A 57,671-nucleotide genomic window follows, 5' to 3' on the forward strand; every position below is an offset into this window, starting at 1 on the left:
CCCGCCCCCCGCCCCCCCCCCCCCCGCCCGGCGCGCGCCCCCCCCGCCCCCCGTCGCGCCGGGGGGCGGCCCCGCCGGGGGGGGGGGGGCGCCCCCCCCGCCCGTTCCCGCCTTGGTATGGACCGCCAGGGCCCTGGGCGTCAAGCTCTTTACATGGATTTGGAACTGAGGCACCTCAAGACGATCCGGGCCATCGCGGACGCCGGGAGTCTCACCCGCGCCGCCACGCTCCTCGGACTCGCCCAGCCGGCCCTCAGTGCCCAGCTCAAACGGATCGAACGGGCCCTCGGCGGGGCCCTGTTCGAGCGCGGCCGGGAAGGCGTTCGGCCCACCGCACTCGGTGACCTCGTCCTCGAACGGGCCCGGGTGGTGCTCCCCGCCGTCTGCGAACTCCAGGAGGAGGCCGTCCGGTTCGCCCGGCAGGGCGCCGAGGGATACCGGCTCGGCGGCACCCACGGACCACTGCTCGGCGGCCTGGTCGACCGGATCGCACGCACCGACCCGGGCGCCCTCGTCTCCACGTACACCTCCTGGTCCGAGCGCGAGATCGCCGGCGGGGTGGTCTCCGGGCGGCTGGACTTCGCGCTGGTCGGGGTCTGCGGCGAGAGCGGCCCGCCCGAGGCCGGACGGCTCGCCTGGACCGAGGTCGCCCGCGACCCGGTGTACGTGATGCTCGCCGCCGACCATCCCCTCGCGCCCCGCACCGAGATCCACCTCGCCGAACTGGCGGCGGAGGCATGGACCGACGTCCCCGGCGACGGCTGCTTCGGCGACTGCTTCGCCGCCGCCTGCGTACGCGCCGGATTCACCCCCGCCTGCGTCTACGAGACGGACACCGCCTCCTGTGTGCACCTGGTCCGTGTGGGCCGGGCCGTCGGACTGTGCCGGGCGACCTTCCCCGCCACCCCCGGCATCGTCACCCGGGCCCTGGCCGGTGCCCCGCTGCTCTGGCGCCACCTCCTCGGCTGGCACCCCGAGGGCCGCGCCGCGAGCCGCGCCGCCACCGTCCTCGGACACACCAGGGCGGCCCACGCGGAAGCCCTCGCGGCCAGCTCGGGACGCGCCACCGCCCCGGAGGCGCAGCTCCTGGCGAACGGGGAGGGGCCCGCCCCCGAACCCCGTACGGGCATAACGCGATGACAGGGGCCGACCGGTGACTCCCGCGGCCCCGCCGGGGTCCCTACGGTTCGAGCATCCCCACCGGGACCGGGAGACCGGCACCGGGAACGCCGTACCGAGGAGACCCCCATGCTCCGACGACACGCCCGCGCGGCGTGTACCGCCCTGGCCGCCGCCGGAATGGCGCTGGCCGGACTCCAGACCGGCACCGCCACCGCGGCCCCCCACGACCGAACCCCCCACCCCGCCGCACGGTCCGCGGCGGGCGCGCTCGGCGTCGACGCCACCCGCCCCGAGGTGCTCCGGGCCATGGAGCGCGACCTGGGCCTCAGCCGCGCCCAGGCCCTCACCCGGCTGACCAACGAGGCCGAGGCCGGGGCGACCGCCGCCCGGCTCCGCCAGGACCTCGGCGGCTCCTTCGCGGGCGCCTGGCTCGACGGAGCCGACGCCGGACGGCTGACCGTGGCCACCACCCGGGCCGCCGACACCGCCGCGATACGCGCCACCGGGGCGACCCCCCGGCTCGTCCCGCACGGACTCGCCGTCCTGGAACGCGCCAAGGAGGCCCTCGACCGGTCCGCCACCGCCGACGCGCCGGTCCGCTACGTCGACGTCCGCGCCAACGTCCTGGTCGTCGAGGAGGCACGGGCCGGAGCCGGAGCCCGCCTGGTCGGCGCCACCGGCGTCCCTGCCGCGCTCGTCCGGGTCGTCCGCACGACGGAGGCACCGCGCCCGCTGTACGACATCCGGGGCGGCGACGCGTACTACATGGGCGGCGGCGGGCGCTGCTCCGTCGGCTTCGCCGTCACCCGGGGCACCACCCAGGGCTTCGCCACCGCCGGACACTGCGGCCGCGCGGGCACCACCACCAGCGGCTTCAACCAGGTCGCCCAGGGCAGCTTCCAGGGCTCCGTCTTCCCCGGCAACGACATGGCCTGGGTCGCCGCCAACACCAACTGGACCTCCACCCCCTACGTCAAGGGCTCCGGCGGCGCCAACGTCCAGGTCACCGGCTCGGTCCTGGGCGCCGTCGGCTCCTCCGTGTGCCGCTCGGGCTCCACCACCGGCTGGCACTGCGGGACGATCCAGCAGCACAACACCAGCGTCACCTACCCGGAGGGCACCATCTCCGGGGTGACCCGTACGACGGTCTGCGCCGAACCGGGCGACTCCGGCGGCTCGTACATCTCCGGCAGCCAGGCCCAGGGCGTCACCTCGGGCGGCTCGGGCAACTGCTCCAGCGGCGGCACCACCTTCTTCCAGCCGCTGAACCCGCTGCTGCAGAACTACGGCCTGACCCTGAAGACCTCGGGGACCGGCCCCGGCCCCGGACCCGGCGAGCCGGAGCCCGGCGGCACCTGGTCGGCGGGCAAGGTGTACGCGGCCGGTGACGTCGTCACCCACGGCGGCGCGAGCTACCGCTGCCTCCAGGGCCACCAGGCCCAGACCGGCTGGGAACCGTCGAACGTCCCGGCCCTGTGGCAGCGCCTGTGACGAGGACCGCCCGATGACCGGGGGCGCCGCGGGCCCGAGGGGGGTACCGCGGCGCCCCCTCCGCGGACCGACCCGCTCGGGCAGGGACCGATCCCCTCCCGAAGAGACCGGCCCCCTCCCGAAGAGACCGGCCTCCTCCTGGAGGGACCGGCCCTCTCCGGGCAGGGACCGGCCGTCTCCCGACTCACCGTCCGTCTCAGACCGGGCCGTCCGCCAGACCTCCGCGCGCGATGACCTCCGCGTACCAGCGGGCGCTGTCCTTGAGGGTCCGGCGCTGGCTCGCGAAGTCCACGTGCACGATGCCGAACCGCTTGCTGTAGCCGTACGCCCACTCGAAGTTGTCGAGGAGCGACCACAGGAAGTAGCCCCGGACGTCCGCGCCGTCCGCGAGGGCCCGGTGCACCGCCGTCAGATGCGCGCGCAGGTACGCCACCCGCTCCGGGTCCTTCACCCGGCCCGACGGATCGGCGTAGTCGTCGTACGCCGCACCGTTCTCGGTGATCACCAGCGGGACGCCGGGCAGTTCGTCCCGCAGCCGGACGAGCAGCCCGTGCAGCCCGTCCGCGTCCACCGGCCAGTCCATGGCGGTACGCGGACCCGGCACCGGCTCGAAGCGGACGTGCCGCTCGGCCCCCGCCCACGGCGAGGGCGACTCCGAGGAACCCGCCGCCACCACGGACGGCGCGTAGTAGTTGATGCCGAGCGAGTCGATCGGCGCCGCCACCGCCGCCAGGTCCCCGTCCCGTACGAACGACCAGTCGGTCACCGCGGCCGTGTCCCGGACCAGGTCCTCCGGGAGCCGCCCGTGGAACACCGGGTCCAGGAAGAGCCTGTTCCCGACCGCGTCGATCCGGCGTGCCGCGTCCACGTCCCCGGCCGATCCCGAACCGGCGCGCACCGCGTGCAGGTTGAGCGTCAGCGACACCTCCGCCGTACCGGGCAGCGCACCGCGCAGTGCCCGCGCGCCCAGCCCGTGCGCCAGATTGAGGTGATGGGCCGCCCGCAGCGCGGCGACATCACTGGTGCGGCCCGGGGCGTGCACCCCGTTGCCGTAGCCGAGGAACGCCGCGCACCAGGGCTCGTTGAGCGTCGTCCAGGTCGCCACCCGGTCACCCAGCGCGTCCGCCATGATGCCCGCGTACTCGGCGAACCGGTACGCCGTCTCCCGCTCGGGCCAGCCCCCGGCGTCCTCCAACTCCTGCGGCAGGTCCCAGTGGTAGAGCGTCACCACCGGCCGGATGCCCGCGTCGAGGAGCCGGTCCGCGAGCCGCCGGTAGAAGTCCAGGCCCTTGCGCACGGCGGGACCGCGTCCGGTCGGCTGCACCCGGGGCCAGGAGACCGAGAAGCGGTAGTCGGTCACCCCGAGCCGTCCCATCAGGGCCACGTCCTCGTCGACCCGGTGGTAGTGGTCGGCGGCGATGTCACCGGTGTCGCCGTTGCGGACCTTCCCGGGCGTCCGGCTGAAGGTGTCCCAGATGGACGGGGTCCGGCCGTCCTCGGCGGCGGCGCCCTCGATCTGGTAGGCGGCGGTGGCGGTGCCCCAGCGGAAACCCGCGGGGAAACGGAGGACGGTCGTGCGGTCGGTACGGGCGTCGAGCGCGGTCATGAGAGGGGGACTCCCTGGGATGAGAGGTCGGAGGAGGAAGGGGCGGCGCTGCGGCGGGAGGTCAGCCCTTGACCGCGCCCTGCATGATGCCGCCGACGATCTGACGGCCGAGGAGACCGAAGACCAGCAGCACCGGCAGCGTCCCGAGCAGGGCGCCCGCCATGATCACGGACTGGTCGTGCACATAGCCGCCGCCGAGCTGGCGCAGGGCGACCTGCACGGTCGGCTCGGACGAGGTGAGGGCGACCACCGGCCAGAAGAAGTCGTTCCAGGAGGCCATGAAGGTCAGCAGCCCGAGCACGGCCATGCCGGGCCGCGCGATCGGCACCACGATCGACCAGAAGATCCGGCCCGTGGAGGCGCCGTCGACCCGCGCGGCCTCGATCAGCTCGTCCGGGAGCGACTGCACCAGGTACTGGCGCATGAAGAACACCCCGAACGCCGACACCAGACCCGGCAGGATCACCGACTGCAGCTGGTTCACCCAGCCGAGTTCGGCAATCAGCATGAACAGCGGGATCACCCCCAGCTGCGGCGGGATCATCATCGTGCCCACGGTGACCGCGAGGAGCGCGCCCCGGCCCCGGAAACGGAGCTTGGCGAAGGCGAAACCGGCGAGCGTGCAGCACAGCACCGTGCCGAGGGTGACCGAGCCGGAGACAACGAACGAGTTGACCAGGGCCTTGCCGATGTCCGCCTCTTCGAGGACCGCCTCGAAGTTGCGGATCAGGTTCGGGCCCGGCAGGAGCGTCGGCGGGACCCGCGCCAGATCGGCGTTGGACCGGCTCGCGGCGACGATCGTCCAGTAGAAGGGGAAGGCGGAGACCAGGACGGCGAGGACGAGGATCCCGTACGCCAACGGCCCCGCGTGCAGGGTGCGGCCCGCCCTGGCGGCGCCGGGTCGCCGACGCGCCTGCGCGGTCATCGACCGGCCTCCTTACGGGAACGGCGGCGCACGATCAGGGCGTTGAGCCCGACGAGCACCACGATGAGCAGGAACATCACCCAGGCGATCGCGGCGGCCCGGCCCAGATGGAAGAAGCCCCAGCCCTGTTCGTACAGGTAGAGGCCGAGCGTCTGGTACTGGTGGGAGATGCCGCCCGAGACCGACCCTTCGAGCAGCAGCGGCTCCCCGAAGAGCTGGGTCGCACCGATCGTGGAGACGACGACCGTGAACAGGATCGTGGGCCGCAGCCCCGGCAGCGTGACGTGGAAGAACTGGCGCCACCGCGAGGCGCCGTCCATGGCGGCGGCCTCGTACAGCTCGTTCGGGATCGACTGCATCCCCGCCAGGTAGATCAGCGCGTTGTAGCCGGTCCAGCGCCAGACGACGATCGTGGACACGGCGATCTGGGAGGCGACGGTGCCGTTCTGCCAGTCGACGGGACCGACCCCGACGACCCCGAGCAGCTGGTTGACGAGGCCGAAGTCCCGGCCGAAGAGCTGAGCGAAGACGAGGGTCGCGGCGGCCACCGAGGTCGCGTACGGCAGGAGGACCGCCGTGCGCAGGAAAGTCCGGCCCCGCATCCGGTAGTTGAGCAGATGCGCCAGCCCGAGTGCCATCACCAGCTGCGGCACGGTGGACAGCACACCGATGGTGAACGTGTTCCGGAGCGCGGTCCAGAAGTACTCGTCCCCGAAGAGCGCGGTGTAGTTGCCGAGCCCCCGCCACTCCATGGTGCCGGGCGTCTGGAGCTCCACCCGGTACAGCGAGACGTAGGCCGTGTAGAGCAGCGGGAAGAGACCGAAGGCGGCGAACAGAGTGAAGAACGGAGCGATGTAGGCGTACGGCGACAACGTCTGCCAGGCACGCCGGACAGGACCCCGCCGCACGGGCGGCGGGACGGACCTCGGCGGGGCCGGGGACGCGGGTGGGGCGAGGGTCACGGTGCGGCCCTTCGAAGGGAACGGGGACACGGGGCGGGATCGCGGCAGGAGGGCGTGAGGGGGTCGGGGGACGGGGTGCGTCGGGGCCTGTGATCCGGTCGCGGCGTGCGGATCAGGGGAGCAATACCGCTTCGGCGTCGGGGAGTTCCGTCGGACCGGTGCCGGGCGGCGCGGCGCGAGGGGCGGGGAAGGGGCGCGGCCCGGGGAGCGGGAGGGCTGCCGGAGTCGCGCTCCGGCGGTGCGGTGCGGTGCGGGCCGTGGGCAGTTCGCGCGGTCACCGGACGCGCCGGTTCCGACGGGAGCCGCGTCCCGGCCCTGCGGGCGCGGCGTCAGCCGATGGTGTTGGCGACGCCCTTCCTCGCGTTCGACCACGCCTTGTCGGGCGAGACCCCCTTGCGCTCGACCTCGCTCAGCGCGTTGGTGATCTGCTGGGCGATGTTCTGGTCGTGCACGCCGAGCACCTGGACCGGGGCGGCCTTCGCCGCGTCGCCGAAGATCTGCCCGATGGGCGCGCCCGAGAAGTACGGGTCCCTGGCACCGGCGACCTTGTCGATCGCGCCCGTCGCCGACGGGAAGTTGCCCTGCTTCTCGAAGAGGCGCCGCTGCTGCTCGGGTGCGGTGAGCCACTTGATCAGCTCGTACGCCTCCTTCTTGTGCTTCGCGGCCCTGGGTACGGTGAGGTAGGAGCCGCCCCAGTTCCCGGCGCCGCCGGGCAGCGCGGCGATGTCCCACTTGCCCTTGCCGCTCTCACCGGCCTGGCCCTTGATGTAGCCGAGCATCCACGCCGGGCAGGGGATGGTGGCGAAGGACCCGGCCGCGAACGCCTGGTTCCACTGCGGGGACCACTGGTCGAGCTTGGCGCTCAGCCCGTCCCGGGCCGCCTTCACAGAATGGTCCCAGGCGGTGCGCAGGGCGGGGTTCTCCTCCCAGATCAGTTTGCCCGAGGCGTCGTAGTACCGTTCCTTCTCCTGACCGATCATGATCGAGTACAGGCTGCCGACGCTGTCGAGCCAGGCGCTCCTGCCGGGCGCCTTGGCCTTGTACTGCTTGCCGAGGGCCAGATAGCCGTCCCAGGTCGCCCATTTCTTCGCCAACTCGGCCCGATCGGTGGGGAGTCCGGCCTGCCGGAGGAGGTCCGTGCGGTAGCACATGGCCTCGGGGCCGACGTCGGTGCCGAGGCCGAGGACCTCGCCGCCGCGCCCGGTGGCGGCGGCCCACTTGGCCGGGGCGAACTCGTTCCTGAGGCCCTCGGCGCCGTACTTCCTCAGATCCTCGAACTTGTCGGACTGCTGCTGGGCGACGGAGGCGATCCGGCCGACCTCGACACCCTGCACGTCCGCGAGGCCGCCGCCCCCGGCGAGCCGGGTCTGGAGGGACTTCCAGTAGTCGTTCTCGTCCTCGGTGTCGGTCTGCTTGACGGTGACGCCGGGGTGGAGCTTCTCGTACTCGGCGTACAGACCCGCCTCCTTGTACCCGAAGGAGCCGAACAGGTCCACGGTGAGGGTGATCCGGCCTCCCGCTCCGTCGGCGGCGCCGCCCCCGGAGGATCCGCAGGCGGCGAGCAGGGTCCCGGCGAGCGTGACCGCGCCGAGACGGACGGCGTTTCTTCTGGCCGGGGCGGAACGGACGGTGATGGCGGCTCGGGCGATGGGCATGGGGGAAGCCTCCTCGGCTCCGGAAGCGGGCGGGGCGGGACGGACGGGAGCGCCCGAAGGCGGCCCCTGGGGAGCGGATCGATGGGATTGAGCGACTGAGAGCGCTCTCAACCATGCGGGGGAGCGTGCCCGTGAAGAAGGCGATCCGTCAAGGCTCGAAGGCGTAACGGACGAGAAGCGGTGTCAACTGCCGCTTGTGTTCACTCTCTTGACACGCGTGTTTCGACGGTTCTACGTTTCCGGCGTTCTGAGAGCGCTCTCGACAACACTCGAAGACGAGCGACGACCACCGAAGACGGCCGTTGGCCGACGGCCGACGGCCGACGACTGAAGGCCGACGACTGAAGGCCGACGACCGACGGCCGAAGACCTGCGACCGAAACCTGCGACCGAAGTCCGAAGGCGACCGAAGGTGCCGGGAGGCCACCGGGGACTCCTCGCGGTCCTCCTCCCGTGCGGTCGCCTGCCCGTGTGTCCCCGTGCCCCCACTCGTCCCGACGACATGAGGTGCCGCACATGCCAGCCCCCCGCACCAGGCCCGCCGCCGCGCTGGTCCTGGTCTCCGCCCTCGCCGCCCTCGGGCTCGGCCCCGCCGCGACCCCGGCCGTGGCCGCCACCGTCCCCGCGGGCGCCGGAAGTTACTCCGACACCCGGCCCGCCGGAGCCTCCGGCCCGACAACGAACACCGGCGCGCCGGTCACTCCCAAGGTCACCGCCGCGGCCCAGGGCAAGCCGGTCCCGACCAACGACTGGTGGTCCTCCCTCGCCTTCCAGCGGTACGGAGACAACCCCTGGTCCACCCCCATGTACGGCCATCCGCTCACCTACCAGGCCGTCGCCGGGGGCCTGGAGGTCGGCTATCCGACCAGCCCCGCGATCGTGGGCGACGGACGCCAGTACGAGTTCCCCCACAAGCGGGACCTCACCCTCGGACTCACCGGCCTGAACTCGCCCGACACCAAGGCCGACGCCTGGTCCGACTGGACCGTCACCCCCTACTGGTCCGACGGCACCCGCACCCTGCGCACCACCATCGGCCACGGCCTGCCCTTCGTGTACGCGAAGGGCACCGGCGGCGACGCCCGGATCACCACCGCCGCGCCGCCCGCCGTCTTCGCCGACCAGGGCAACGTCCTCGGCATCACCGTCGCCGGCCACCACTACGCCCTCTTCTCGCCCACCGGCACCGACTGGACCGTCTCCGGCACGACCGTCACCGCCGGGCTGGGCGGCCGGGACTACTTCTCCGTCGCCGTCCTGCCGTCCACCGACGCCCTCGCCACCTACCGGAAGTACGCGTACAGCTTCGTCACCGGCTCCACCGTGAACTGGGCCTACGACGCCGGAACCGTCCGCGCCACCTACTCCCTCACCACCGAGGCGAAGGAGGGCGCCGAACGCGGCACCCTCCAGGCGCTCTACCGCCACCAGTGGCTGCACACCACCGACCCGCTCACCCCGTACACCTACGTCTCGCCGCGCGGCACCATGAAGGTCCGCGAGGCGGCCTCCTTCAGCACCTCCCAGCGCTCCGCCGCCGTCCTGCCCGCACTGCCCGGCGGCACCGGAGCCGACACCACACGACTGCGCGGCCATCTCGCCGAGGTGGCGAACTCGGCAGACCCCTTCTCCGGGGCCGTCGACACCTACTGGACGGGCAAGGCGCTGGGCAAGCTCGCCCAACTGGTGCCGCTCGCCGACCAGATCGGAGACACCGCGCTCCGCGACAAGCTCCTCGGCCAGATGAAGGGGCGCCTCCAGGACTGGTTCACCGCCGGGGGCGCCAACGAGTTCTCGTACGACCGCGTCTGGAAGACCCTCACCGGATACCCGGCCTCCTACGGCAGCGACACCGAGCTCAACGACCACCACTTCCACTACGGCTACTACGTGTACGCCGCCGCGATCGTCGCCCAGTACGACCCCGGCTGGGCCGCCGACTCGGCCTGGGGCACCATGGTGAGGACGCTGGTCCGCGACACCGCCAACCCGAGCCGCACCGACACCGCCTTCCCGTTCCTGCGCGGCTTCGACGTCTACGCGGGGCACAGCTGGGCCAGCGGCCACCAGGGTTTCGCCGCCGGGAACAACCAGGAGTCCTCCTCCGAGTCCACCAACCTCAGCGCCGCCCTCGTCCTCTGGGGCTCCGCCACCGGCGACACCGCGCTCCGCGACCTCGGCGCCTACCTCCTCACCACCGAGGGCGAGGCCGTCGCCCAGTACTGGTTCGACGCCGACCAGCAGGTCTTCCCCGGCTCCTTCGCCCATGACACCGTGGGCATGGTCTGGGGCAGCGGCGGCGCGTACGCCACCTGGTGGACCGCCAACCCCGAGGAGATCCACGGCATCAACGTCCTTCCCGTGACCGGTGGTTCGCTCCATCTCGGCGGACACAAAGCGGCGATCCGGCGCAACATCGCCGAGATGGAACGCGAGAACGGCGGTCCCGCCGTCGAATGGCGGGACATCCTGTGGGAGTTCCAGTCCCTTGCCGACCCCGCCGCCGCCAAGGCCAAGTGGGACGCGGGCAACGCCGGATACACCCCGGAGGCGGGCGAGTCCAAGGCCCACACCTACCACTGGCTCACCGCCCTCGACACCCTCGGCGCACCCGACGCGACCGTCACCGGCTCCGTCCCCACCTCCGCCGTCTTCACCAAGGGCGCCACCCGGACGTACGCCGCCCACAACCACGGCTCCACCACCCGCACGGTCACCTTCTCGGACGGCAAGTCTCTCTCCGTACCGCCCCGTTCCACCGTGACCGGCACCGGCACGGGCGGCCCGGGACCCGACCCCGAGCCCCCGACCGGGAACACCTTCCAGCTCCGCACCGGGGGGACGCTCACCACGGCCACCGGCACGACGGCCGTCAGCGACACCGTCCCCTCGGCGCAGGGCGGGACCTACGACGGAACCCCGAACCGGCCCCTCGTCTACCAGGCCCGGAACGTCGACGGCACGCTCAGGAGCGGCGGTTCCACCGCCTTCCGCCTCCAGGTCGACGCCGGTACGGCCGTCGGTCTCGGCCAGCAGGCCAGGATCAGCTACGACTTCACCGGCGACGGCACCTTCGACCGCACCGAGACCTACCAGTACTTCGCGACCGACCCGGTGGCGGGCTGGGAGGAGTACGGCCAGGCACGCGGACTGCGGTCCACCACCGGCACCCTCGCCGACCTGCGCGGCGGCACCGTCCGCCTGGAAGTGTGGAGCGCCATCGGGAACGCCGACTCCCGGCTCCAGACGGGCACGGACCGCTCGGTGCTCGTGATCCCGTACGGCTGACCGCACGGCGCGGAGGGAAAGGGGCGGCGGCCCGGGGGAGACACCCCGGGCCGCCGCCCTCGCCCGCTGGTGTGCGCGGGTCCTCAGGCCGAGGCGCGGCGGACCAGGGACGTGGGGGTGATCACGGAGGCGGGGACGCCGGGGCCGGTCCCGTCGAGGAGCCTCATCAGCAGCCGCACCATCAGCCGGCCCATGCCCTCCACGTCTTGGTGCACCGTCGTCAGGGCCGGGTCGGTCCTGCGGACCACCGACGCCATGTCGTCGAAACCGACCACCGCCACGTCCTCCGGCACCCGCAGCCCCCGCTCCCGCAGGGTCAGCAACGCACCGGCCGCCATCAGGTCGTTGGCGGCGAACACCCCGTCGACGTCCGGCCGCCGGTCGAGCAGCTCCGCCATCGCGCGCGCACCGCTCTCCTCGGTGAAGTCGCCCTGGCACAGCAGGGCGGGATCGGCGTCGACGAGGACGTCGCGGTAGCCGTGCAGCCGGTCGAGGGCGGACGTCTGGTCCTGGGGCCCCGAGAGGTGCGCGATGTTCCGGCGGCCGAGACCCACCAGATGCCGTACCGCCTCCCGGGCGCCGCCACGGTTGTCGCAGTCGACGAACGGCACCCCGGGGGTCCCCGGCGCCGGACGCCCGCCGAGCACCACGGGGACCCGGGCCCGGCCGATCACGCCGGGCAGCGCGTCCTCCCCGTGCAGGGAGAAGGCGAGCGCCCCGTCGACATGCCCCCCGCCGAGATAGCGGGCGATCCGGTCGTGATCGCCAGGACCCTCCGCCCAGAGCAGCACCAACTGGGCGTCGTACGAGGTCAGCTCACGACTGATGCCCCGTACCTGCTGCTCGAAGAACGGGTCGGAGAAGATCCGGAACTCGGGCTCGGCGATGATCACCGCCACCGCGCCGTTGCGGCGGGTGACCAGGGTGCGCGCCGCGTGGTTGGGCACGTAACCGAGTTCCTCGACGGCCCTGCGGACCTTCTCGACCAGTGGGGCGCGGACACCCGCACCGCCGTTCACGACCCGGGAGGCCGTGGCGCGGGACACGCCCGCGCGCGCGGCGACGGCTTCCAGCGTGGGGCGTGACCCCGTGGTCTGCTCGGACAAGTCGGGCGCTCCTCGGCTGCGTCGCACGGCGGGCGGCCGTGCGCGCCCCCGGGGGATGATATCCGCAGCCCCGGGCCGCTGAGAGCGCTCCCAGAATCGTGTGGCGGGATGGGTCGACGTCCCCTGTGCGGTGGGTACGGCGAAGCCCTCCGTACGGAGGGCTTCGCCCCACCGGTCGGGGTTACCGGGGAGTGGTCAGCCGAGCCAGTCGGCCGCGCCGCGCACCATGCGGTGGTCCGTCACCCTGTTGTCGAGGGGCATGGAGTCCCCGACGATGTGCTTGAAGTGGCGCGAGCTGAAGAAGATGTAGTCGATCTTGCAGTCGGTCAGGGTCTCCGGCACGGTGACGGGCGGGCAGCCGGGGCCCGTGAACGTCGGCTCGCCACCACGGCAGAGCGCGGTACCGGCCGCGCACGCCGGGGTGTTGCGGGGGTTGTTGTCGGTCTGGTCCGCCTCGTCGAAGACGCCCTCGGCGCCGCCGCCGAGCGCGGGGCGGTAGAAGCCGTCCATGAAGTTCTCGTTGGGGAACCCGTTGAAGTCGCCGCCCAGGACGACCGGGGTCCCGGCCCGCTCCCAGCTCTCGGCCTGTCGGCGCAGGACCGCGGCCTCGGCGTCACGCAGGGAGTTGTTGTCCCAGTACAGGTGGATGGAGCAGGCCCAGCTCAGCCTGGACCGGTAGAGGCTCTGCACGCAGGGGACGCGGATGAGCTCCCTCTCGTTGCTCTGGGTCAGCTCGATCGTCGCCGTACGGACGACGGTGCCCTTGACGAAGACGGCGACGCCGTACGCCTGGCCGCCACAGACCGTCGCCTTGTCGGTGACGGTGGCGGCGAAATTCCCGCTGAATCCCAGGGGAGCGAGCTTGGCGCCGAGTTCGTCGTACTGCTGCCGGCAGACCTCCTGGAGATGGATCTGGTCGGCCTTCCAGGGGCCGGACGCCTCAGCGACGACGGCGGCGATCCGTCGCGCGTTGCTGTAGCCCCCCGGGGCCGGACCCTTGCGCTCGGGGCAGGAGTGGCCGCAGATGTTGTAGGTGACGTACCGCAGGCTCTGCGGAGTGTCGACGGGCACGGTGTCGGCGGCGGCAGGCGTCGGGAAGACGAGGGTGGTGAAGAGGAGTGCCGCCGCGGTCGCGAGCGTCGCGGCAAGCGTTCTGAGACTTCTCACAGAGGTTTCCTTAGGGACGGTGACGGGCTCTCGGGGTGGCCGAAAGGCGATGGAGGGCCGTGGTGTGCTCCGTACCGAGGGGTGGCTGCCGAAGGGTCGTGGGGGCGCACGGCCGCCCGGTGCCGGGCGTGCGGGTCCTGCGGAGGGCCGGTCGGTTCCCTCTGCCGGGGTGGTGGTTGCGGGGTGCCGATGCCCCGTGCGGCTGCGCGTCTCTCCACGCCGGACTCAACGCGGTGTACGGCCATAGGAAGCGATGTATGACGGACTTTCCGGGGCAGATCGTCCTGATGGTCCCTTGAGGGGCTGTGAGTACCCCGTGCCAGGATCCACCGCGTGACGGTCTCACTCGAAGCCGTGGTGCCCGTTCTCAGGCAGGCGCACACCTCCGCCGTCTACGCCGAACGGGGCGCCGACCAGGACCCCGGGGCCGTCGGCGACGCGCGGGGAACCGCGGGGGAAACGGCGGGTGTCCTGAACCGGACCCGGACCGAGTTCGGGGGCTGCGCCGACGGCCCCGGCCGGGCGCGCACGACGGCTGCCCCGGCCCGTGCGCCCTGCTCCCGGGACACCGTCGGGCGTCGGCCCATCAGGCCCGGCCGGGGCCCCCGGGGTCGTGGTCCGGCACCGGGTCAGTCCTCGTACAGTCCTGCCACGAAGGCGTGGGCCAGGGTGCGGGTGTGGGTGAGGGTGATCAGCCAGGAGCGCACCCCGGCCTCCTCCGCGAGCGCGGCGGCGCGGCCCGTCAGTCGCAGCGAGGGGCTGCCGGACGGGTCGCGGACCACCTCGATCTCGGTGAGGACGGAACCGTTGAGGCCCACCCCCAGCGCCTTGAGCACCGCCTCCTTGGCGGCGAACCGTACGGCGTACCGCTCGGCGCAGTCCGCCGGGATGCCGCAGTAGGCGCGTTCCTGCTCGGTGAACACCCGCTCCGCGAAGCGAGGTTGACGCTCCAGGACGGCCCGCATCTCGTCCACCTCCACCAGGTCCGTGCCCACGTTCAGGACCCGTCTGCCGATCAGGGCGCGGGCCGCCCGCGCCGCCGCCTCCCCGACGTCCCGGCCGCTCTCCCCGAGACTCCCGTCGGCCTTCCGCGCGGCCTCGCCGCCGCTCATCGATCCGATCATCATGCCAAGATCCAACTCTCTTGCTCCGCCGCGCGATCGGCCGATATGGTGCCGTGCCGTCACCCATGATGGAGCACGCGCGCGCCGATACCGAGCGCCGACCGAGAGGGTCCCCGCGATGAGTCTGCGGTTCACGCTTCAGTCCCACCCCCGTCCCGCCGGTCCCGAGCGGCGCGCCGAGATCCTGGCCGACCCCAAGTTCGGCCAGTACTTCACCGATCACATGGCCCGCGCGGTGTGGACGGAGGACGGCGGCTGGGGCGACGCGGCCGTGATTCCGTTCGCCCCCATCCCCATGCACCCGGCGGCGGCGGTCCTGCACTACGCGCAGGAGATCTTCGAGGGGATGAAGGCCTACCGGCACGCGGACGGGTCGGTGTGGACCTTCCGTCCGGAGGCCAACGGGGAACGGTTCGCGCGCTCGGCCCGGCGCCTCGCCCTGCCGGAACTCCCGGTGTCCGCGTTCCTCGAATCGGTCACCGAACTCGTCAGGGCCGACCGCGACTGGGTGCCGACCGGTGAGGAACAGAGCCTGTACCTGCGCCCGTTCATGTTCGCCTCCGAGCCCTTCCTCGGGGTACGGCCCGCCGCCGAGGTCACGTACATGGTGATCGCCTCGCCCGTCGGCCCGTACTTCTCGGGCGGGGTGAAGCCGGTGTCGATCTGGCTCTCCACCGACTACACCCGGGCCGGGCGCGGCGGTACGGGCGCCGCCAAGTGCGGCGGCAACTACGCGGCGAGCCTCGCTCCGATGCGGGAGGCCGCCGAGCACGGCTGCGACCAGGTCTGCTTCCTGGACGCGGCGGAGGGCCGGTACGTCGAGGAACTCGGCGGGATGAACCTCTACTTCGTCACCGACGACGGCAGGCTCGTCACCCCGGAACTGGGCACGATCCTGGAGGGCGTCACCCGCGCCTCCATCCTGGCCCTCGCCAAGGAGGCGGGCCTGGAGGTCGAGGAACGGCCCGTGCCGATCACCGAGTGGCAGGAAGGGGCGCGGACCGGCGCGATCCGGGAGGTCTTCGCCTGCGGCACCGGCGCCGTCGTCACCCCGGTCGGACGGCTGGTGTGGGACGGCGGCGAGGTCGTCGCCCCGGACACGGGCGCCGAGGACTCGGTGACCATGCGGCTGCGCCGCCGACTGGTGGACATCCAGTTCGGCCGGGCGGAGGACCCGCACGGCTGGATGCACCGCCTCGTCTGAGACACCTCGTCCGAGACGACGCTCCCGATGGTGCGCCGCGTCCGAGACCGCGCCCCGACGGTCCACCTCGTCCGGGACCGCGCTCCCGACGGTGCGCCCCGTTCGGGACCGCGCCCCGACGGTCCGGCGGCTGCCCGCCCCGGGCCGTCCGGGGCGGGCCCGGACACACGGAAGGGCCCGCCCGCGGGGCTCGCGGCCCCACACGGGCGGGCCGTTCAGGCCCCGCGTCCGCCCGCCGTCAGCAGGCCCAGGCCGACCGCCTTGTTCGGGCAGCTGCCCCCGCAGGCGTCCCCGGTGGACGTCACCCCCTCGGTGACCGGCAGACAGGCGTCCGCCAGGTCCTCCGCCCGTAGGGCACGGCCCCCGCCGACACCCCGCTGCACCGCCAGCGCCACCACGCCCGCCGCGTACGCCGTCGCCCCCGACGTCCCGCTGGACACCAGCCAGCCGTCGTCCGGGGCGGTCCCGTCGTACGCGCTGTTGCGCCGGTCGAAGAGACAACCCGGCTGGGTCGGGAAGACGATGTAGTCGCCGTGGGGAAGGAGTCCGCAGGGACCCGACAGATCCGGCACGCTCCGGCCGGGGAACACCGCCGAGCGGTAGCTCGACGCCAGGTCGGCCGCGCGCAGCGCGCCCCCGGGGGAGAGGTGCGCCCCGCCGACGGTGAGCGCGCCGGGCGTGGCCACCGACTGGAACATGGCGGAGGGCCGGTCGGTGGAGCCGTTGCCCGCCGCGAACAGGACGGTGATGCCCCGCCGGACGGCGTCGGCGACCTCCAGGTGCAGCTGCGGCTCGGCGCGCAGGGTGCCCCAGCTGCACGAGATGACGTCGGGGGCCAGCTGCACGGCCCGCTGGAACGCCGCCAGCGGGAACGAGAAGCCCTCGTTCGCCATCTTCACCATGGTCAGCTCGGCCCGGGGCGCGACCGCCAGCAGCAGCGCCGACATGGCCGTGCCGTGGCCGCGTTCGTCGGCGGCGGGGTCGAAGGCGGCCAGCGCGGGCACCACGGACGTCGTGTAGCCGTGCGCCCGGTGGTGCGGATGCGCGTAGAGACCGGTGTCGACCATCACCACCCGGACGCCGTCGCCCCTGATCCCGGCGGCGTGCAGCGGCCCGGCGCCCGCGACCCGTACCGCGTCCTCCGGGAGCCGCAGGAAGCGGTCGGTGCGGGGGAGCGGGGGCGTGGCGCTCACCGCCAGTTCGAAGCCGGACCTGGGGACCTGGACGTCGTCGACGAGTTGGGGCAGCACACGGGAACGCAGGGGGCCCGCCGCCCGGGTCTCGTACCGTACGGAACCCCGGATGTACTTGTTGCGGACCGGGCGGACCGGCCTGCCGAAGACCTCCGCGAGCAGGGTGTTCCCGCCGGACACGGTCAGTCCGGCGCCGGTGCGGGCCTCGACGAGCAGCCCCTCGCGGGCGTACGCGTCGGCGAGCCGGTCCACGGACCCCGGGGGCGGCAGGAACTCCGTCACGGGGTGGCGCAGGAGCTGCCCGGGGTCGGAGCCGATCCGCCGTCCGCCGGCCGAGCGGGGGACGACGGTGAGGGTGCCGCGCTCCTCGAAGCGGGCGAACTCCTCCTCCACCATGGGTGCCTTCCCTTCAGCCGGTCGTGAGCGCCCGCAGGCGCCGCCGGTCGAGCTTGCCGGACGGGGTCAGGTTCACGTCCTCGTCGGTGAGGAAGGTGATCCGGGCGGGCAGCATGTAGTCGGGCAGCCGCAGGGCCAGGGCGTGGCGCAGCTCCGGCTCCCCCGGGGGCCCGTCGCCGGGACCGGGTCCGCCGCCCAGGACGAAGAGGGTGATGGCCCGGCCCGTCAGGGCGTGCTCCTCCGGCACCGCGCAGCAGTCGCCCACCCCGGGCACGGCGAGGGTCGCCGCCTCGACCTCCGACAGGTGGACGAGGTTCCCGTTGATCTTCAGTGCGTCGTCGCGGCGGCCCAGGAACACGAGCGCGCCGTCCGCGCGGCGGCGGACGTAGTCGCCGGAGCGGTAGTAGCGGCCGCCCCCGGGTCCCAGCGGCTCCACCACGGCGGCGGCGGTGCGTGCGGGTTCCCCGCAGTACCCCGTCATCACCTGGGGCCCGCCGATGAGCAGTTCCCCGGTGGCCCCGTCCGGCACCGGCCGCAGGGCGTCGTCGACCACGAGCACGTCCACCGACGGCAGGGGCCCGCCGATCGGGAGGAACTCCTCCTCGTACCCGGCGATGTCGTCCACCAGGAACAGCGTCGCGCTGTGCGTGGTCTCGGTCGGCCCGTACCCGTGGACGTACGTGAGACCCGGCACCCGCTCGGCGAACGCGCGCAGCACCGCCACCGGGCAGGACTCGCCGCCGAACCAGAGCCGCCGCAGTGAGCCGAGGTCACGGCGGGCCGCGTCGCTGAAGCGGCCCACCAGCATCCGGATCACCGAGGGGACGAGCAGCGTGTCCGTGATCCGCCACTCCTCGACCGCCCGGGTGATCTGCGTCGGCATCCGCAGCCGGGGCAGCAGATGCACGCTCCCGCCGACCAGGAACGTCGACCAGAGGTCCACGACGGAGGCGTCGAAGAACAGCGGCGCCACATTGAGGAAGCGCATCCCCTCCTCGAAGCCGACCGTCTCCTGCGCCCCCGAGAGGAAGGCGCACAGCGCCCGGTGGCTGATCACGACACCCTTGGGGGAGCCCGTCGAACCCGAGGTGAACACCACGTACGCGGCGTCGTCCGGGTCGCGCCCGGCCGGGTCGGCCCCCGGACGCGGAGCGGACTCGGCCCCCGGGTCCCACTCCCCGGGGCCGTCCCCGACGGTCACCACCCGCCCCGCCGGCGCCCCGTCGAGGAGCGCCCGGTGGCCAGGGTGGACGAGGGTGACGGTCGGCTCGCACCGGGCGAGCAGCAGCGCGACGCGGGCGGCGGGCAGCGACTCGTCCACCGGCACGTACCGGGCGCCGAGCCGCAGCGCCGCCCACATCGCCGTCACCGAGGCGATCGACTTGTCCATCACCAGGGCGACGGTCGAGCTCCTGCCGACACCGAGCGCCGCGAGGAGCCCGGTCAGGGCCTCGGTGCGCCGGGCCAGCGTCCGGTACGACACCGTCTCGCCGGTGTCCAGCGCCACCACGGCCGTGGCCTCGCTCGTGGACCGGGCCTCCAGGATCTCGTCGGCGTACACGGGGACACCGCCCTCCGCCCGTCCGCTCATCGGTCCTCCTGCCAGGTGAGGGGGGAGTCGAGCCGGAGCCTGATCGCTTCGAGCAGCTCCGGGAAGGTGTCCATCCGCTGCTCGTACGAGCCGAAGTGGCCCATGCCGTCCAGCACGGTCAGGTCGCTGCCGGTCAGCCCGTGCAGCTCCTCGGCGACCTCCAGGGGCACCCAGGGGTCGTCCTTCGAGTGGAACTGGGCGATGAACCGCTGGTTGGCGCGGATGGCGTCCCAGTCCCACGGCCGGTCGAAGAACCCGCTGCGCCGCTCCAGTTCGTAGCCGCAGTCGGTGTGGTGTCCGGCCACGGCGAACGTGCCGAGCAGCGGCGCCGTCTCGGCGTACCGGAACGCGGCGAGCGCCCCGGAGGAGTGCCCGACGATCACCGTGTTCTCGTCCGGCCGTACGACGTCCGTGAGGTACGGCAGCCAGAACCGCAGCCGCCCCTTGATGGGGTCGGGGAAGGTCTGCGCCACCACCCGGTGGCCGAGGGCCTCCAGCTCCCGCTTGAGATAGGGGAACCAGATGCCCTCGACGCTCGCTCCGGCGTTCCCGTGGATCAGGACGATCCGCGCGTCCGCCCGGGAGCGGGGCCGGTGCGGCCCCGCTCCCGCCGTGGAGATCTCAGACAGGGGACACCTCGTCGTCCAGGAGCTCGTCGAGCAGCTCGGACAGCGAGCCCAGGGTCGCGAAGTTCTCGACGGTCAGCAGCTCGGGTTCGAGCTCGATGTCGTAGAACGTCTCGAAGGCCAGCGTCAGTTCGATCATCTGGGTCGAGTTCAGCGAGAGACCGCCGTTGAACAGGGGCGTGTCCGAAGCCAGTTCGACCTTCTGATGGGGGAAGATCTCGGCGATGACCCCGCGCAGGTCGTCCTCGATGTCCGCCCGGTTCTTGCGGTCGCTCACCCTCGGTTCAGCTCCTCTCGGGCGCGGCGGGACCCTCGCCGGGCGTCTTCGCCGGGGCGGTCTCGTCCGCGGTCTTCGGCCGGGTCTGCAGGAACAGCGGGGTCCTGGGAATGTTCTGCGCGTCCTGGTGGAAGGGGTTGCGCTTGTTCTTGAGCGAGAGGTACATGGTGCGGCGGGCCCGCGCCTTCTCCTCGTCGGAGTAGAAGAGGAAGGCGATGTTGCCCGCGTTCTCCCGGCCGACCTCGGTGAGCGTCAGGTCCTCGTCGGTCTCCACCGCGTAGCCGCCCTCGACGAGCCAGTCCACCTCGCGGCGGTACTTTTCGAAGTTGGCGACGTCCTCCTTCCGTACCGTGCCGAAGACGGGGAAGAAGACCATGACGCGGTTCTCGACCTCGTCCTCGCTGCAGATGCGGCCCTGCTCGATGGGGATGATCCCCTCCTCGACCTCCCGCATCCACCGGTCCACGTCGGTGTGGTTGCGGTAGCTGCGCTCGCCCATGTAGTTCTCGGCGGCGGGGCCGATGCCCAGGGTGTAGCTGGCGCGGTAACCGTTGCCGCCGCAGGCGTGGTTGAGGCCGATCTCGCCCGAGTCGTCGAGATGGGTGAAGAAGTTGATCAGGAGCTGCTTGTCGTAGCCGTACCCGGCGAGACCGTCCTTGATCTGCCGGTACTGCTCGCGCTCGATGGTGCCCGACGGCTTCACGTCGGCGACCTTGCCCGCCCGGATCTGCTGGTCGAGCCGGGTGCCCTCCCACTGGTTGAACCGGTAGGTCTGCACGAAGCTGGGGCGCAGCTCGGCGCAGATGCCCTGGAGGTCCCGGCCGAGGACCTCGTCGTCCTGGCCCGGCAGGTTGTACATCAGGTCCAGGGCGAAGGTCCGGATGCCCGCCCTGCGGATGTTCTCCGCCGTGCGGTGGACCTGCTCGACGGTGGCCTTGATGGTGAGCTTGCGCCGGATCTGCTCGTCGAGGGTCTGCACGCCGAAGGAGATCCGGGTGATGCCCAGCGACTTCAGCATCTCGATGTAGCCGTCCTGGGAGAGCCCGAGCGGGCTGCCCTCCAGGGAGATGCCGTCGACCTCGCTGAGGTCGAACTCGCGGTGCACCGCCTCCAGGATGGTGGCCATCGAGTCCTGTTCGAGCGCGGAGGGCGTGCCGCCGCCGAACTGGACGTACTTGATCTTCGTCCCCTGGAAGTACTTCGAGCGCGCGTTGCGCTGGATCTCCTTCACCATGGCCTGGACGAAACGCTTCTGCCGCTCGCCCTGGTACTTCGCCGCGGACTCCTTGAAGCACGCGCAGAAGTTGCAGAACGCCTCGCAGAACGGGATGTGGAAGTAGAGCAGGATGTCCGTCTGCTCCGGGTGGGACTGCCGCTCCAGGAACGAGAAGTACTCGGCCTTCTCCGCCTCGTCGTCGAGGGCGTCCTGGAAGGCGCAGATCTTGGGGTAGAACCAGGTGACGTTGGTGCGCTTCTCGGGGCTCTCGAACTCGTCCTTCAGATAGAAGTTCGAGTCGAGCCCGAGCATGAAGGGGTTCTCGACAGAGGTCGTCATGGCCTCGGCTCCCACTCTCTGATCAGGAAGGCTGGCTGGAGGGCTCCCCGTGGGGACCCCGGCTCTTGAGGAGGACCGGGTACTGGGCGCTCTTCTCTCCGTTGATCTCGATCCACTGGAGCTTCTCCTCCGGCAGGTCGACGTCCGCCCAGATGGCCTCGGGCGGGCACTCGGCGACGCACGCGTTGCAGTCGATGCACTCCTCGGGGTCGATGTAGAGCATCTCGGGGCCCTCGTGGAAACAGCTCACGGGGCAGACGTCCACACAGTCCGTGTACTTGCAGCCGATGCACTCGTCGGTGACGACGTACGCCATTCTCGGTACCTCCGCGGTCTCGTTCCCGGCGTTCCCGCCGCGGCTCGTGTCACAGGGGGTGTGACGCCCTCACGCGTGGACCGGCGCGACCTCGGTCAGCCGGCGCATCCACCCGAAGCGGTCGACGGCCTCGCCCCGGTGGACGCCGTCGAGCAGCCCCCGGAACCGGGCCGTCACCGGACCGGTCTCCCCGGCGGCGAACCGGTGCTCCTCGCCCTGGTGCCCCAGCGACGTCACCGGCGCGATCCCCGCCCCGCCGCCGGTGGCGAAGCACTCGGTGACCGTGCCGTCCGCGATGCCCTTCAGCACCTCGGCCAGCTCCACCGGCCGCTCCACGACCCGGGTGCCCGCGTCCCGCGCCAGCTTCACGACGGAGTCGCGGGTCACCCCGGGCAGCACCGTGCGGTCGAGCGCCGGAGTGGTCAGGACCCCGTCGATCACGAAGAAGGCGTTGAGGTTCCCGATCTGCTGCACGAAGCGGCCCTGCGGCCCGTCGAGCCACAGCACGTGGTCGTAGCCGTAGTTCGCCGCGACCTCGCCCGGCACCACCGCCGCCGCGAGCGACCCGGCGTCGTTGACGTCCCCGGTGCCGCCGGGCCAGGCCCGGACGTAGCCGTCGAGGGTCATCGCGCGCACCGGCCGCCCCGCCGCCGCCGGGTCGGCGACCGACGCCAGGACGTAGAACAGGCAGGCGTCCGCCGGGCCGGGCGTGAGCCCCGTGCCGTCGGCGGCGAGGACCGCGCGCAGGTGCAGCGCCCCGCCGGGACCCGCCGGGATCCACTCCCGGTCCAGCTCCACCAGGGCGCGGACCGCCGTCCACACCCGGTCGAAGTCGACCTGCGGCAGGGCCAGCCTGCGGGCGCCGTTGTTCAGCCGCTTGAGGTGGCTGTCCGGCCGGAACACGGCGATCGGACCGTCCGCCGTACGGTACGCGGTGAACGTGTCCACGACCGACTGACCGGCCAGGACCGCGCCCGCGGTGGGCCGCAGCGCCGGGACCGCGTCCCGGTCGGCCACGGTGAGCCCCTGCCAGGTGCGGCGCTTCCCCGACCGCATGAAGAAGGCGTGATCGGTGAGGACCGGGGTGGCGGGCCCGTCCGCCTCCGGCCTCGGACGGGGGGTGGCGGTGGGTGTGACCACCAGTTCGTTGCTCATGCGTGGGCACCTTCCTTGTCCTGGAGACCGACGCCCTCGACGTCGGCCTCCACCTCTGAGATGACCGAGGCGACCAGACGCTCGACCTGGTCGAGGGCTCCCTCGAAATGCAGCCGGGCGACCCGGTTGCGGAAGATGTCGCCCGGATCGAGCACCGTGCCCGGCTCCGCCTCCGGGACCAGCTCCCGGAACTCACCCGCCCCGGTGAACGGAGCGGTGCCGGTCAGCGTCCCCGCGTACGGCCCCGCCCGCCGCGTCGTCACGAACGCGAGGCCCGCGCTCACCGGCGACAGCGGACCGGGATCGTGCCGCAGCCCACGGGCCGCGTCCGCCGCCGCCGCGCACAGGTCCACCCCGGGACCCGCGAGCACCAGCTCGGGAATGTTGTCTCCGGCGAGCCGCGCGCCGACCTCGATCAGCACCGGCCGCCCGTCGCGGTCGATCCGCGTTTCGATGTGGAAGGGCCCCACCGACAGCTCGAACGCCTCCACCACCCGCCGGGCGAACTCCTCCAGGGCCACGCCGTGCGGCGAGCGCTCCGGAGCGGTCGCGATGTGTCCCGTCTCGAAGAAGTCCGGTTCCGCCGAGAGGAACTTGGTGGTGACGCTCGCCAGATGCGGCCCCGCCGCGTCGACCCAGCCGTCCAGGGAGAACTCCGGCCCCTCCACGTACTCCTCCACGAGCGCGGCCCGCCGGGGGTTCGGATGGAACCTCACCTCGCCCGGCCCGTGCACCACGGCGCACGCCGCCGCGTACTCCTCCTCGTCCCGGCAGAGGCTCACCATCAGGCTCCCGCCGCAGTCGACGGGCTTCACCACCACCGGGAACGGCAGCGGACAAGGCCCCGGCACCCCCTGCTCCACCAGTACCGAACGCGGAAAGGCCACCCCGCGCTCCGCGCACCAGCGGCGCATCACGTCCTTCTGCCGCACCGCCTCCGCCGCCTCCGCGCCCAGCGCCGGAAGCCCGAGGGCCCGCGCCAGGGCGGCGCTCTCCGGCACCACGTACTCGAAGCCCGCGACGACCCCGGTCGGCCGCTCCCCGCACTCCCCGACGATCCGCAGCAGCTCCGCCACGCCCCGGTCGGGACTCCAGTCGACGACGGTCGCGCCCGCCGTGACCTCCGGCGGGAGCAGCTCGGGGAACTGGGTGGGGATCAGACAGGGCGTCCCCGACGCCACCACCCGGGCGGCGAGCCGGACCCCCGCCGACAGGGGCTGGACGACGATCAGCACGGCAGGACCTCCGACGAGACTCCGGCGACGAACCGCTCGTCGTCCCCGAGGAACGCCCAGTCGGGCGCGGGAACGGGCAGCGGACGGCCGGCGCGGGACATGAACAGGGTGCGGCGCGGGCGTAGTTCGGCGCCGCGCAGGGACTTCGCCCGGTACGAGGTGACCCCGAGGTGCACGGCGTCGAGACCCCGGTCGAGGGCGAGCCGCAGCGGACCGTACACGGTCGCCTCGAAGTACTCCCCGGCCTCACCGTGCCCGGCGGCGTAGTCGCAGCCGAAGACCCGCATGTGCAGGGTCCGGCCGTGGACGATGCCCAGGGCGAAGGCGGCGAGCCGGTCCCGCCCGTCCAGCACCTCGGTGACGACCACGTCCGCGCCGCCGACGCTCAGACAGCGCAGCAGATACCGCACCGCGCCCTCCTCGCTGAGCTCCTCGCCGTGCCGGGCCTGCACCTGGACGACCAGCGGCGCGTACCGCTCCAGCTCCGCCGGGTCGGCGACCACGGTCCGCGACCGGTAGCCGCCCTTGGCGAGCCGTCTGAGATCGCGCCGCACCAGCGAACGCCGGGACGAGGGCAGCGCCGCCACGTGCGCGTCGAAGTCCGCGCCGCGCGGCAGGACCGCGGCCGTCGGAGGACAGGGCGCGGCGACCGTCGCGAAGCCGGGCAGCGCGGCCAGCTCCCGGGTCTCCGCCTCGGGCAGGTACCACCAGGACACGTGCTCCGCGCCGTACTCCTCGGCCCGGTCGAGCAGCCGCCCGCAGAGGGAGCCGAGCAGCCCGGCGCGCTCCTCGCGGGACAGCGCGGGGTCCAGCAGCACCCGGTTGTCGTAGCCGGTCCGCGAACCGGCCAGCACCTGCGTCCCGGGGGTGTGCCCGAGCAGGGTGGACTCGTTGTAGAGCGGGTTGCTGTCGCCGCCGGAAGCCGTGTGGAAGGGCACCAGGGCGCTGGTCCGGCCGCTCGTCGTGTCCCGGCCCGCCAGATACGCCGTGACGAAGCCCCGGTCGCCCTCCTGGGAGGCGGTCCAGCGGCGGGAGGTGTAGAAACCGGCCTCGTCCAGCCACGGCACACCGGTCCCGGAGGGGTCGAGGCGGTCGAGCTCGCCCACCGTGAACGGCGTCAGGGGGTCGTCCATGCCTCGTCCTGCCTCTCGGTCGTGTACGTGCCCCGGGCCAGGACCCAGGTGGCGACGACGCTCAGGACCGCCACCAGGCTGGCCGCCACCGCCGCCGTCGTGAACAGCAGCAGGAGGGCCGCGGCGCCCGCGCCGATCGGGATCGTCCCGAAGGCGAACGTGCGGTACACCGCGTTCACCCGGCCCAGCATCCCCTCGGGCGACACCAGTTGACGTCGTGTCAGCGAATGCACGTTGTAGAACGCCATGGCCGCGCCGTACACCGACATGCTCACCAGGAAGACCGCCGCACCCCAGAGGCCGAGGCCCAGCGCCCACAACGCCGCGAGCAGCGCCGCCTGGGAGACGAGCAGGGCCCACACCCATGACCGGGCACCGCTCCCGCCGCCGTACCGCGCGCTGGCCCTGGCGCCGAGCACACTGCCCACGCCCGCCGCGCTGAACCCGATGCCCAGGAAGGCGACCGAGTGCTCGGCCTCCTGCACCACGGCGATGAACAGCACGCTCAGGGCGACCTGTTCGGCCAGATTGAACAGGGAGCCCGCCGCCACCAGCCGACGCAGCGGATCGGACGCCGCGACCGCGGCGAACCCGGCGCGGATCGACGCGTTCTCCCTGCTCGCCCGGTTACGCGAGGGCTGTCGGCGGGCCCGCAGCGCCGCCCCGCCGAACAGGTACGACACGGAGTCCAGCGCCAGGGCCAGACCGGGACCGAGCCCCGACACGACCAGACCTCCGACGGCGGGACCGGCCGTCTGCGAGACCGCGTTGACCGCCGCCAACTGCCCGTTGGCGCGGGTCAGATCCTCGGTGTCCACGGTGTCGGGGACGTACGCGAGGAGGGCGGTGTCGAAGAGCGCGGTGAACGCGCCCAGCAGCATCGCGGCGGCGAACAGCGTCGGGTAGTCCAGCCACGCCGCCGCGGACAGCCCCACCACCAGGATCAGCACCACCGCCCGCGCGAAGTGCGCGGCGTACAGCAGCGGCGCCCGGTCCCGCAGGTCTGCGAGCCGCCCCGCGAACGGGGTGACGAGCAGCACCGGGACGAACTGCGCCCCGCTGAGCAGCGCGATCTGCGATGGGGACGCGTCCAGACCGGCGGCGGCGAGGACGGGCAGCGCCACCAGGGTCAGCTGCGAACCGGCCGAGGACACCGCCTCGCTGACCCGCAGTGCCCGGAACGCGGCGGGCAGCCCCCGGCGGCCCGCCGACGGCGCCGGATCCTTCGCCTCGCCGGCCATCACACCGCCTCTTCCGCGGAGCCGCGCCTGCCCACATGGAGCGTGAACACCATCGGCACGGGGCCGAAGTTCTCCAGCACCCGCAGTCCCTCCGCCCGGGCGGAGGGACCCGTCGTCACACAGGCGTCGAACTCACCGGCCGCGCAGAGGGCGGCGGCCCGCGAGTTGCTGCTCGCCAGGGACACGGCGCCCCGGCCCTCGACCAGACAACTGGGCGCCGGATGCGACACGATCGTGCGGACCCCGGTGCCGTCCGCCCGGCCCGCGAGGACCATGTCATGGGTGTCCAGGAGGAAGCTGTCGGCCATCTCCAGACGGTGCAGGTTCTGGAAGACCAGGTCGTGCAGCCGGGGGTAGACGGCGCACGCGAGGATGGCCTCGGTGCCGTCGAAGCCCATGACGTCGAGCCCGTCCTCCACCTCCGCGTGCAGCAGCACCTTCCCGTCGACGCCCCGCTCGGCGAACCAGTGGTGCGCGGCCTTCTCCAGATTGGTCCCGGAAGGGCCCAGGGTGTGGATCGTGGTCACCGCCGGAAGCGTCGCGCCACGGCCCCTACCGCGCCCCGTGCTGTCGTTCATGCGTGTCGTCCCCCGCCTTCGATGGCCGTCGCTCCGGCGCCGCCGGTGACCGGCAGCAGCCAGCCGTGCGTGTCAGGTGTACGTGCGTGCTGGACGTCGAGGAGCGCGGTCCGCAGCCGCCGGGTCACCGGGCCCTCCGTACCGTCGCCGACGAGCAGGTCCCCGCCGTCGAGACCGAGCCTGCCGACCGCCACGACCACGCCCGCCGTCCCCGAGGCGAAGACCTCGGTGAGCCGCCCGGAGCGCAGACCGTCCCGCACGTCGTCGATGGCCGTCGGCTCCTCGGCGGCCGGGAGCCCGAGGTCCCCGGCCAGGGCCAGCAGTGAGTCCCGGGTGATGCCCCGGACGATCGTGCCGTCGCACGGCGGGGTCGTCAGCCGGGGCCCGTCCCCGTCGTCCCGGACGAAGAAGACGTTCATGGTGCTGAGTTCCTCGACCCAGCGGCGCTCCAGACCGTCCAGCCACAGCGCCTCGTCGTACCCGGCGGCCTGCGCCGCCGTCCTGGTGAGGAGACTGGCCGCGTAGTTCCCCGCGCACTTCGACTCGCCCGTGCCGCCGCGCACCGCGCGGACCGCGTCCGACGCCACGGTCACCGCCAGCGGCCGGAAGCCGCTCCCGAAACAGGGGTCGGCGGGATAGGGCAGGACCACGCACCGGTAGCTCCGCGAGGGCCGCAGCCCCATCTCGGCCTCGGTGGCGAGCAGCAGCGGACGCAGGTACAGGCTCTGCCCGTAGCCGCCCGGCACCCACCGCTCCTCCGCCGCGACCAGCTCCGCGCACGCCCGTACGTACAGCTCCACCGGCATCTCCGGCATCGCGAGCCGCGCCGCCGACAGCCCCAGGCGACGGCCGTGGTCCGCCGCCCGGAACAGGGCCACCGACCCGTCCGTGCCCCGGAAGGCCTTCATGCCCTCGAAGACGGCCTGCCCGTAGTGGAGCCCCAGCGTCGCCGGGTCCAGGACCAGGTTCCCGTACGGCTCGATCCTCGGCTCGGACCAGCCCGTTGCGGCCTCCCACTCCACGACCGCGACCCGGCCGGTGGCATGACGGCAGAAACCGGGATCACGGAGCACGCTGTCCGGTGCGGTCGGTGCGGGGGCCCCGGGCGGGGCTGTCTCAGACATGTACCTCGGAACCCCACAGTCCGATCGGTGCCAGCGGACCGCCGTAGCGGTCCGGCTTCGACTCGGGCCTGCGCAGCAGCGTCCCGTACAGGAAGTCGACGGCCCGCGTCCGGTAGGCCTCGTCGTCCTCCGTCGTCTCGATCTCCTCGATCAGACCGACGAGTTCACGGACGCACTCCACGATCTCCGCCTTCGGACCCAGGGCCCGCCGCCCGGAACCGTCCATCGTGAACAGTCCGTTCGCCGCCAGCCAGGTACCGAGCGCGAACCCGGTGCCGGAGTCGAAGTTGCGCAGCGGCTCGGGCTGCGCCGGATAGCGGAACAGCCGCTCCAGGAAGACGTATTCGAGGACGACCGGACCGTACGGCACGTCCTCCTCGAAACAGGCGATGGCCGTCTTCATGTCGACCTTGAGCTCTTCCAGGAGGCCGGGCCGCCACTTCGTCTTCAGCGCCAGGTGCTGGTCGAGCGGCCGGGGACCGGTGTGGTGGAAGTAGTCGTGCATGTACCCCCAGACGCACCTGGCCTGGTAGACGTCCTCGGGGTCGATGCCGGGGGAGACGAGCCCGGTGTCCCCGGCGAACGGTGACGGGCCGCACAGCCGCTCGGTGATCGCCAGCGTCTGGGCCCAGATGTCCACGTGCCGGTCGAAGAAGAACCAGGCGAAGTTCTGGTGGGTGCAGCGGGTCGCCGACGGGATGTTCTCCGGGAAGAACACCACGCAGTTGCCCTCCCGCAGACCCCGCGAGGCCGAGAGCAGCCGGGTCGACTGGAAGACGGCCTTCGGGTGCGGATAGGTGTCCTGGAGGTACGGGGTGCAGTCCGGGTCCTGCCGGACCACCGAGAAGGCCTCGATGTGCACCTCGTGCCGGTCACTGTTGGGCAGGACCACCGGCCCGACGTACGCGGCTGGTTCACCGTCCCCGGGCGCGGGCACCGAGTCCCGGGTGGCGTCGAAGTCCGGGACGCCCTCGCAACCCGACTCGCCCCAGCGCGCCAAGTCGTCGAGTGTCGCCGATATCTGACGCTCCGGCATAAGTCCCGAGAGTCCACGGACAGCCGTGCGCAACTCTTCGAGGACGACCCGTGGATCGCCGTCTCCTCCACCGCTCCGGACCTCGCGCAGACGGTCCACGACAGGGACGACCCGACGTTCGAAATCCAGAAGTACGGCAATGCTTCGCGGACCCACTCCACCCCCCACGGCGACGCTCCCCAGTGCGGAACCCGAGGGCTCCGCTCGTCACACCAGCGTCGAACACCGCTGGTCGCCAGGGACGCTAACATCCCAACTCCGCTCCGAACAATGGCAGTCTGAAGATCGGGACGTCATCTGCTCGACCTGCGGCGATGCGCCGGGCGCGGCGACGCGCGCCGGAGCGCCGGAAGCCGCCCGGACGTCACCATCCCCTCCGCCGGCCGCGCCGGAGAGCCCGGACGCGACCCGCCCGGAGGGCGCTCCCGCGGAGCGGCCCCGGAGGGTGCTCCCGGCCGCGCGGGCCGGGCACACGGAACTCCGGAACGAGTGCGTAGATGAACTGAATTCCGTCGCCCGCTTGGGCGCGGGAAATTTGTTGCGCGGAAATTCGACTGATAGGGATTCACCACAACGGGCCACAAAGGAAAGAGGCGCGCGGTGAACAGAACTCGCATGGTCGGTCGTATCGTTTCGGCGGAGGAGTGCGGGCCGGGCGAGATCCTCATTCCCCTCCGTTTCTCCCACGGCCCGCGCGAGCGCGTCACCTGCGCGGAGACCGGCCTGCTCATCGGAAGCGCGGCACGGAACGGCTGGAAAGCGACGCCCCGAGAGATGCGCGCCCGCGCCTTCCCGGAGGATTCCCCCGGAACCCGGGGACCGTGCGCCGACGCCCCCGTCCGCAGCACCGGCTGGGCCGTCTCGTACGAACTCGGCACCGGACTCCGGCTCGGATTCGCCGCGCTCGCCGACCCGGCGGACCACGCCGCCGTCGCCGCCGCCCGGCGCATCGTCGAGGAGTGGACGGCCGCCCTGCGCACCCGGCTGCTCGTCACCACCGAGAAGGGAGCCCTGTGCGAGGGCGCCCGGGGCCTCCTCGCCGCCGTCGAGCGGGCCGGGAGCACACCCGGCGGCCGTACCGTCGTCGCCGGGTCCGAGGGCTGCGGCCTGACGGTGACCGACGGACTCCACCGCCTCGGCGCCCTGCGGACGGCGGAAGCGGGCCCGGCCCGCCCGGGGGACCTGAGGGTCGTGGGCCCCCTGCCGCCGTCCCCGGCGGACCGCGCCGCCGCACCCGGCGTCACCGTCGTGGACGCCGTCTGCGAACGCCACCGGGCCACCGCCGGCGAACTCGCCCGCCTCACCCGTCAGGGCGAACACGTGGTCCTCGCCGCGCCCCTCCGGACGATCGCCGCGCAACGGCTGAGGGAGGGCGCGGAGGAGGCGGAGGCCATGGAGGAAGCGGAGACCGCGGAGGAGGGAGGGACGGGCGACGAGGCCCGGCGGGGGGAGGCCGGGGCGACGGCGGACGGCCGGTCCGACGCGGGCCGCGCGTACGACGGGGAGCGGGCCCGTCCCCGGGTCGTGCTCTCCGCGCCGGACCCGGCGGCCACCCCCGTGCCCGACCCGCACCGGATCGGATTCGCCCTCGTCCCCGGCCAGGCGCTGCGGCCCGCCCTCGCCGTCGGGGAGGTCCTCCGGGCCCGCTTCGGGCACGTCGTGCCCCAGGCCCCCCGGACCTACTGCTACGAGGCCGACGACCGGCGCGACACCGTGCGCTGTGTCGCCGCGCTCGTGGACCTGCTGCTGATCGCCGCCCGCCCCGACGACCCCGAGGCCGCCGACGTCGCCTCCTGGGCGCCACCCGGAACCCCCGTCCGCACGGTGACGTCCGTCCGTGACCTGGACCCCGGCTGGCTGCGCGCCGCCGGAGCCGTCGGTGTCGTCGAGACCGTCCATGCCCCGCGCCCGCTCGCCGAGCAACTGCTGTGCGCCTTGCGGAAGCTGGGCCCGAGTGACACGGTGAGGCGGTCCGTCACGACCCGCCGCGTTCCTGCCCAGGGCCTGACGGACGACCCACCCGGAGCCCCCGCCCCGGACTCGTCGGCGAACGCCCCCGGCGCCTCCGGCGGCAACCCTCCCTCCGCTTTCAGCATCCCGCCGTTCTCACCCTGACCCCGCCCGAGGGCCCTGTCCAGCACCCCGCCCCCGGCGCGACCGTGGTACCAGGCGTCCGTACGACGGGTGGACGCGGAGGACGACGGTGTCCACGGGGGAAGACATGGCGAGAACGGTCCACATGTTCCCGGCCCAGGGAGACTTTCCGGTACGGGAGTTCACGGCGGCGCTGGCACGGGACGAGGCGCTGCACGCGGCGGCCGAGGCGACCTTCGCCGCCGTCGACCGGGACCATACCCGGCGCGGTGTGCCCGCACTGCGGCCCTGGCTGCTGGGCCCGAACCCGCCGGGCTCCCGCGAGTTGGCCGCCGCACCCATGGGCACCGGACAACTCGCGCTGTTCGGCGCCTCGATGAGCGTCCACACCGCACTCGTCCACCGGTACGGCACCCCGGACGCGGTGCTCGGCGTGAGCTTCGGAGAGATCGCGGCCCTCACCGCCGCCGGAGCCCTCACCGTCCGCGAGGGAGCCGGGCTCGCCCATGTGCTCGCCCGCGTCCTGGCCACCGCCCCGGGCGGGCTGACTCTGATGGCCTGCGACGAGGTCACCGCCGCCGTGCTCATCGCCCCGACGGACACCGGCGCCCTCGTGGTGGCGTGCGTCAACCACCCCGAGGAGACCGTCGTCGCCGGGCCGCTGCGGGAGCTGGCCCGCCTGGAGGCGCGGGCGGCCGCCGCCGGGATCGCGGCCGTACGGCTCAGGCCGCCGTCCAGCGCCCACCATCCGGCACTCACCGCACAGGCGGACCGGTTCCACGCGGCCGTCCGCACCCGGTTGCCGCGCCCGCCCCTGCTCCCCGTCCTCTCGGCGGTCGCGGGCCGCGCGTACCGGCCCGGCGAGGACCTGCCCCGCCGTCTCGCGGACTGCCTGGTCCGCCCCGCGCACCTCCCCGCCGTCCTGCGGCTCGCCCGCGCCACGGGCCACGACACCTTCCGTGAGGCGGGCCCCGGCACGACCCTGACCCGGGCGGCCCGCCGCGTCCTGCCGGAAGACACCACGGTGTACGGGGGACTCGGGGAGGCCCCGGCGAAGGTGACGGCCCCCGGCCGCGCCCTGAGGGAACACGGGTCCGGGGGCCGCCCGGGGGAGACGGCTGCTACGGCCACGGCTCCGATGGGTTCGGGTCAGGCTTCAGCCGGTGGTCCGGCGGATGGGGGCGCCCGACGGGTCCGTACCGGGGAAGCGGGGGGAGCGTCCGACGGTGTTCCGGCCGTCGCGGCTCCCGGTCGGACTCCGGTCACGGAGGCGCCTACGGGCTCCGGCGCCCCCGTCGCGGGGGAGGCGCATACGGCTTCGCGTCCTGCCCTCTCGGAGAGGGTGTGCACCGCTCCGTGCCTTGTGGGCCCACCGGAAGCCGACGCGGTTCCGCGCCCCGCCCGCGCGCGGGACGCGCGTACCGGTCCCGGTCGCGCGGCCGGGACCGGGGCCCAGGCCGGGACGAACACCGCTGGGTCCGGATCGGGTTCGGGTGTCGGCGTGGGTGTGGACGTGGGCTCCGGTTCGGGTTCGGGTTCGGGCTCCGGTTCGGGTCGGGGTGCGAGAAGCTCGGCCCTCGGCTCCGGCCTCGGCTCGGGTTCTGGCTCTGGCTCCGGTTCGAGCTCAGGCCCCGGCCACAGGACCGGCCCGCGCCCGGGCTGCGGTCCCGGCTCGGGGCGCGGCCCCGCCCCCGGCGGTCCGTCGGGCGAGGCGTCCTCCGCTGTCGGCTTCCCGGGGGAGGGCCCGGTCGACGGTCCCGAGTCCGGCGGGCCCTCTGGTGTCCGGCCGCCGCCCCTCGTCCGGCCACCTCGCGCCACCACGAACCTCCCTCTCCTCCCGGAGCGACGATGACCCTCACGCCCCTGCCCCCGTGTACCGCCCGGTCCGGCGTCCGACCGCTCCTGCACGGCGACTGCCCGCCCGGCTTCCTCCGCACCGTCCACGAGGCCCTGGCCCGGCACCCGTACCGGATCGCCGTCCGGCCCGAGGAACGCGACCCGTACCTCGGCGACCGGCTCCGTTCCCTCCTGCGTGCGCTGCCGCCCGCCCGTACGCTCCTCACCGACGCCGACGCGCTCGCCGCCGCCCTCGCCTGGGCGGCCGTCGCCGACCCGCGCCTCGCCATGAACCTCGTCACGCACACCGTCCTCTGCTCCGGCTCCCTCGTCCGGCTCGCCCCCGGGGCGACCGGCACGCCCGAAGTCCGCGAAGCACTCGACGCGCTGGACCGGGGAGACGCCAGGGGCAGCTACCTGATCACCGAGACCGGACGGGCCAACAGTCATCCGGGGGTGATGACCCGTGCCGTCCACGACCCGGAACACGGACAGTTCGTCCTGGACACGCCCGATCCCGCCGCCGCCAAGTTCGCCGGGGTCCCGGACGCCCCGGAGCTCCGACTCGCCGTGGTCCTCGCCCGCGTCGAGGCGGGCGGCCGGGAGGGCGGGGTCTTCCCGTTCCTGGTGGAACTCGCCGACGCCGACGGCCCGCGCCCGGGCGTGGCGTGGTCGGCGCCGGTCGAGGTCGGCGCCCTGCCCCTCACCCTGCGCAATGTCTCCCTCCACGGGGTGCGCGTCCCGGTCGGCCACTGGCTCCGCGACACCGCCTCCCTGGACACCGACGGGACCCCCGCCGACCCGCTCGGCTCCCCGGACGCCCGCCTCCGGCGCTCCCTGGACGTGGGACGCGAGCTGTGGGGCGCCCTGCCGTCCGCCGCCGCCGCGCTCGCCCGCCAGTCCACGGTGCTCGCCCTGCGCCACTCCCGCCGCATGGTCACCCTCGCCGGGCCCGCCTCCGGCGAGCCGCTCCTCTCCCACCGGAGCCAACAGCGCGCCCTGCTCGGCGCGTTGGCGGACTCGTACGCCCTCGGCTGTGCGGCGGCCCGCGCCCGGGAACTGCTCCAGGAGCTGTTCGACGCCCCCGGGGGACCGACGGGCCGGGCGGCCGACGCCATGGGGCTCGCCCCGTGGACGGCCGTCAGCAGGGACCTGTCCGCCTACAAGGCGTACTCCGTGCGCGAGGCGGAACGGGTCGTCGCCGTGTGTCAGCGGCGCTGCGGCCACCACGGGCTCGTCGACACCAACAGGCTGGCCGGGTACCGGGGCTTCCTGCACGCCTTCGACCCGGCGGGCGGCGACAGCCAGCTCATCCTGTACGACCTCGGCCGCGCCCTCGCCACCGAGCCGTACGAGCCGCCTGGGCCGTACGAGCCCGAGCTGTACGAGCCTGAGCCGTACGAGTCCCAGGGGCCGAAGGCCGCCAGTGGGGCGCCCGCGCCGCACCCCACGGACCCGACCGACCCCTCCTGGTGGCCGACGGTCCTGCGGGCCCACGAGGCCGCCCTCGCGGACGGGCTGCGCGGCGCCCTGGACGGCCGCCGCCACCTCGACGCCTTCGAGAGGTGGAACCCGCTGCTTGACCTCGCGGGCGAACTGGGCGAGGCGCACGCCGCCCGGCTCGCCGCCGAGGACGTCGTACGGGCCGGGAGCCGCTACCTCACCTGTATCGGCCCCCCGCTCCGTGAAGCCCTCGACGGCCTCGGCGCCCTCGCGGCCCTGCGCGCCGCCCGCCGCAGGGCCGGGGAACTCCTCACCCGCGGGACCCTCGTCCCGGCCGCCCTCGCGCCGGTCGCGGCGGAGGCCGACCGGCTCTGCGACCGGCTGCTGCCCCATCTCCCGCTCCTGGAAGGGCTGTTCTCCTTCCCCGACGACATCGTCTGCTCCGGCCTCGGCATCCGGCCGCCCGCCGCGCACCCCACCGGAACCTTCCTCCCCGAGGACCGCTGATGAACGCCCCCGCACCGCCGCCGGGACCCGCCATCGGCGTCCTCGGCACCTTCCGGCTCGACGGCGCCCGTGCCCTCGTCACCGGCGCCTCTCGGGGCATCGGCCGCGCGTGTGCCGTGGCCCTGGCCGACGCGGGCTGCGACGTCGCCCTCGCCGCCAGGAGCGCCGAGGCGCTGGCGGCGACGGCAGTCGCCGTCGAGGCCCGTGGCCGCAAGGCCGTCCTCCTCGCCGGAGACCTCGGCGTCCCCGGCACCGCCCGCGCCCTCGTCGAGGGAGCCGCCGCCGCGCTCGGCGGGCTCGGCGTCGTCGTCCACAACGCGGGCGTCCTGCCGACGGCCGCCGACGGAGTGACCCCGGTCGTCGCCCCCTTCACCGAGAGCGACCGGCACGGCTGGGAACAGGTCATCGGCGTCAACCTCCACGCCAGCGCCGAACTGTGCCGGGCCGCCCACCCCGTGCTCGCCGAGTCCCCGCGCGCCTCCCTCGTCCTGATGTCCTCCGTCGCCGGAGTCATCGCGGCCCCCCTCTTGGAGGCCTACGCCGCCTCCAAGGCCGCGCAGGTGTCCCTTGCCCGGACCCTCGCCGCCGCCTGGGCCCGTACAGGCATCCGCGTCAACGCCCTGTGCCCCGGCTGGACCCGCACCGACATGACCTCCTTCGCCCACACCAGCGGGCCGCTCAGCGACTGGCTCCTCGCCCATGTGTCGCTCGGCCGCTGGGCCCGCCCGGACGAAGTGGCCGCCGCCACCCTCTTCCTCGCCTCGCCCACCTCCTCGTACCTCACCGGCCACGCGCTCGTCCTGGACGGCGGACTCTCCCTGGCCGACGGGGGCCTCGCGGGCATTCCGAAGCCCCCGTCTTCCTTCGCCGCGCCGTGACCTCCGCCAAGGGCGCGCTCGGGCACACCATGGGCGCGGCGGTGGCCGTCGAGGCGGCTCTCACCGTCCTGACTCCCCCCTCACCGGCCCCGGCGCGGGCCACCGCCCGGGACCACCCGGGCGCTGTGCAGGAGGAGCGCGCGGGCCGCCGGGTGCCGGGCGTGCGGACGCAGCAGGGCACGGAGATCACCGAGCGCCTTGTCGGCCCGCCCGCTCATCAGGTGCGGATAGTCGTCGAGGAAGCGGTAGCCGGTCTCGACGGCCTCGTTGAGGCGCCCGGCCCGCAGCTGGAGCACGGCCAGATCGGCCAGCACCACCGCCCGGGACCGGCGTTCGCCCGGCGGCCGGTGGTGCTCGGCCGCCCGCAGGGTCCGCAGCGCGCCCTCGGGATCGCCCAGGATCTCCCGTACGGCCGACTCGTGACGCAGCAGCGAGCCCTGGTGGTAGCGGCCGGTGACGGAGACGGCGGACACCGGGTCGGGGGAACGGTCGAGCAGCCGCTCCGCCGTGCCGAGCGCCCGTGCGGCGTCGCCGACCCGCCCGTCGAGCGCGTGCGCCACGGCCAACTGGCCCTGGACGAAAGCCCGGTGGACGGCCGGTCCGGTGACGGTCCCGGCGGCGGCCGTCGCCAGGTCCACCGCCTGGCGCACATGCCCGAGCTGGCAGGCCTGGACGGACATGCCCCGCAGGGTGATGGCCCGGTCGAGCAGCGAGTTGTTCGCGGCGGCGAGCCGCAGCGCCCCGTGGTAGTAGCGCTGCGCCCGTCCGTGCGCGTGGTCGTCGAAGTGCATGAACGCGCAGAGATAGGCGAGTTGGGACGCCACCCGCATCAGCCGTCGGCGCAGTGCCGGGGCGGCCGGACGGTGCAGCTTCGGCCCGAGGTCCGCCGTCAGATAGGAGGCCAGGGCCCGCCGCCCGCGTCCGCCGCCGAACGAGGCGTCCGCGTCGTGGAAGACGAGGGCCATGGCCTCGGCCGCCTCCACCTCGAAGCGTTCGATCCGGTCGCCCGGCCCGCCGAGCGGCCCGCGCAGGGCCACCGGCGCCGAGTGCCCCGGTACCGGCAGGTCCCGGGCGTAAACGGGTTCGCCGTGGGTCCGCCCCGGGGCCCGTACGGCGGGAACCGCGGCGGGCCGCTCGTCAGACGTGGCCGTGACGTCCTCCGTTGTCTCCAACCCCGTCTCGCGCAAGGTCACTTCGCGGCCGAGACGACGCGACAGCGCCTCGGTGACGAGGCCGAGCACCGCCGCGCGCGGTCTCGTCCCGGCGAGCCAGTGGGCGACGGCCGACCGGTCGTAGCCGAGTGCCCGCCCGGTCTCCGCGCCCGCTCTGTTCACCTCGGCCGCCAGTTCGGCCGCCGTCATGCCCGCCTCCGCGAGCAGATCGCGCAGGGCCTGGTTCGGACGTGGACGCCTCTCCATCGTGTCCCCTCCCCGCCGGGATTCCTCCGGCATCCTCCGATTGAGCCCGTGCGGGCGGAGCCCCGCAACGGCGCGTTCACGGCGGGGCCCCGCGCCCCGGGGGCCGCGCCGGGGGACACGGGGGACGCGGGGAGCGGACCGGCAGGTCGGACGCGCGGCGCGGGCGCCGGGGCGATCGGCGCGGGGGAGGGGAGCGGAAGGGTCCGGATTCAGCGGAGTACGCCGTTCAGCGCGGCTCCGCCCGACGGCGGCGGCGCCGGAAGAGGACCATCCCGACGACGGGACCGGCAGCCGGACCACCAGCGGATCCGGCCGGTCCGGGGCGGGTGGCGCGCGTCGGCCTGCCCGGACCGAGAGAACGGCAGCCGGGGCAGTGAACCGGAGACCGACCGGCCCTCCGGGGTCCCCAGCACGACCGGCCGTCCGGGACCGGGAAGCGTGAACGCGCCCCGGGCGGCGAACAGCCCCGTACACCAGGGGCGTACGGGGCTGTTCGCGGGACCCTATAGGGTCAGTCGGCGACCGGCGCGGCCACCGGGGCGGGCGCGCCGCCCACGGCCGTCCGGGCGGACAGGGCCTTCTGGGCGAGGACGCCGAAGACGATCCCGAAGACCACCCACAGCACGAGCTGGACACCGAGCGAGGCCAGCCGGAACTCCCACAGCAACGCGGCGGGGAAGCTCGCCTTCACCGCGTCGTCGTTGGCGGGCAGTACGGCGAAGGCGAGGCCGGTCACCACGAGGTACCCGGCACCGGCGACCAGGGCCGCGTTCCAGTTGCCCAGGCGCGGTGCGAGCCGCCGTCCGACGATCACGGCGGCGACGGCGAGCAGCACACTGAGCAGGATCATCAGGAAGAACAGGGTGGTGCGCTTCCCGATGGTGTCGGGATTGCCGACGGCGGGCGGGGTCGCCGGATACTTCAGGAACGGCACCAGGTACACGGTCGTGAACGCGGCGGCGGCGGTCAGCGCGGCGGTCGCCCGGGGGCTGAACCGTCCCACCCGGCCGAGCGCGAACGAGAACACGAGCGCGCTGATGCCACCGAGGGCCACTCCATAGACGAGGACGCCCGTGGCGAGGCCGAAGGTGGACTGCACGGGACGGCTGACCACCTCCTCCTCTTCCTCCGCACCGGCGGCGGCTTCGCCGTGTCCGGCGTGCGCTTCCTGGGCGGCCTGGGCCTCCTCCACCGCGATGGCGCCGTTCACGGACGGCTCACCGGCGACATAGGCCACGGCGAAGGCGAAGAGTCCGGCGATCAGACCCGCGAGCATCCCACGGATCAGCAGGGCTCTGACAGTTGAGGCGTGCATGTGCGGAACGCCTCTCAGTGGCAGGGGAAGCCGAGCAGATGACGTCCGTCGTGCACCCACTCGTGCACGTCGGAGCCCGCGAACAGCGAGGTGGCACCCTGCTCGGCGCCCACGAAGTACAGGGCGATCAGCGCGAGAAGGCCGACGAAGAAGGCCCAGGGAAGAACGGCCCGGACGGGCAACGGGGCCGGAACGGCCACGGAAGGGCTGGAAGCGGCGGACACGACGGCCTCGGCCATGATGGAACCTCCTGCGGGAACTCGCGTCCCGATCGGTGGTGCAGGACGACGGTCCACGGGTCTGACTCGCCGCGACAGCGCTCCCGCAGGAGGGCGCGCCCCGGCACACAGTGGCGCGACCGTGCCGGTTTTCCACCGGACTTCCGTCTCGCCGTCGTCACGTTGTTGAGATGTCGCCCGACGGTACCGCGCGTGGTGCCCGCCGCCAAGGGCGTGAGGCGTGGATCACCTCCGCCTGTCCGCCCGTTGGGACGGGACCGGCCCAGGAGGCAGCCGACCGCCGGGACGCGTCCGCCCGTGCACGGAGTCCTCCGGTGGGACCGGACCTACCGGAGAACGCGGTCGCCGTCGGGAAGGGAGCTGCCCGCGAAGCCGGTACCGGTGGGACGGGACCCTGCACGAAGGAGACTTCCCGGTGGGCGGGGACCTGTGGACGAAGGGGGACTTCCGGTGGGCGGGGACCCGTGTGTGACCCTGGCGGGACGGGGTCCGCCCGCGACAGGAGGGCCCGGTAGGACGGGACCTGCCTGCGACAGGAGCGGTACGGCGGTACGGGACCCGTCCCGCCGGGCCCTCGCCCTGAAGCGGGGCCGCCCGCGCGGCCGGGCCCCGCAGTACCCTGGGCGCCGCCCCCACCGAAGTACTCGCCCCACCCTGCCCGTACCGCCCACTCCCGAAGGACCGCGATGACCGTCCGGCTCACGCTGATCTCCCCCGCGACGAGCGGGGCCCTGCGCGAGGTGCGGTTCGACGACGACAGCCCCCTCGACCCGGGGGGAGCGGCGCTCGCCGAGGCCGCCGCCCCGGCCGTCCCCGCCGCCGCGCGGGCGTACCGCTCGCCCTCCGTGCGCTGCCGGGACACCGCCCGCGCCCTGGGACTCACCGCCGCCCCGGTCGACGCCCTCGCGGGCTGCGCCACGGGACGGTGGCGCGGGCGGACCCTCGCGGAGGTCGCCGCCACCGAGGAGGCGGCGCTCGCCGTCTGGCTGTCCGACCCGACGGCCGCCCCGCACGGCGGGGAGTCCCTCAGCGCGCTGCGGGTCCGGGTCGGTGACTGGCTCGACGCCCTGGGCTCCGGCTCGGGGCCGGTCGTCGTGGTCGCCGAACCGGACGTGGTGCGTGCCGCGACGGTCCACGCGCTCGGCGCCCCCGACACGACGGCCCGGCGGCTCGACGTACGCCCGCTGACCGCCGTCCGCCTCAGCGGGCGCGCCGGACGCTGGAACGTGCTCGCGGGCGAACCGCTGACGCCCCGATAGGAGTCCGCCGCCCGCAAGGGAAGAACCCTGGTGCGGCCCGCCGCGTACGGGAGCACCCCGGTGCGGTCAGCCGCGCACGGGAAGCGCCCGGTAGCGGTCCGCCGCCCGTACGGGAACGGCGCGGGGCCCGGAGGGAAGATCCTCCGGGCCCCGCGCCGTGCGCTCCGTACCGTCAGGCGGGACGACGCCACTCCCGCAGGAGCAGATAGCCCAGGTACGTACCGCCGAGGGCCATCGTGTAGAGGCCGACCGGCAGGTTGTCGAAGAGCGGCAGCTGCTGCGCCGTGAGGTCCGCGAGGACCAGCAGCAGCGCCCCCATCAGGGTGGACATCACCAGGTGCGGGCCACCGCCCCGGGTGACGCGCTTGGCGATCTGCGGCGCCGTCAGGGACACGAAGGCGATCGGCCCCGCGACGCTCACCGCACCCGCCGAGAGCACGATCGACAGGGCGACCGCGCCGGTCGCCGTCCGGCCCGGCCGGGCGCCGAGCCCGCTCGACAGGTCGTCGCCCATCTCACCGACGGACAGCGGCCGCGCCAGGAGCGCCGCCAGCGGCAGCGACAGCAGCAGCACCGTCCAGATGGTCGTCGCGTCGTCCCAGGAACGGGCCGAGAGACTGCCGTTGATGTACGAGGTGAGGGCGGTGGCCTTGTCACGCTCGACCGCGTACACCACGTACTGGGTCAGCGCCGTCGCCATGGCGGCCACACCGATGCCCGCCACCACGAGCCGGCCCGGATTGCGGAACCCGGTGCCGGTGGCGAAGAACACCACCGCCATCGCGAGGACCGCGCCGAGCAGCGCGCCGACCGGCACCGGCAGGACGCCGGGCAGGAACAGGGCCGCGGCGGCGGCCCCCGCACCGGCCCCGGCGCCCAGCCCGATCACGTCGGGGCTGCCCAGCGGGTTGCGGGTGACGGACTGGAACAGGGCCCCGGACAGCCCGAAGGCGGCGCCGGTCGCGATGGCCACCACGAGCCGGGGGCCGCGCAGCCGGTTGAGGACGAAGGCGTTCTTTCCGGTCGCCTCGCCCGCGAGGGCGGACGGCAGGTCGGCGAGCTGGATGCCGAGCCGTCCCATCGACAGAGTGGCCGCCGCGGCGACGACGAGCAGCAGCAGTGTCGCCGCGCCCGCGACCAGGGAGGCGCGGCGCACGGGGAGGGCGACCCAGGGGCCGATCCGCAGCACCGTGCGTCCGGCGGGACGCGTCGGCCGGGGCGCGACGGTCCCGGTGGCGACGGTCTCGGTGGGGACGGGCGCTGTGCCCGTCGGGTCGGCGGTCCTCATGAGGCCCCCCTCATACGGCGAACGGCGAAGAGCAGGGCGGGGGCGCCGACGAAGGCGGTGACGACGCCGACCATCAGTTCCTGCGGACGCAGCAGCACCCGGCCGATGACGTCGGCGAAGAGCAGCAGCGCGGGCCCGGCGAGGGCGCTGAGGGCGATCTGGGCCCGGAAGTCGGCGCCCACCAGCGCCCGCACCACGTGCGGGACGGCCAGGCCGACGAAGGCGATGGGGCCGACGGCGGCGGTGGCTGCGGCGGCCAGCAGGGTCGCCGCGAGCAGCCCGGTGCCCTTGATCCGGGCGGGGCTGATGCCGAGCGAGGCGGCCTTGTCGTCGCCCATCGCCATGGCGTTGAGGCCCGGCGCGAGGAGCAGGGCGAGCAGCAGACCGGCCGCCGCGAACGGCAGCACGGCCCAGAAGGCGTCGAAGCCGCGTCCGCCGAGCGCGCCCACGACCCAGTAGCGGTAGGTGTCGAACACCTTCGGGTCGGACAGGGCGACGGCCTGGATGAAGGCGGCGAGGACGGCGGAGAGCACCGCTCCGGCGAGGACCAGCCGGACCGGCCCGCCCCCGCCGCCCGCGGTGCCGATGAGATGGACGACGACACCGATGGCCAGCGCTCCGATGAGCGCCCACCAGATGGTCTCCCGCTGTCCGGAGGCTCCGAGGAACGCCGTGGCGGCGACGATGCTCGCGGACGCGCCCGCGTTGATGCCGAGGAGTCCCGGCTCGGCGAGCGGATTGCGGGTGATGCCCTGCATCAGGGTGCCCGCGACGGCCAGACAGAGGCCCGCGAGCACCCCGAGGGCGGTGCGCGGGTAGCGGCTCTCGATGACGGTGCGGGTGTACGCGTCGCCCTCGCCGGTGAGGACCCGCAGGACGTCGCCGAAGGAGGTCGGCCTGCTACCGAACATGACGCTGGCGAACAGCGCCAGGGCAAGCAGGACCAGGCACAGGACAGCGCCGATGACATGCCGTCCGAGGCCCCGCCGTGCGACGGCGGGGCCTCGGAGGGTCCGGGAAGGAGTGGTCACGCCGGGACCGCGGTTACTTCCCGGCCTTGGCGACGGCCTTGTCGATCATCGGCAGGTAGCGCTCGATGCTGTACGGCACGGTCAGCGGGTTGATCATCGACGAGGCGGTGACGAACGGCTGGTCGTGGCTGTAGACGAGGGCCTGCTTCTTCACGGCGGGGATGGCCGCGTAGAGGGGCTGGGCCTCGATCTGCTTGCGGGACTTGTCGTCCATGTAGAAGGTGAAGGCGATGTCGCTGGCGGACAGCTTGTTGGCGTTCTCCAGGCCGATGAGGGCGGAGTCGGTGCCCTCGGTCTCCTTGAAGGAGTTCACGACCGGGTCCACCTTCAGACCGAGCTTGGACACCATCGCCACACGCTGCTCCTCGGGCTTGAAGATGCCGAGGCTGCCGGGGCCGGTGTTGTAGATGTACGAGAACGTGACGTTCTTGTAGTTGGGGCGGGAGGCGGCGGCGTCCGAGAGCTGCTTGTCGATCTTCGACTCCAGCTCCTTGGCCTTCTCCGGCTGGCCGAGCGCCTTGGCGACGATCTCGATCTGCTGGTCCCAGTTCGTGCTCCACGCCTTCTCGGGGTAGGCGACGGTGGGCGCGATGTCCTTCAGGATGTCGAACTGCTTCTGCGTGAGACCCGACCAGGGGGCCAGGATGACATCGGGCTCCAGCTCGGTGATGGCCTCGATGTCGAGCTCCTCGCCGCCCTTGAACTGCTTGGGCAGCGTGCCGCCGGACTTGGTCACGGCCTCGTGGATCCAGGGGAGGTAGCCGGTCTTGTCGCTGCCCCAGGTGTACTCCTCGATGCCGACCGGGACGTTGCCGAGGGCGATGGCGGTCTCGGCCGAACCCTGGCCGAGGGTCACCACGCGCTTCGGCTTCTCCTTGATGACGGCCTCGCCGAGCGCGCTCTTGAGGGTGACGGGGAAGGCCCCGGCGGGAGCCTTGGCCGCGGTGCCCGGGGCATCGTCCTTTTTGTCGTCCGAGCCGCACCCGGTCGCCATGAGGCCGAGCGAGACCGCGGCGGCGCTCGCCACGAGGACGCGACGGCGGACGGGGGTGAACACAGAAGGCATGGTGGATCCTTGTCTCCGGGCAGGGATGTGCTGTCGCCCCGCCTGACGCCCCCATAGACGGATGTGTACGGGGGCAGCGGCCATCGCGAAGCGCTTGTTAGGTGAGCCTAACCTATTTCTTGGCCCTGCTCGAACCCGTGGAGGAGGGCCGCGCATCTGATCGACACGCGGCCCACCTGGGACTTCATCCCGGCGGCGCTCCGCGCGCGGCGGGGCGGCCACCCGCCGGAGGCGGTTCCAGATGCGCGTGCACCCGGCGGAGCAGAGCGGCGAGCTGCTCGCGCTCCCCGGCGTCCAGCGGGGTGAGCACCTCGTCGTCCACCGCCGCGATCTCGGCGCTGAGCTCACGCAGCGCGGCCGTGCCCTCGGGAGTGAGGCGCACGACGACCCGGCGCCGGTCGACGTGGTCCCGGACGCAGTCCACGTGCCCGGCGCGCGCCAGATCGTCGACGACCTTCACCAGGTCGCTGGCGTTGATGGCGAGCCGGGTGGCCAGGGCGGTCTTCATCTGCGGGCCGAGGTCGGCGAGCAGCGTCATCACGGTGAGGTGCCAGAGGCGTAACCCCCGGGCCTCCAGCGTCTCCGCGAGGCGCCGCCGCGCGGAACGGCCGACGGCGTGCATGAGGTACGCGTTCAGACCGAGCACGCTGGGCGGACTCATGGCCCGTGCGGGCGACGACCTGGGCGCCCGGGGCGCGGCCGGGGGCGGGTCCGGTGCGGGCGTCGGCGAAGGATCCGGCGAAGGATCCCGCGACGGGTCCTCTGTCGCCGCGCGCGTCGGCTCCCCCGACGGCCCGTGTGCCGACTCCAGCGGCGGCACGGGCGCGCCGGGGGAGCCGGGGACGGTGGCCGTCCCCGCGCCCGTGGCTGGGTCGAGGGACAGACCGGCCTCGGCGAGCGAGCGGAAGACCTTCGCCCAGTCCGTCGGCGCGCTCGCGATGCCGACGACGGCGAACGTCGCCCCCGGGAGATGGTGCGGGAAACCGGTGACGACCGGCTGGTCCATCGGCTGCTCCTCGCTCTCCCGGCGCGTCAGGGACGGCCGGTGAGGTAGCCGCCCATGGAGGTGAAGTACTCGGCGGCCGGCAGTTCGCGGCCGTCCTCCGTGCGGACCCGGGTCACGGCGAGCCCGTGGTTGCGGCCGGTCCGCGCGTCGGCACCGGCGACGATCACGACGCCGTCGCCCTCGCGGTAGAAGATCCGGCCGGGGGTGCCCCCGTACAGTCCTTCGGACACCACGGCGGAGAGCACTTCGAGGCGCTTGCCCCGGTGGAAGGTGAAGGCGCTCGGGTAGGGCGCGGACTGGGCGCGGACCAGCCGTTCCAGGGTCTCGGCGGGCCAGCTCCAGTCGATCCTGATGTCCTCCTCGGCCCGCTTGTGGAAGAAGCTGGCCTGCGCCCGGTCCTGCTTCCTGAACTCGGCCCGCCCGGAGGCGATCAGGTCGAGGGCCTCGACGGTGACGGGCGCGATCAGGTCGACCGTCTTGTGGAAGAGGTCGGTGGTCGTGTCCGTGGGTCCGACGGCCACGGACCGCTGCTGGACTATGTCGCCCGCGTCGAGGACCTCGTCCATCATGTGGGCGGTGACGCCGACTTCGGTCTCGCCGTTGATCAGGGCCCAGATCAGCGGCGAGAAGCCCGCGTACTTGGGCAGCAGCGAGTCATGGATGTTCAGGGTGCCGTGCCGGGGCAGCCCGTAGACGTGCGGCGGGATCCAGGTGCGCCAGTTGTTGGCGACGATGATGTCCGGCTCGGCCTCCTTGAGGCGCGTGAACAGCTCCTCGTCGTCGGGCCTGTTGCGGATGACGACGGGCACGCCGTGCTCGGCGGCGAGATCGGCGACCGAGTCGCTCCAGATCTTCTCGTAGGCGTTCTCGCTCCTGGGGTGCGTCACGACGAGGACGACCTCGTGTTCGGAGTCCAGGAGCGCTTGGAGGGTGCGGTGGCCCCAGGTCTGATAGCCGAACATGACGACCCGCATGGGCTTCCTCCTCGGTAGAGCGATTGACCGGCGTCAGTAAAGCAAGGCTTACCTAACACCGCAACTGGCTTGATTTCGACCCTGCTTGAGCGGGAACGTCCCCGCGATGTCCGTTTTACCCCGTCGACAGCGCCGTCAGATCAGGTTAGCTTTACCTAAGTTCGGCTCGGCGGTCGATCGGTGGCGCCCGTGTGCCCGGTGCTCCTGCCCACCTTCCGCCTCATTTCAGCCCCCCTTCCCGCACTTTCCCGCACGATGGGAGCGACATGTCGCAGGTTCCTCCTGATGACGCACCTCTGGTCCACGACCTCATAGGCATCGGCTTCGGGCCGTCCAATGTGGCCATGGCGATAGCGCTCAGCGAGCACAACGCACGCGTAGGAAGGCAAGAGGCGGTCACCGCCCACTTCTTCGAGCGCCAGCCCCGCTTCGGCTGGCACCGCGGCATGCTGATCGACGACGCGACCATGCAGGTGTCCTTCCTCAAGGACCTGGTGACCCTGCGCAATCCGACCAGCGAGTACAGCTTCCTCTGCTACCTGCAGAGCAGGGGCCGGCTGATCGACTTCGTCAACCACAAGAACCTCTTCCCGCTGCGCGTCGAGTTCCACGACTACTTCGAGTGGGCCGCGTCCAAGGTCGACGACATGGTCTCCTACGGCCACGAGATCGTCTCCGTGGAACCGGTCGAACGCGACGGCGTCGTCGAGTACCTCGACGTGACCGCCCGGTCCGGCACCGAACTCGTCGTCCACCGCGCCCGCAACCTGGTCCTCGGCACCGGGCTCCGGCCCCGTATGCCCGAAGGCGTCGAACGCAGCGACCGCGTCTGGCACAACTCCGACCTGCTCGCCAAGGTCGAAGGACTCGAAGGCACCTCCCCGGAGCGGTTCGTGGTCGTCGGCGCGGGACAGAGCGCCGCCGAGAACGTGGCCTACCTCCACCGGCGCTTCCCCGAGGCCGAGATCTGCGCCGTCTTCTCCCGCTACGGCTACAGCCCCGCCGACGACAGCGCCTTCGCCAACCGCATCTTCGACCCCGACGCCGTCGACGAGTACTTCACCGCCCCCGACGACGTGAAGCGCAAGCTGATGGAGTACCACGGGAACACCAACTACTCCGTGGTGGACATCGACCTCATCGACGACCTCTACCGCCAGGCGTACCAGGAGAAGGTCCTCGGGACCGAACGGCTCCGCTTCATCAACGTCTCCCGGCTCACCGGCGTCGAGGACGGCCCCGACAAGGTCCGCGCCTTCGTCACCTCCCTCGTCACGGGCGAGGAGAGCACCCTCGACGCCGACGTCGTCGTCTACGCCACCGGCTACAGCCCCGCCGAGCCCCTCGGTCTGCTCGGCCCGGTCGCCGACCGCTGCCACCGCGACGACCAGGGACGGGTCCGCGTCGAGCGCGACTACCGGCTCGCCACCGACGCCGAACTCCGCTGCGGGATCTACCTCCAGGGCGGCACCGAGCACACCCACGGGATCACCTCGTCGCTGCTCTCCAACACGGCGATCCGGGTCGGCGAGATCCTCGACTCGGTCCTCGACCGCGGTCTGGCCGACGCCACCGTGACCCGCACCACCGACGAGATCCGGCCACTGGCCGACGGCGTCGGCACCGCGCGCTAGCGCGCCCCCTCAGCGCCACCCCCCACGCACCAACCGCACCAACGCCCCGCCCGCCGGACGGAGTCACCCGCGCCCGGCGGGCCGGGGCACGCACCAGGTATCCCCGAAAGGAACGTCCGTGTCCGCTGGTCCTCGCACCGCCCTCGCGCGGTTCGCCAGATCCGCCCCCAGGATCGCCGTCGCCACGGCGGCGGCCCTCGCCCTCGCCGCCTGCGGCGGCGGATCCGGCAACGGCGACTCGCCCGCCGCGCCCACCTCCAAGGCCCCGGCCGGCGGATCCGGCACGTCCGCCGCGTTCCCCGTCACCGTCGAGCACAAGTACGGCTCCACGACCATCGACGCGGAACCGAAGACGATCGTCACCCTGGGCCTCTCCGACCAGGACGCGGTGCTCGCCCTCGGCGTCAAGCCGGCCGGCGCGGTCGACTGGTTCAAGGAGAAGCCGTACGGCAAGTGGCCCTGGGCCAAGGAGAAGTGGGGCTCGACCCAGCCCCAGATCGTCGGCGAGCGCGACGAGTACAACATCGAGAAGATCGCCGCGCTCAAGCCGGACCTCGTCATCGCCCAGTACTCGGGGATGAAGAAGGAGCAGTACGACACGCTCTCCAAGTTCACCAAGGTCGTCGCCCAGCCCAAGGACCACCCGGACTACGGCGCCCCCTGGCAGCTGATGACCCAGCAGATCGGCAAGGCCCTCGGCAAGGGCACCGAGGCCGACAAGCTGATCGCGGACATCGACACCCGGTTCAAGGCCGTCCGCGACAAGCACCCCGAGTGGGCGACGAAGACCCTCGCGGTCGCCGACAGCTTCGAGGCGGGCAAGTACTCCGCGTTCACGAAGACCGACCCCAAGTCGATCTTCTTCAACGCGCTGGGCTTCAAGCTCAAGCCGGAGATCGACACCCTGGCCAAGCCCGGCTGGAACGTCGCCGAGCTGAGCGCGGAGAAGCTCAACGTCCTCGACGTCGACCGGCTCGTCTGGGTCACCTCCAGCACCGGCGCCAACGACCGCATCAAGGCCGAGCCGCTCTACAAGAAGCTCAAGGTCAACCAGGAGAAGCGCGACCTCTTCGTGCCCTACCAGGACCCGGACATCGGCGCCGCCTTCTCCTTCAACACCGTCCTGTCGATCCCGTACGCCATCGACGAGATCGAGCCCCTGCTCACGGCCGTCAAGTGACGCCCGGCAGCTGACGCTCCACCGGCGAGGAGCCGGACCGACCGACGGCGTGGCGACCTGCGCCACGCCGTCGCCGGTTTGTGCCGCCACCACCCCGCACCCCCAGGGAAAGGCCACTTCGTACGATGTTCGACGTCGAGTCCGACCGGAAGCCCGCCTCCGGCCTCCCCGTCACCGGAGGGCAGTCCGGCATCTGGCTGGCCCAGCAGATCGAACCGGACAGCACCGCCTACAACATCGTGTTCGCGCTCCACCTCCGGGGAGCCGTCGACCTCGACCGCCTCACCGGCGCCGTCCGCGGCGCCGTCCTGGAGGCCGAGAGCCTGCACGTACGGTTCACCACCGGGGACGGAGGACCACGCCAGGAACCCGGCGCCCACCCCGTCGCCGTCGGCGTGACCGACCTGCGCCTCGCGGACGACCCCGACGAAGCGGCCGCCCACTGGATCTCCGCCGACCGCGAACGGCCCGCCGACCTCACCGAGGGCCCGCTCACCGGCCACACCCTGCTGCGCCTCGCGGACGACCGCGTCCTGTGGTGCCAGCGCTACCACCACATCGTCGCCGACGGCGCCGCCGCCGCCCTCATCACCCGGCGCGCGGGCGAACTGTACGCGGCCGGAGCACCGGACGGACCCCCGGCGGCCGGACCCCGCACCCCGGGCGAGACCCCCGGCGCCGGGACCGCGTCGGACGACCCGGCCCTTCGGAACCCCACGGACGCCCCGGCCGGAACCGGCCCGCACCCCGGCTCCCTCGCACGGCTCGTCGAGGCCGACCGCGCCTACCGCGCCTCCGAGCAGCACGCCGCCGACCGCGCCTGGTGGCTGGAGCGGATGGCCGACCGCCCCGAACCCGTCCGGCTCGTGGCACGCGGCGCGTCCCCCATGACCCGACGGCTGCGGCGCACCACGGAACTGGACCCCGCGACCGTCGAACGGCTGACCGCCGTCGCGCACACCGCCGACGTCCGGCCCTCCCGGGTCCTCGTCGCCGCCGTCGCCGCCTATCTGCACCGGGCCACCGGCGAGCAGGACCTCGTCGTCGGACTGCCCGTCACCGCCCGGCACGACGAGGTCTCCGCCCGCGTCCCCGGCATGGTCTCCAACATCGTCCCGCTGCGGCTCGCCGTCCGCCCCGCCACCACCGGCACGGCCCTCCTGGCACAGGTCCACGACACGGTCGCGGACGCCGTCGCGCACGGCCGCCACCGCGCCGAGGACCTGGCCAGGGAACTGGGCCTGGTCGACGGCGTACCGGAACTGGTCGGCCCGACCGTCAACGTGCTGCCCCGCCTCGCCGACGCCGCCTTCGCCGGACTCCGGGCCGAACTGCGCCCCGTCTGGCTCGGCCCGGTCAGCGACCTCGCCTTCTCCTTCGCCGAGGGCCCCGGAGGAAGCGGGTACACCCTCCATCTCGACGCGGACGCCGACGTCTGCGACCCGGAGACCCTCGCCGCCCATGAGCACCGCTTCCTCGCCCTGCTCGACGCCCTCACCCGGCACCCCGACCTCCCCCTCGGCCGCGTCGAGCTGACCACCGGCGCCGAACGCGCCCTCCTCCTCGACGAGTTCGGCACCGCCCCGCGCGAGGTCGCCGAGCTCTCCTGGCCCGCGGCCTTCGAACAGCAGGTCCGCAGGACCCCCGAGGCCGTCGCCCTGGTCTGCGAGGACCGGGAGCTGACCTACGCCGCCCTCGACGACGCCGCCGACCGGCTCGCCCGGGTGCTCCGCGCCCGGGGCGTCGGCACCGAGGACGTGGTGGGCGTGGCCCTGCCCCGCTCTCCCGAGCTGGTGGTCGCGCTCCTCGCCGTCATGAAGGCGGGCGGGGCCTATCTGCCGCTCGACGCCGACCACCCCCGGGACCGGATCGCCTACATGCTGGCCGACGCCGGGGCCCGTACGGTCGTCACCGTACGCGAGCTGGCCGCCGAGCTGCCCGAGGCCCGGGACACCGCCCTGCTGCTCCTGGACGACCCGGCCGTCACCGAGGCCCTCGCCGCCGCGACCGCCCTGCCCCCGGCGCCGCCGGTGCCGCTCGACCAGGCCGCGTACGTCATCTACACCTCCGGCTCCACCGGCCGCCCCAAGGGCGTCGTCGTCCCGCACGACGGCGTCGGCAGCCTCGTCGCCACCGCCACCGACCGGATCGGCGTGACCGCCGACAGCCGGGTCGTGCAGTTCGCCTCCGTGGGCTTCGACGTCACCGTGTGGGACCTGATCATGTCCCTGTGCGTCGGCGGCCGGATCATCCTCGTCCCGGCCGAACGCCGGGTAGCGGGCCCCGCGCTCACCGAGTACATCGCGCGGCACCGCGCCACCCACATGATCCTGCCGCCCTCGCTGGTCTCCGCCCTGCCGCAGGAGTGCGAACTCCCCGACGGCGCCGTGCTCGTCGTCGGCACCGAGGCGGTCCCCGGCGAGCTGATCGCCCGCTGGGAGGGACGGCTCCGCGTCGTCGTCGCGTACGGACTGACCGAGGCGAGCGTCAACTCCACGCTCTGGACCGCCGACCCCGACCGGCCGGGCCCCGCGCCCATCGGCCGGCCCGACCCCAACACCCGCGCCTACGTCCTCGACACGGCGCTGCGGCCGGTGCCCGTCGGCACCGAGGGAGAGCTGTACGTCGCCGGACGCGGCCTCGCACGCGGCTACCTGGGCCGCGCGGGCCTCTCCTCGGAGCGGTTCGTCGCCGACCCCTACGGCGCCCCCGGCACCCGGATGTACCGCACGGGCGACCGGGTCCGCTGGGGCGCCGACGGCAACCTGGAGTTCCTGGGCCGCGCCGACGGCCAGATCAAGATCCGGGGCCACCGGGTGGAACCGGGCGAGGTCGAGAGCGCCTTCATGGCCTGCGAGGGCATCGCCCAGACCGCCGTCCTCGCCCGCGAGGACCACCGGGGCGTCAAGCGCCTGGTCGCGTACGTCGTTCCGACGCCCCCGGCAGGGCACGGAGCGGGTCCCGAAGCCACGACCGGCACCGAAGCCGGACAGGGACCCGCGACCGGACCCGCCGCGAACACGTCCGGACCCGTGACCCCGACCGGGACGCGGCCCCAGCCCGACGAAGCCGCCCGCGCCGACCTCACCGCAGGAATCGTCGCCGCCGCACGCGCGCGCGTGGCCGGGGCGCTGCCCGAGCACATGGTGCCCTCGGCGGTCGTCGTGCTCGACGGCCCGCTGCCGCTGACCCCCAACGGCAAGCTCGACACCAAGGCCCTGCCGGACCCCCGCTGGACGTCCCTGTCCGGCGCCGACGCCCCGACCACCCCCGCCGAGACCACCCTCGCGGCGCTCTTCGCCGAGGTCCTCGGGCTGCCCTCGGTCGGCGTCCACGACAGCTTCTTCGAGCTCGGCGGTGACAGCATCGTCGCCGTCCGGCTGGTGAACCGGGCCCGCGAGGCCGGTCTCGCCGTCACCCCGCGCGAGGTCTTCCGGCACCGGACCGTCGCCGCGCTCGCCACGGCCGCCACCACCGCCGGGGCGCCCGCCGCCCCCGCGCCCCCGGTGGACCTCGACACGGACGCGCTGCCCGTCTCGCCGCTCCAGGAAGGTTTCTTCTTCCACGCGGAGTTCGACGGCACGGCCGCCGACCTGTACGTCGTGCAGGAGCTCCTCGACCTCTCGGAACAGGTGGACCCGGAACGGCTCCGCACCTCGCTCCAACTGCTCCTCGACCGCCACCCGCTGCTGCGCGCCTCGTTCCGCCAGCTGCCGGACGGCCGGGTCGTGCAGCGGCTCGCGGACCGGGTGACCCTCCCATGGCGGGAGGCCGACACCGCCGTGACGGCCCTGGACGACATCCTCCGCGCCGACCGGGAGCTGCCGTTCGACCTCGGCCGGGCGCCGCTGCTGCGCGCCACCCTCGTCACCGAAGGACCCCGCCACCGGCTGCTCCTGACCCTGCACCACATCGTCGCCGACGGCTGGTCGGTCGCCGTCCTGCTGCGCGAGCTGACCGCCGCCTACCGGGGCGCCGTCCTCGCTCCCGCGGTGGCGCCGGAACCGTACCTCTCCTGGCTCGCGGGCCGGGACCGCGAGGCCGCGCGCACGGCCTGGCGCGAGGCCCTGGCCGGGCTCGAAGGCCCCACCCGGCTGCCCGCCCCGGAGGGCGCCGCGCCCACCGAGCCGGGCCCCTCCGCGCCCGCCCGGCCCGAGCAGGTCGACACCCGTCTGCCCCGGGACCTCGGCGACGCGCTCACCGCCTACGCCAGGACCCACGGGCTCACCCTGAGCAGCGTCGTCCACGGCGTGTGGGGACTGCTGCTCGGTGCGCTGACCGGCGCCGACGACATCGTCTTCGGCACCACGGTGTCGGGCCGGACCACCGAGGTCCCCGGCCTGGACTCCGCCGTGGGCCTGTTCGTCAACACGGTCCCCGCCCGGGTGACCCTCCGCCCCGACGAGACCCTGACCGGTCTGCTCCGGCGCGTCCAGGACGAGCACAGCGCCCTCCTGGACCACCAGCACCTCGGTCTCGCCGAGATCCAGCGGATCGCGGGCGGCGGCGAACTCTTTGACACGCTCGTGGTCTTCGAGAACTACCCCACCGGGAGCGACCCGGTCCGCGCCCGGGACGCGTCCGGCCCGGGCGCCCGGCCCGAAGGGCTCCCCACCGGCGACGGGCCCCTCGTCACCGGCGCCGAGGTCATCGACGCCGTCCACTACCCGCTCGCCCTCGTGGTCGAGCCCTCCGCCGACGGGCTGCTGCTGCGGTTCAAGCACGACGCGGCACGGCTCGACCAGGTGGCGGTCGCCGTCCTCGCCAACCGGTTCACGGGCCTGCTGCGGACCGTGGTCTCCGACTCCGGACGGACCGTCGCCCGCACCGATCTGCTCTCCGCCCGCGAGCGGGAGCACCTGACGGAACTGAACGCCACCGCGCACCCCGTCCCGGAGGCCACCCTCGCCTCCCTGATCGCGGACCGGACGGCCCGCACCCCGCACGCCCCGGCCGTCGCCTTCGAGGACACCGTCCTCGACTACGCCGAGCTCGACCGGCGGGCCGAGGCGCTGGCCCGGCGGCTGCGGGCGCGCGGCGCGGGACCCGAGACGTACGTCGCCGTCGCCGTCCCGCGCTCGGCGGAACTGATGGTCGCCCTCCTCGGCGTCCTCAAGGCGGGCGCCGCCTACCTCCCCGTCGACCTCGACTACCCGGCCGACCGGGTGGCGTTCATGCTCGCGGACTCCGGCGCCCGGCTGGCCGTCACGACCGCGGAGTCCGCCGGACGGCTCCCGGCCGTCCCCGGCCTCGCGCACCTCCTCGTCGGCGCGGAACACGAGAACGACACCGGCGCCGGAGACGAAGCCGCCGCCACGGACACCACCGGCCCCGCCGGACCCGACCACCCCGCGTACCTGATCTACACCTCGGGCTCCACCGGGCGCCCCAAGGGCGTCGCCGTCACCCACCGGGCCGTCGTCAACCGGCTGGCCTGGATGCAGGGCGCGTACGGGCTGACCGCCGACGACCGGGTCCTCCAGAAGACGCCGTCCAGCTTCGACGTGTCCGTGTGGGAGTTCTTCTGGCCGCTGGTCGAGGGCGCCACCGTCGTCCTCGCCCGCCCCGACGGGCACCGGGACCCGGAGTACCTCGCCGGTCTCGTCGCCCGGCGGGCCGTCACCACCCTGCACTTCGTGCCCTCGATGCTGGCCGCGTTCACCCGGGTCATGGAGTCCGCCCCGGCCCCCGGGCCCGGCACCCCCGACTGGGCGGCGAGCCTGCGCCGGGTGTTCTGCAGCGGCGAGGCGCTCACCGGAGCCGACGCCCGGCGCTGGTCGGAACTGACCTCCCGGCACGGACGCCCGCCCGTCCCGCTGCACAACCTGTACGGCCCCACCGAGGCGGCCGTCGACGTCACGTACTTCCCGTACGAGGGCGGTGACGCCCCGGCCGTGCCGATCGGCAGGCCCGTGTGGAACACCCGGCTGCACGTCCTCGACCCGTTCCTGCGACCGGCGCCCGACGGCGTCCCCGGCGAGCTGTACCTCGCCGGGGTCCAGCTGGCCCGCGCCTACCACGACCGCCCCGGCCTCACCGCCGAACGCTTCGTCGCCGACCCGTACGGCACGCCGGGCGAGCGCATGTACCGCACCGGCGACCTGGTGCGCCGCCGCGCCGACGGGGCCGTCGAGTACCTCGGCCGCACCGACCGGCAGGTCAAGATCCGGGGCAACCGCGTCGAGCCCGGCGAGATCGAGACCGCCCTCGCCGCACTGCCCGGCGTGGCCCGCGCCGCCGTCGTCGTCCGCGCCGGAACCCTCGTCGGCTACGCCGTCGCCGCCCCCGGCGCCACCCTCGCCGGAGACGCCCTGCGGACCGCCCTGGAGGGCGCGCTGCCCGCCCCGATGGTGCCGGGCGCCGTCGTGGTCGTCGCCGAACTGCCGCTGACCCCCAGCGGCAAGCTCGACCAGAACGCCCTGCCCGCGCCCGAGACGGCCCCCCGGGCCGCCGGCCGCGCGCCCCGGGGAGCGCGCGAGCACACCTTGTGCGCGGTCTTCGCCGAGGTCCTGGGCATCCCGGGCGTGGGCGCCGAGGACGACTTCTTCGTGCTCGGCGGCGACAGCCTCAGCTCGATCTCCGTCGCCACGCGCGCGCGTGAGAGGGGACTGGACCTCAGCCCCCGTGACGTCTTCGAGCACCGCACCCCGGCCGCCCTCGCCGCCGCCGTCCCGGACGCCCCCGCCCCACCCGTATCCGCCGACACCTCCGAGGTACCCGTGCAGCCCGACGGCGTGACCGTCTCCGCAACCGACGCCGGGCAGGCCGCCGCCGCCCTCCAGGCCGTCCTCGCCCTCCAGCAGCAGTCCGGCGCCGCCGTCGATCCCGCCCTCAAGGCCCTCCTCGACCAGCTCACCGCCGCCGCGCCCCCGGCCGAACCGGAACCGGAGCCCGGAGCCGCCTTCAGGGGACCCGACCTCACCCCCGAGGAGACAGCCCGCGTCCACGCCGCCGCCGGACGGCCCGTCTCCGACATCTGGCCGCTCTCCCCGCTCCAGGAGGGCATGTACTTCCACGCCACCTACGACGCCGGGGACGCGCTCGACGTCTACCAGTCCCAGGAGACCCTGGACCTCGACCGGCGGATCGACACCGCACGGCTGCGGGCCGCCTGCCGGACCCTCCTGGACCGCAACACCGGGCTGCGCGCCGGATTCACCAGCGACGGACTGCCCCAGCCGGTGCAGTTCATCGTGGAGGGCGCCGAGATCCCGCTCGTCGAGGCCGACCTGTCCGGTCTGCCCGCCGACGAACAGCGGGCCCGTACCGAGGAACTCCTCGCCGCCGACCGCCGACAGCGCTTCGACCTCGCCGCCGCGCCGCTCTGCCGCCTCCTCCTCGTCCGCCTCGGCGACGGCCGGGACCGGCTCGTCGTCACCCACCACCTGATCCTCTGGGACGGCTGGTCCGCCTGGCTGTTCCTCGAAGAACTGTTCACCCTGTACGAGCGGGCCGGCGACCCCACCGGACTCCCGCTGCCCGGCGACTACCGCGACCACCTCGCCTGGCTCGACGCCCAGGACACGAGCCTCGCCAAGGGCGCCTGGAGCCAGGCCCTCGCGGGCTTCGACGAGCCCACCCTGCTCGCCCCCTCGGGCCGCGACACCGGCCCGGTCATCCCGGTGGACTTCGACGCCCGGCTCGACCAGGAGACCGGGGACCGGCTGCGGGCCGCCGCCCGCCGCCACGGCCTCACCCTGAACACCGTCCTCAACGCCGCCTGGGCCCTGGTGCTCTCCGCGACCACCGGCCGCTCCGACGTCGCCTTCGGCACCGCCGTCTCGGGCCGTCCGGCGGAGGTCCCGAACGTCGCCGGCATCATCGGCATGTTCCTCAACACCGTCCCCGCCCGCGTCGCCCTCGCCCCCGGCGAGCCACTGCTCGCCCTGCTGCGCCGGATGCAGTCCGAGCGCGCCGCCGTCATGCCGTACGAGTACGTGGGCCTCGGCACCCTCCAGCAGGAGACCGGGCACCGCCGTCTCTTCGACACCCTCTTCGTGCTCCGCTCGGCGGACGGCGAGGACCGGGCGGCCGCCCTCCGCGAACGCCACGGCATCACCGGGGTGTCCAACGTGGACGGCACCCACTTCCCGCTGACCCTGATCGTCACCCCCGGCGCCCGCCTGCGGGTGACCCTCGCCGCCCGGCCCGACCTGTTCGACGCCGGGGCCGCCACCACGATCCTCAGCCGCTTCACCACCGTCCTCGACCGGCTCGCCTCGGCCCTCGCCGGAGCGGACGCCGAGACCACCACGACCGCGGGCACGGACCTGCTCCTCCCCGCCGAACGGACCGCGCTCGCCGCCGCCCGGGAGTCCACCCGCGAACCCCTGCCCGACGACACCGTCGCCGACCTGCTGGCCGAGCAGGCCACCCGTACCCCCGGCGCCGTCGCCCTGGTCTTCGGGGCCCGCTCCCTCACCTACGCGGAACTCGACGCGCAGGTCAACCGGTACGCCCGGCTGCTGCTCGCCCGGGGCGCCGGACCCGAGAAGGTCGTCGCGCTCGCCCTGCCCCGGTCCATCGAGATGGTCGTCGCCCTCTTCGCCGTCCTGCGCACCGGCGCCGCCTACCTGCCGCTCGACCTCGACCACCCGGCCGACCGGCTGCGCCTGATGGCCGAGGACACCGGCCCCCTCTGCCTGGTCTCCACCGCCGCCGTCGCCCCGACGCTGCGGCGGGCGGACGGCCCCGTGGCCCCCGAGCTCCTCCTCGACGACCCCGCGGTCACCGCCGAACTCGCCGGGCTCTCCGGCGACGCCGTCGACGACACCGAACGGCCCGCGTTCGCCCGGGGCCTCCCGGACCGCCTCGACCACCCCGCGTACGTCATCTACACCTCCGGCTCCACCGGCCGCCCCAAGGGCGTCGTCACCCCCTACAGGGGACTGACGAACATGCAGCTCAACCACCAGAAGGAGGTCTTCGACCCGGCGATCGCCGCCACCGGCGGACGCCGACTGCGCATCGCGCACACCGTGTCCTTCGCCTTCGACATGTCGTGGGAGGAACTGCTGTGGCTCGTCGAGGGCCACGAGGTGCACGTCTGCGACGAGGAACTCCGCCGTGACGCCGAGGCGCTCGTCGCCTACTGCGACGCGCACCGCGTCGACGTGGTCAACGTGACGCCCACCTACGCCCAGCTGCTCGTCGAGGAAGGCCTGCTCGACCACGACGAGGACACCGGCAAGCACCGCCCCGCCCTGGTCCTGCTCGGCGGCGAAGCCGTCTCCGACACCGTCTGGACCCGGCTGCGCCACACGGAGGGCACCTACGGGTACAACCTGTACGGCCCCACCGAATACACCATCAACACCCTCGGCGGCTCCACCGAGGAGAGCGCCACCCCCACCGTCGGCCGTCCCATCCGCAACACCCGCGCCCACGTCCTGGACGC

General features: G+C 73.6%; 40 protein-coding genes and 1 riboswitch (1 of these 41 only partly in view). Of the genes, 12 read left to right on the plus strand and 28 right to left on the minus strand.

Annotated features, from left to right (window positions below; genetic code table 11):
- Positions 1-153: 153 nt before the first annotated feature.
- Positions 154-1,140, plus strand: coding sequence for a LysR family transcriptional regulator (locus tag ACIRQY_RS03435; protein WP_351784048.1), 987 nt, complete (start codon positions 154-156; stop codon positions 1,138-1,140).
- A 108-nt stretch (positions 1,141-1,248) separates the two neighbouring features.
- Positions 1,249-2,613, plus strand: a complete 1,365-nt coding sequence (locus ACIRQY_RS03440) for a carbohydrate-binding protein (RefSeq protein ID WP_403922130.1) — start codon at positions 1,249-1,251, stop codon at positions 2,611-2,613.
- Between the two features lie 196 nt (positions 2,614-2,809).
- Here ACIRQY_RS03440 and ACIRQY_RS03445 read toward each other — a convergent pair whose 3' ends face one another.
- The 4 genes from ACIRQY_RS03445 to ACIRQY_RS03460 all read right to left on the minus strand — a co-directional run bounded on the left by ACIRQY_RS03445 (position 2,810) and on the right by ACIRQY_RS03460 (position 7,761).
- On the minus strand, positions 2,810-4,219 hold the full coding sequence (locus ACIRQY_RS03445) for a GH1 family beta-glucosidase (protein WP_403922132.1): 1,410 nt from the start codon (positions 4,217-4,219) through the stop codon (positions 2,810-2,812).
- A gap of 61 nt (positions 4,220-4,280) precedes the next feature.
- Positions 4,281-5,144, minus strand: coding sequence for a carbohydrate ABC transporter permease (locus ACIRQY_RS03450; RefSeq protein WP_403922134.1), 864 nt, complete (start codon positions 5,142-5,144; stop codon positions 4,281-4,283).
- Positions 5,141-6,106 carry a carbohydrate ABC transporter permease gene (locus tag ACIRQY_RS03455; protein WP_403922136.1) on the minus strand — a complete coding sequence of 322 codons (966 nt, stop codon included), beginning with the start codon at positions 6,104-6,106 and terminating at the stop codon, positions 5,141-5,143. Before ACIRQY_RS03455 ends, ACIRQY_RS03450 begins: the two co-directional genes overlap by 4 nt.
- 329 nt (positions 6,107-6,435) lie before the next feature.
- The gene (locus ACIRQY_RS03460; protein WP_403922138.1) at positions 6,436-7,761 is read right to left on the minus strand and encodes an extracellular solute-binding protein; all 1,326 of its coding nucleotides are present in this window, start codon (positions 7,759-7,761) and stop codon (positions 6,436-6,438) included.
- A gap of 516 nt (positions 7,762-8,277) precedes the next feature.
- On the opposite strand from ACIRQY_RS03460, the gene ACIRQY_RS03465 reads away from it, so the two are divergent.
- Positions 8,278-11,049 carry a glycosyl hydrolase gene (locus ACIRQY_RS03465; protein WP_403922140.1) on the plus strand — a complete coding sequence of 924 codons (2,772 nt, stop codon included), beginning with the start codon at positions 8,278-8,280 and terminating at the stop codon, positions 11,047-11,049.
- 83 nt (positions 11,050-11,132) lie between these two features.
- Here the strand turns inward: ACIRQY_RS03465 and ACIRQY_RS03470 are convergent, their stop codons facing one another.
- From ACIRQY_RS03470 to acpS, 3 genes are all read right to left on the minus strand, one after another.
- On the minus strand, positions 11,133-12,155 hold the full coding sequence (locus ACIRQY_RS03470) for a LacI family DNA-binding transcriptional regulator (protein WP_403922142.1): 1,023 nt from the start codon (positions 12,153-12,155) through the stop codon (positions 11,133-11,135).
- A gap of 195 nt (positions 12,156-12,350) precedes the next feature.
- A complete protein-coding gene (locus tag ACIRQY_RS03475; protein ID WP_403922143.1) occupies positions 12,351-13,322 on the minus strand; it encodes an endonuclease/exonuclease/phosphatase family protein in 972 nt (323 codons plus the stop codon).
- 629 nt (positions 13,323-13,951) lie between these two features.
- Positions 13,952-14,449: a holo-ACP synthase gene (gene acpS, locus ACIRQY_RS03480; RefSeq protein ID WP_351784068.1), complete on the minus strand. Its 498-nt coding sequence runs from the start codon at positions 14,447-14,449 to the stop codon at positions 13,952-13,954.
- A 115-nt stretch (positions 14,450-14,564) separates the two neighbouring features.
- Between acpS and ACIRQY_RS03485 the strand changes: the two genes are divergently transcribed.
- Entirely contained in the window at positions 14,565-15,650 is a 1,086-nt protein-coding gene (locus tag ACIRQY_RS03485; protein WP_403922146.1) for a branched-chain amino acid aminotransferase, read from the plus strand.
- Between the two features lie 215 nt (positions 15,651-15,865).
- Here the strand turns inward: ACIRQY_RS03485 and ACIRQY_RS03490 are convergent, their stop codons facing one another.
- The 13 genes from ACIRQY_RS03490 to ACIRQY_RS03550 form a co-directional block, all read right to left on the minus strand.
- Positions 15,866-17,239 carry a S8 family serine peptidase gene (locus ACIRQY_RS03490; RefSeq protein ID WP_403922148.1) on the minus strand — a complete coding sequence of 458 codons (1,374 nt, stop codon included), beginning with the start codon at positions 17,237-17,239 and terminating at the stop codon, positions 15,866-15,868.
- Positions 17,240-17,252: 13 nt separating this feature from the next.
- Complete coding sequence (locus tag ACIRQY_RS03495) at positions 17,253-18,830, minus strand: amino acid adenylation domain-containing protein (protein WP_403922150.1); 1,578 nt, start codon at positions 18,828-18,830, stop codon at positions 17,253-17,255.
- Complete coding sequence (locus ACIRQY_RS03500) at positions 18,827-19,459, minus strand: RBBP9/YdeN family alpha/beta hydrolase (RefSeq protein ID WP_403922291.1); 633 nt, start codon at positions 19,457-19,459, stop codon at positions 18,827-18,829. The genes ACIRQY_RS03495 and ACIRQY_RS03500 overlap by 4 nt, the downstream gene beginning before the upstream one ends.
- Positions 19,452-19,733 (minus strand): acyl carrier protein, encoded by a 282-nt coding sequence (locus ACIRQY_RS03505; protein WP_403922152.1) that lies wholly within the window; start codon positions 19,731-19,733, stop codon positions 19,452-19,454. Before ACIRQY_RS03505 ends, ACIRQY_RS03500 begins: the two co-directional genes overlap by 8 nt.
- A gap of 7 nt (positions 19,734-19,740) precedes the next feature.
- Positions 19,741-21,288 (minus strand): radical SAM protein, encoded by a 1,548-nt coding sequence (locus ACIRQY_RS03510; RefSeq protein WP_351784077.1) that lies wholly within the window; start codon positions 21,286-21,288, stop codon positions 19,741-19,743.
- Between the two features lie 22 nt (positions 21,289-21,310).
- Positions 21,311-21,604 carry a ferredoxin family protein gene (locus ACIRQY_RS03515; protein ID WP_351784079.1) on the minus strand — a complete coding sequence of 98 codons (294 nt, stop codon included), beginning with the start codon at positions 21,602-21,604 and terminating at the stop codon, positions 21,311-21,313.
- Between the two features lie 69 nt (positions 21,605-21,673).
- The gene (locus ACIRQY_RS03520) at positions 21,674-22,759 is read right to left on the minus strand and encodes an aminotransferase class IV (RefSeq protein ID WP_403922154.1); all 1,086 of its coding nucleotides are present in this window, start codon (positions 22,757-22,759) and stop codon (positions 21,674-21,676) included.
- A complete protein-coding gene (locus ACIRQY_RS03525; protein ID WP_403922156.1) occupies positions 22,756-23,994 on the minus strand; it encodes an acetyl-CoA carboxylase biotin carboxylase subunit family protein in 1,239 nt (412 codons plus the stop codon). Before ACIRQY_RS03525 ends, ACIRQY_RS03520 begins: the two co-directional genes overlap by 4 nt.
- Positions 23,988-25,127, minus strand: a complete 1,140-nt coding sequence (locus tag ACIRQY_RS03530; RefSeq protein ID WP_403922158.1) for a GNAT family N-acetyltransferase — start codon at positions 25,125-25,127, stop codon at positions 23,988-23,990. Before ACIRQY_RS03530 ends, ACIRQY_RS03525 begins: the two co-directional genes overlap by 7 nt.
- The gene (locus tag ACIRQY_RS03535; RefSeq protein WP_403922160.1) at positions 25,112-26,368 is read right to left on the minus strand and encodes an MFS transporter; all 1,257 of its coding nucleotides are present in this window, start codon (positions 26,366-26,368) and stop codon (positions 25,112-25,114) included. Before ACIRQY_RS03535 ends, ACIRQY_RS03530 begins: the two co-directional genes overlap by 16 nt.
- Positions 26,368-26,895: a bacilysin biosynthesis protein BacA gene (locus tag ACIRQY_RS03540; RefSeq protein ID WP_403922162.1), complete on the minus strand. Its 528-nt coding sequence runs from the start codon at positions 26,893-26,895 to the stop codon at positions 26,368-26,370. The genes ACIRQY_RS03535 and ACIRQY_RS03540 overlap by 1 nt, the downstream gene beginning before the upstream one ends.
- A gap of 47 nt (positions 26,896-26,942) precedes the next feature.
- A complete protein-coding gene (locus tag ACIRQY_RS03545; protein WP_403922164.1) occupies positions 26,943-28,070 on the minus strand; it encodes a branched-chain amino acid aminotransferase in 1,128 nt (375 codons plus the stop codon).
- On the minus strand, positions 28,063-29,274 hold the full coding sequence (locus ACIRQY_RS03550; protein WP_403922166.1) for a DUF6421 family protein: 1,212 nt from the start codon (positions 29,272-29,274) through the stop codon (positions 28,063-28,065). The genes ACIRQY_RS03545 and ACIRQY_RS03550 overlap by 8 nt, the downstream gene beginning before the upstream one ends.
- A 432-nt stretch (positions 29,275-29,706) precedes the next feature.
- Here ACIRQY_RS03550 and ACIRQY_RS03555 point away from each other — a divergent pair, with 432 nt between their 5' ends.
- The 4 genes from ACIRQY_RS03555 to ACIRQY_RS03570 all read left to right on the plus strand — a co-directional run bounded on the left by ACIRQY_RS03555 (position 29,707) and on the right by ACIRQY_RS03570 (position 35,864).
- Positions 29,707-31,221, plus strand: a complete 1,515-nt coding sequence (locus tag ACIRQY_RS03555; protein WP_403922168.1) for a hypothetical protein — start codon at positions 29,707-29,709, stop codon at positions 31,219-31,221.
- A gap of 106 nt (positions 31,222-31,327) precedes the next feature.
- On the plus strand, positions 31,328-33,052 hold the full coding sequence (locus ACIRQY_RS03560) for an acyltransferase domain-containing protein (RefSeq protein WP_403922170.1): 1,725 nt from the start codon (positions 31,328-31,330) through the stop codon (positions 33,050-33,052).
- Entirely contained in the window at positions 33,049-34,986 is a 1,938-nt protein-coding gene (locus tag ACIRQY_RS03565) for an acyl-CoA dehydrogenase (RefSeq protein ID WP_403922172.1), read from the plus strand. Before ACIRQY_RS03560 ends, ACIRQY_RS03565 begins: the two co-directional genes overlap by 4 nt.
- Positions 34,986-35,864: an SDR family NAD(P)-dependent oxidoreductase gene (locus ACIRQY_RS03570; protein WP_403922173.1), complete on the plus strand. Its 879-nt coding sequence runs from the start codon at positions 34,986-34,988 to the stop codon at positions 35,862-35,864. The genes ACIRQY_RS03565 and ACIRQY_RS03570 overlap by 1 nt, the downstream gene beginning before the upstream one ends.
- An 80-nt stretch (positions 35,865-35,944) precedes the next feature.
- Here ACIRQY_RS03570 and ACIRQY_RS03575 read toward each other — a convergent pair whose 3' ends face one another.
- The 3 genes from ACIRQY_RS03575 to ACIRQY_RS03585 all read right to left on the minus strand — a co-directional run bounded on the left by ACIRQY_RS03575 (position 35,945) and on the right by ACIRQY_RS03585 (position 38,836).
- Positions 35,945-37,282 carry a hypothetical protein gene (locus ACIRQY_RS03575; protein ID WP_403922175.1) on the minus strand — a complete coding sequence of 446 codons (1,338 nt, stop codon included), beginning with the start codon at positions 37,280-37,282 and terminating at the stop codon, positions 35,945-35,947.
- Between the two features lie 511 nt (positions 37,283-37,793).
- The gene (locus ACIRQY_RS03580; protein ID WP_403922176.1) at positions 37,794-38,597 is read right to left on the minus strand and encodes a CbtA family protein; all 804 of its coding nucleotides are present in this window, start codon (positions 38,595-38,597) and stop codon (positions 37,794-37,796) included.
- A 14-nt stretch (positions 38,598-38,611) separates the two neighbouring features.
- Positions 38,612-38,836 carry a CbtB-domain containing protein gene (locus tag ACIRQY_RS03585; protein ID WP_351784107.1) on the minus strand — a complete coding sequence of 75 codons (225 nt, stop codon included), beginning with the start codon at positions 38,834-38,836 and terminating at the stop codon, positions 38,612-38,614.
- Between the two features lie 59 nt (positions 38,837-38,895).
- Positions 38,896-38,981, minus strand: a riboswitch (cobalamin riboswitch).
- Positions 38,982-39,522: 541 nt separating this feature from the next.
- On the opposite strand from ACIRQY_RS03585, the gene ACIRQY_RS03590 reads away from it, so the two are divergent.
- Positions 39,523-40,095 (plus strand): histidine phosphatase family protein, encoded by a 573-nt coding sequence (locus ACIRQY_RS03590; RefSeq protein WP_403922178.1) that lies wholly within the window; start codon positions 39,523-39,525, stop codon positions 40,093-40,095.
- A 172-nt stretch (positions 40,096-40,267) separates the two neighbouring features.
- Here ACIRQY_RS03590 and ACIRQY_RS03595 read toward each other — a convergent pair whose 3' ends face one another.
- The 5 genes from ACIRQY_RS03595 to ACIRQY_RS03615 form a co-directional block, all read right to left on the minus strand.
- Positions 40,268-41,383: a FecCD family ABC transporter permease gene (locus ACIRQY_RS03595; RefSeq protein WP_403922180.1), complete on the minus strand. Its 1,116-nt coding sequence runs from the start codon at positions 41,381-41,383 to the stop codon at positions 40,268-40,270.
- Entirely contained in the window at positions 41,380-42,348 is a 969-nt protein-coding gene (locus ACIRQY_RS03600) for a FecCD family ABC transporter permease (protein WP_403922293.1), read from the minus strand. Before ACIRQY_RS03600 ends, ACIRQY_RS03595 begins: the two co-directional genes overlap by 4 nt.
- 79 nt (positions 42,349-42,427) lie before the next feature.
- Entirely contained in the window at positions 42,428-43,480 is a 1,053-nt protein-coding gene (locus ACIRQY_RS03605) for an iron-siderophore ABC transporter substrate-binding protein (RefSeq protein ID WP_403922182.1), read from the minus strand.
- 184 nt (positions 43,481-43,664) lie between these two features.
- Positions 43,665-44,486 carry a MarR family winged helix-turn-helix transcriptional regulator gene (locus tag ACIRQY_RS03610; RefSeq protein ID WP_403922184.1) on the minus strand — a complete coding sequence of 274 codons (822 nt, stop codon included), beginning with the start codon at positions 44,484-44,486 and terminating at the stop codon, positions 43,665-43,667.
- Positions 44,487-44,512: 26 nt separating this feature from the next.
- Entirely contained in the window at positions 44,513-45,460 is a 948-nt protein-coding gene (locus ACIRQY_RS03615) for a methionyl-tRNA formyltransferase (RefSeq protein WP_351784117.1), read from the minus strand.
- A gap of 266 nt (positions 45,461-45,726) precedes the next feature.
- Here ACIRQY_RS03615 and ACIRQY_RS03620 point away from each other — a divergent pair, with 266 nt between their 5' ends.
- The 3 genes from ACIRQY_RS03620 to ACIRQY_RS03630 all read left to right on the plus strand — a co-directional run.
- On the plus strand, positions 45,727-47,094 hold the full coding sequence (locus ACIRQY_RS03620; protein WP_351784119.1) for a lysine N(6)-hydroxylase/L-ornithine N(5)-oxygenase family protein: 1,368 nt from the start codon (positions 45,727-45,729) through the stop codon (positions 47,092-47,094).
- 118 nt (positions 47,095-47,212) lie between these two features.
- Positions 47,213-48,274: an iron-siderophore ABC transporter substrate-binding protein gene (locus tag ACIRQY_RS03625; RefSeq protein WP_403922187.1), complete on the plus strand. Its 1,062-nt coding sequence runs from the start codon at positions 47,213-47,215 to the stop codon at positions 48,272-48,274.
- 125 nt (positions 48,275-48,399) lie between these two features.
- Positions 48,400-57,671: the 5' portion of an amino acid adenylation domain-containing protein gene (locus ACIRQY_RS03630; RefSeq protein WP_403922189.1), read on the plus strand. 5,398 nt of this gene lie beyond the right edge of the window; the window shows 9,272 of its 14,670 coding nt (coding positions 1-9,272); it begins with the start codon at positions 48,400-48,402; its stop codon lies off the right edge, out of view.

Source organism: Streptomyces sp. NPDC101490, assembly GCF_044767145.1.
Lineage (GTDB): Bacteria > Actinomycetota > Actinomycetes > Streptomycetales > Streptomycetaceae > Streptomyces.

What these genes read in the sequence shown, in the direction of transcription:
- ACIRQY_RS03435 (WP_351784048.1), top strand. Translation starts at nt 154, where the DNA reads ATGGATTTGGAACTGAGGCACCTCAAGACGATCCGGGCCATCGCGGAC.
- ACIRQY_RS03440 (WP_403922130.1), top strand. Translation starts at nt 1,249, where the DNA reads ATGCTCCGACGACACGCCCGCGCGGCGTGTACCGCCCTGGCCGCCGCC.
- ACIRQY_RS03445 (WP_403922132.1), bottom strand. Translation starts at nt 4,219, where the DNA reads ATGACCGCGCTCGACGCCCGTACCGACCGCACGACCGTCCTCCGTTTC.
- ACIRQY_RS03450 (WP_403922134.1), bottom strand. Translation starts at nt 5,144, where the DNA reads ATGACCGCGCAGGCGCGTCGGCGACCCGGCGCCGCCAGGGCGGGCCGC.
- ACIRQY_RS03460 (WP_403922138.1), bottom strand. Translation starts at nt 7,761, where the DNA reads ATGCCCATCGCCCGAGCCGCCATCACCGTCCGTTCCGCCCCGGCCAGA.
- ACIRQY_RS03465 (WP_403922140.1), top strand. Translation starts at nt 8,278, where the DNA reads ATGCCAGCCCCCCGCACCAGGCCCGCCGCCGCGCTGGTCCTGGTCTCC.
- acpS (WP_351784068.1), bottom strand. Translation starts at nt 14,449, where the DNA reads ATGATGATCGGATCGATGAGCGGCGGCGAGGCCGCGCGGAAGGCCGAC.
- ACIRQY_RS03485 (WP_403922146.1), top strand. Translation starts at nt 14,565, where the DNA reads ATGAGTCTGCGGTTCACGCTTCAGTCCCACCCCCGTCCCGCCGGTCCC.
- ACIRQY_RS03490 (WP_403922148.1), bottom strand. Translation starts at nt 17,239, where the DNA reads ATGGTGGAGGAGGAGTTCGCCCGCTTCGAGGAGCGCGGCACCCTCACC.
- ACIRQY_RS03495 (WP_403922150.1), bottom strand. Translation starts at nt 18,830, where the DNA reads ATGAGCGGACGGGCGGAGGGCGGTGTCCCCGTGTACGCCGACGAGATC.
- ACIRQY_RS03510 (WP_351784077.1), bottom strand. Translation starts at nt 21,288, where the DNA reads ATGACGACCTCTGTCGAGAACCCCTTCATGCTCGGGCTCGACTCGAAC.
- ACIRQY_RS03515 (WP_351784079.1), bottom strand. Translation starts at nt 21,604, where the DNA reads ATGGCGTACGTCGTCACCGACGAGTGCATCGGCTGCAAGTACACGGAC.
- ACIRQY_RS03520 (WP_403922154.1), bottom strand. Translation starts at nt 22,759, where the DNA reads ATGAGCAACGAACTGGTGGTCACACCCACCGCCACCCCCCGTCCGAGG.
- ACIRQY_RS03530 (WP_403922158.1), bottom strand. Translation starts at nt 25,127, where the DNA reads ATGGACGACCCCCTGACGCCGTTCACGGTGGGCGAGCTCGACCGCCTC.
- ACIRQY_RS03535 (WP_403922160.1), bottom strand. Translation starts at nt 26,368, where the DNA reads ATGGCCGGCGAGGCGAAGGATCCGGCGCCGTCGGCGGGCCGCCGGGGG.
- ACIRQY_RS03545 (WP_403922164.1), bottom strand. Translation starts at nt 28,070, where the DNA reads ATGTCTGAGACAGCCCCGCCCGGGGCCCCCGCACCGACCGCACCGGAC.
- ACIRQY_RS03560 (WP_403922170.1), top strand. Translation starts at nt 31,328, where the DNA reads ATGGCGAGAACGGTCCACATGTTCCCGGCCCAGGGAGACTTTCCGGTA.
- ACIRQY_RS03565 (WP_403922172.1), top strand. Translation starts at nt 33,049, where the DNA reads ATGACCCTCACGCCCCTGCCCCCGTGTACCGCCCGGTCCGGCGTCCGA.
- ACIRQY_RS03570 (WP_403922173.1), top strand. Translation starts at nt 34,986, where the DNA reads ATGAACGCCCCCGCACCGCCGCCGGGACCCGCCATCGGCGTCCTCGGC.
- ACIRQY_RS03575 (WP_403922175.1), bottom strand. Translation starts at nt 37,282, where the DNA reads ATGGAGAGGCGTCCACGTCCGAACCAGGCCCTGCGCGATCTGCTCGCG.
- ACIRQY_RS03580 (WP_403922176.1), bottom strand. Translation starts at nt 38,597, where the DNA reads ATGCACGCCTCAACTGTCAGAGCCCTGCTGATCCGTGGGATGCTCGCG.
- ACIRQY_RS03585 (WP_351784107.1), bottom strand. Translation starts at nt 38,836, where the DNA reads ATGGCCGAGGCCGTCGTGTCCGCCGCTTCCAGCCCTTCCGTGGCCGTT.
- ACIRQY_RS03590 (WP_403922178.1), top strand. Translation starts at nt 39,523, where the DNA reads ATGACCGTCCGGCTCACGCTGATCTCCCCCGCGACGAGCGGGGCCCTG.
- ACIRQY_RS03595 (WP_403922180.1), bottom strand. Translation starts at nt 41,383, where the DNA reads ATGAGGACCGCCGACCCGACGGGCACAGCGCCCGTCCCCACCGAGACC.
- ACIRQY_RS03605 (WP_403922182.1), bottom strand. Translation starts at nt 43,480, where the DNA reads ATGCCTTCTGTGTTCACCCCCGTCCGCCGTCGCGTCCTCGTGGCGAGC.
- ACIRQY_RS03610 (WP_403922184.1), bottom strand. Translation starts at nt 44,486, where the DNA reads ATGGACCAGCCGGTCGTCACCGGTTTCCCGCACCATCTCCCGGGGGCG.
- ACIRQY_RS03615 (WP_351784117.1), bottom strand. Translation starts at nt 45,460, where the DNA reads ATGCGGGTCGTCATGTTCGGCTATCAGACCTGGGGCCACCGCACCCTC.
- ACIRQY_RS03620 (WP_351784119.1), top strand. Translation starts at nt 45,727, where the DNA reads ATGTCGCAGGTTCCTCCTGATGACGCACCTCTGGTCCACGACCTCATA.